Source organism: Sorangium sp. So ce296, from assembly GCF_051529605.1.
GTDB classification, from domain to species: domain Bacteria; phylum Myxococcota_A; class Polyangia; order Polyangiales; family Polyangiaceae; genus Sorangium; species Sorangium cellulosum_D.
Genome location: NZ_CP150325.1, coordinates 5014761 through 5072431 on the forward strand (window position 1 = coordinate 5014761; position 57671 = coordinate 5072431).

Sequence of the window (57671 nt, forward strand, 5' to 3'; positions counted from 1 at the left end):
GCGCAGCCGCGACGCTCTGCTGCCCGCCCTCGACGCCTTCGCGCGCGGCGCGACCGACGCGCCGGCCGCGGTCGCCTCGGTCGCGCGGAGAGCCCCCACCAAGGTGGCCTTGCTCTTCACCGGGCAGGGCAGCCAGCGACCGGCGATGGGACGCGGCCTGTACGACGCGTTCCCCGTCTTCCGCGAGGCGCTGGATGCCGTCGCGAGCCACTTCGATCGCGAGCTCGATCGCCCGCTCCTCGACGTCCTGTTCGCCCCCGGTGGCTCCGAGCTGGCCGCTCTGCTGGACGAGACGCTGTTCACCCAGCCGGCCCTGTTTGCCCTCGAGGTCGCCCTCTTCCGCCTCGTGGAAGCGTGCGGCCTGCGGCCAGACGCGCTGCTCGGGCACTCGATCGGCGAGCTCGTGGCCGCCCACGTTGCCGGCGTGCTCTCGCTCGAGGACGCCTGCACGCTGGTGGCCGCGCGCGCGCGGCTGATGCACGCGTTGCCGCCGCGCGACGCCGCGATGGTCGCCCTCACCGCCAGCGAACGCGAGGTGCTCGACGTCCTGTCCGCGCACCCCACGGGCGTATCCATCGCCGCGGTCAATGGCCCGGCCTCGGTGGTGGTCTCCGGCGACGAGGACGCCGTGCTCGCGGTGGCCGCGTCGTTCCAGGCGCGGGGGAGAAAGACCTCGCGGCTGCGCGTCAGCCACGCGTTCCACTCGCATCACATGGCCCCGCTGCTGGAGGCGTTCCGGCGCGTGGCCGAGGGGCTCACGTTCCATCCGCCGCGCATCCCCATCGTCTCCAACGTCACGGGCGCTCGTGCCGAAGAAGGCGAGCTGACCTCCCCCGACTACTGGGTCCGCCACGTCCGTGGGGCCGTTCGCTTCGCCGACGGCGTGCAAGCGCTGCGCGCCGACGGCGTGTCCACCTTCCTCGAGCTCGGCCCGCACGGCGTGCTCTGCGCGCTCGGGAGCGCCGCGCTCCAGGACGACCGACCGCCCCCCGAGGGCGCCGCCTTCGTGCCCGCCCTCCGCGCCGAGCGCGCCGACGACGACGCCTTCGCCGCCGCCCTCGGCGCTCTGTACACCCGCGGGCTCACCCTCGACTGGCGCGCCCTCTTCGCCCCCTTCGCCCCTCGCCGCGTCCCCCTTCCCACCTACGCCTTCCAGCGCGACCGCTTCTGGCTCGAGGCGGCGAGCGCGCAGCCCGCCGAGCCCCGCGCGGCCGAGGAGACGGCGCTCTGGCGCGCGATCGATCGCGGCGACGTCGACGCGATCTCCGCCGAGCTTCGCGTCGACGACGCGGATCATCGCGCAGCGTGGGCCACGCTGGTCCCGACGCTCGCGGCGTGGCGCCGCGAGCGGCGCGCGCAGGCCACGCTCGACGCGTGGCGCTACCGCGTCGTGTGGCGGCCGTGCACGATCGCGCCTGGCGCCAGCGTCGAAGGCACGTGGCTCGTCGTGATCCCCGGCGTCGCTGGCGACGTCGCGCGGCCGCTCGCGCGCGCCCTCTCAGCGCGAGGCGCCGCCGTCGTCGAGATCGAGATCGCCGCCGGCCTCGAGGGCGTCGATCGCGAAGCGCTCGCCGCGCGCGTGCGTGCCGCGTCCGCCGACTCGCGTGCGATCCGCGGCGTGCTCGCGCTGACGGCGCTCGACGAACGCCCGCTCGCCGCGCACCCGGCGGTCCCGGCGGGGCTCGGCGCGACGCTGGCGCTCGTGCAAGCGCTCGGCGATCTCGCGATCGACGCGCCGCTGTGGCTCGTCACGCGGGGGGCCGTGTCGATCGGTCGCTCCGACCCGATCGCGAGCCCCGTCCAGGCGATGTCGTGGGGCCTCGGGCGCGTCGTCGCGCTCGAGCACCCCGCGCGATGGGGCGGCGCGATCGACCTCGCGGCTGGCGATCCCGCTGCTGCGCTCGACGCGAGGGCGCTCGAGCGCCTCGTCGCAGCGCTCGCCACGCGCGACGGCGAGGACCAGCTCGCCCTTCGCCCGGCGGGTCTCTACGCACGGAGGCTCGTCCGCGCGAAGATCGGCGACGCCGCGCCGGCTCGCGCGTTCGCCCCCGCGGGGACCGTGCTCGTCACGGGCGGGACGGGCGCGCTCGGAGCGCACGTCGCGCGGTGGCTCGCGAAGAGCGGGGCCGAGCACCTCGTGCTCACGAGCCGGCGCGGAAGGAGCGCGCCCGGCGCCGAGGCGCTCCAGGCCGAGCTCACGGCGCTCGGCGCGCGTGTCACGATCGCGGCGTGCGACGTCGCCGATCGCGACGCGTTCGGCGCCCTGCTCCGCGATCTCGAGGCGCAAGGCTCGCCGCTGCGCGCCGTCGTGCACGCCGGCGGCGTCGCGCAGGGCACGCCTCTCGACGCGACGTCGCTCGACGATCTCACCCGCGCCATCGCAGGAAAGGCCGCGGGCGCGCGGAACCTCGACGAGCTCACCGGTGAACGCGCCCTCGACGCGTTCGTGCTCTTCGCGTCCGGCGCGGGCGTCTGGGGCGGCGGGCACCAAGGGGCATACGCCGCGGCGAACGCGTTCCTCGACGCGCTCGCAGAGAGCCGCCGCGCGCGCGGCCTCACGGCGACCTCGATCGCCTGGGGCGCGTGGGCGGGCGGCGGGATGCTCGCCGAAGACCCGGCCGCCGAGGAGCACCTCCGCCGCCGAGGCCTCCCGCCGATGGCCCCGGAGCTCGCGATCGCCGCGCTCGCGCGCGCGCTCGATCACGACGACACGAACGTCACGATCGCCGACGTCGACTGGGCGCGCTTCGCGCCGTCGCTCGCGTCCGCGCGCTCGCGGCCGCTGCTCCACGATCTGAGCGAGGCGAAGCGCGCGCTCGACGCCCGGCCGGAGGCGGCGCAGGGCCGCGACGGCGAGCCCGAGCTCCTCGCGACGCTGCGGCCTCTTCCGGCGGGAGACCGCCTCCGGCACCTCGTTGCGCTCGTCGTCAAGGAGACGGCGCTCGTCCTCGGGCACACCGATGTCTCCCGCGTCGAGCCTCGGCGCGGCTTCTTCGACTCGGGCCTCGACTCGCTGATGGCCGTCGACTTGCGTGTGCGCCTCCAGCGCGCCACCGGCGTCACGCTGCCGGCGACGGTCACGTTCGACCACCCGTGCCCGCACGATCTGGCGGCGCACCTCTGCGACGCGCTCGCGCTCCCGCTCGATGGCGCTGGCCGCGACGACGCTCGCGCGGTCGCGGCCCCGCGCGCGCCTTCTCCGAGCGACGAGCCGATCGCGATCGTCGGCCTCGGTCTTCGTCTACCCGGTGGCGTCGGCGACATGGACGCGCTCTTCCGCCTGCTCGAGGAGGGCCGCGACGCGGTCGGCCCGATCCCGAAGGAGCGCTGGGACGCCGACGCAATTTACGATCCCGACCCCGAGGCGAAGGGGAAGAGCTACGTCCGCGACGCGGCGCTGATCGACGGGGTCGATCTGTTCGACGCGGCGTTCTTCGGCATCAGCCCGCGCGAGGCGAAGCAGATCGACCCGCAGCACCGCCTCTTGCTCGAGACCGCGTGGCAAGCCCTCGAGGACGCCGGGATCGTCCCCGCGTCGCTCAAGGACACGAGCACCGGCGTCTTCGTCGGCGCGGGCGCGAGCGACTACGCCTTCTTGCAGGGCACGCCGAGCGACGCCGAGGCGTACGCCGCGATGGGCACCGCGTTCTCGTTCACCGCGGGGCGCCTGGCGTTCACGCTAGGGCTCCAGGGGCCGGCGCTCGCGATCGACACGGCGTGCTCGTCGTCGCTCGTCGCGCTCCACCTCGCGTGCCAGTCGCTGAGGCGCGGGGAGTGCGACCTCGCGCTCGCCGCCGGGTCGCAAGTGACGGCCTCGCCCGACGTGTTCATCCTCCTCTCGCGCACGCGGGCGCTCGCGGCCGACGGTCGGTCGAAGACGTTCTCGGCGCACGCCGACGGCTACGGGCGCGGCGAGGGCGTGGTGGTGCTGGCGCTCGAGCGGCTGCGGGACGCGGAGGCGAGAGGCCACCGGGTGCTTGCGGTCGTCCGCGGGACGGCGGTCAACCACGACGGGGCGTCGAGCGGCATCACGGCGCCGAACGGCACCTCGCAGCAGAAGGTGCTCCGTGCCGCGCTCGGGGACGCGGGCCTCGCGCCGGCCGACGTGGACGTCGTCGAGTGCCACGGCACCGGCACGGCGCTGGGCGATCCGATCGAGGTCCAGGCGCTCGCGGCCGTGTACGGCGAGGGGCGCGCGGCCGAGCGGCCGCTCCTGCTCGGCGCCGTGAAGACCAACATCGGCCACCTCGAAGCCGCTTCCGGCCTCGCCGGCGTCGCCAAGATCGTCGCGGCGATGCAGCATGCGACGCTCCCCGCGACGCGCGGCACGACCCCTCTCAACCCGCACATCCACTGGGCGTCGCTCCCCGTGTCCGTTGTGGGCGCGACGCGCCCGTGGCTGCGGCGCGACGAGGAGACCCCGAGGCGCGCCGGAGTCTCCGCGTTCGGCCTCTCGGGCACGAACGCCCACGTCATCGTCGAGGAGGCGCCGCTCGCGCGCGCGGCCAAGCCCTGCGCGACCGCGACGGGAGCGGGCGGGGCCGCGCCGCGCGACGGAGGGCCCGTACCGGTCCTCCTCTCGGCGAAGACCGAGGCAGCGCTTCGCGCGCAAGCCGAACGCCTCGGCGCGCACCTCGACGCGCACGCCGGCGCCGCGCTCGCCGACGTCGCCGCGTCGCTCGCCACGACGCGCTCGCACTTCGAGCACCGCGCGGCCATCGTGGCCGGTGATCGCGACGCGCTCCGCGACGCGCTCGCGGCCGTCGCAGAGGGGCGCTCCGCGCCACGCGTGCTCGTCGGGCGCGCCGTGGCTGGGGGCAAGCTGGCGCTCCTGTTCACGGGCCAGGGCGGGCAGCGCGCCGCGATGGGTCGGGGCCTGTACGGCGCGTTTTCCGTCTTCCGCGACGCCTTCGACGCGGCGTGCAGCTACCTCGATCGCGAGCTCGAGCACCCCCTGCGCGACGTGGTCTTCGCGCCGCGCGGCTCCGAGCTGGCCGCGCTGCTCGACGAGACGCTGTACACGCAGACCTCGCTGTTCGCCCTCGAGGTTGCGCTCTTCCGCCTGGTCGAGGCCTGGGGAGTCACCCCCCAGGTCCTGCTGGGCCACTCGATCGGCGAGCTGGTGGCGGCCCACGTCGCGGGCGTGCTCTCGCTGGAGGACGCCTGCACCCTCGTCGCGGCGCGCGCGCGCCTGATGCATGCCTTGCCGCGGCGCGACGCCGCCATGGTCGCCGTCCACGCCTGCGAGCGCGAGGTCCTCGACGCGATGGACGCGCTCGACGGGCGCGCGTCGATCGCGGCCGTCAACGCGCCGTCCTCCACCGTGGTGGCCGGGGACCGAGAGGCTGTGCTCGCGGTGGCCGCCCGCTTCGAGGCCCTCGGCCGGAAGACCTCGCGCCTGCGCGTCAGCCACGCGTTCCATTCGCACCACCTCGACCCGATGCTCGAAGCGTTCCGCCGCGTCGCCGAAGGGGTGAGTTTCCAGCCGCCGCGCATCCCGATCGTCTCGAACGTCACCGGCGCGCGGGCGTCGAACGACGACCTGTGCACGGCCGACTACTGGGTGCGCCACGCACGCTGCGCGGTCCGCTTCGCGGACGGACTGGAGGCGCTCCGCGCCGACGGGGTTTCCACCTTCCTGGAGCTCGGGCCCCACGCGGTGCTCTGCGCGCTCGGGCACGAGACGCTCGGGAGCGAGGCGGTCGCGTTCCTGCCCGCCCTGCGCGACGGCCGCGATGACGTCGACACCCTCACCGCGGCGCTCGGGGCGCTCCACGCGCGCGGCCACCACGTCGACTGGGACGCCTTCTTCGCCCCGTTCAACGCGGGCCGCGTCGCCCTGCCCACGTACGCCTTCCAGCGCGAGCGCTTCTGGCTCGACATGCCCAAGGCGAAGAGCTCGCGCGTGGCCGCCGCCGACAGCGCCGGCCGCTACCCCCTCGCCGGCACGCGGCTGGATCTGCCGGACGGCTCTGCTGTCCACACGCTCGACATCGGTCCCGGCGCGCAGCCGTACCTCGCGGATCACTCCGTTTACGGGCGCATCGTCGTCCCGGGCGCGTTCTACGTGGCCGTCTTCCTCGCGGTCGCCGAGTCGCACTGGCCCGATAGCCCCCTCGAGCTGCGCGATGTCGAGTTCGTCCGCGCGCTCAGCTTCCAGCATGCATCGGACATCGTCGCCGTCCACGTCCACCTCACGCCGTCGCGGAGCGAGGGCGCGGGCTTCACGGCGACGCTCTCGACGCGCGCGGCCGACGTGTGGACGACGCACGCGACCGCGTCGCTCGCCCCAATTGCCCCGAGCGCGCTCGCGCGGCGCGTGCCACCCGAGGCGCTGTCGCGGAGCGGCGACCCGGGGGTCGTCGGGCACCTGATCGAGTCGTTCGAGTCGTTCCAGATCGGCTGGGGCCCGCAGTGGCGCTGGCTGCGCCAGGCGACGCACGTGCGCGCGCGCACGGGGCTCGGCTACCTCGAGGCACCCGCCGGCGTTCCCACGGACGACGCGCCGCTCCCCGGCGGGCTCATGGACAACGCGTTCGCCGTCGTGAGCGCGACGAGCCCGCCGGAGGAGGCCGCACGCGCGCGCGAGGCCGAAGGCACCGCGAGCAAGGCCCCGCCGCTGCCTTTCTCGATCGAGCGCCTCGTCTGGTACGGACGCGCCGAGACGCCCTGCTGGGCCGAGTTCGTGCTCCGCGACGCCGGCACGCGCGACGCCGACGGCTACGGCGGCGACATCACGCTCTGGTCACGTGAAGGGGCGTCGAGTGAAGGAGCGTCGCGCGAGGGTACCCCCATCGCCACGATCGACGGCCTCGCGTTCCGTAGAGCCCCCGCCGACAAATTCCTCCCCGAGCTGCCCGCCCGCAACCTCTACGCCCTGACCTGGCCCGAGCAGCCCGCCGCCTCGCGTTCGCCCCGCGGCAGGTGGGCTCTGCTCGGAGAGGACTCCCTCGGCGTCGCGACCGGCGGCACCCCCGTCGATACCTACGCCGACGTCGACGCCTTGCGCGATGCCCTGGGCCGCGGCGCGCCGTGCCCAGCCACGGTCGCCGTCTGCCTCGCGGCCGCGCACGGCCCCTCCGACACCGACGAAACCGAGCTCGTTTCCTCGGTCCACACCGCCGCCGCCCGCGCCCTCGCGTTGCTCAACGCCTGGCTGTCCGACGAGCGCCTGGCCTCCTCGACGCTCGTGCTGCTCACCCAGCGCGCGGTCGCAACCTGCGCCGGCGAGGATGTGCTCGACCTCGCGTCCGCTGCGCTGTGGGGGCTCGTCCGCTCCGCGCAGGCTGAAAACCGCGACCGCGCCATCTTGCTCGTCGACCTCGACGGCTCCGGCGCCTCGCGACGCGCCTTGCCCTACGCGGTCGGAGGCGCGCTCGACGACGCGGAGCCGCAGCTCGCGCTGCGCGACGGACGCCGCCTCGCTCCGCGCCTCGCGCGCGTCGCCGCACCCACCGCCGCGACGGCCAACGCCGCCACCAGCACGAGCGCCACGCCGCGCGCGCTCGATCCCGAAGGCACCGTGCTCGTCACCGGAGGCACCGGCACCCTCGGCGCTCTCGTGGCGCGTCGCCTCGTCGAGCGGCACGGCGTCAAGCACCTGGTGCTGCTCTCGCGCCGGGGCGCGGAAGCTCCCGGCGCATCCGACCTCGCCGCGGAGCTCCAGGCACGCGGCGCCTCCGTCGTCGTCGCCGCCGCGGACGCTGCCGATCGCGCCGCCCTCGAGCGGGTGCTGCTCGCCATCCCGCACGACAGGCCGCTGACCGCCGTCGTGCACGCCGCAGGCACACTGGACGACGGCGTGCTCTCGTCCATGACGCCGGCGCGCCTGAGCGCGGTGCTCCGGGCCAAGGTCGACGCGGCCGTCAACCTCGACGAGCAGACGCGCCACAGCCCGCTGCGCGCCTTCGTCCTGTTCTCGTCGCTCTCCGGGGTGCTCGGGAGCCCCGCCCAGTCCAACTACGCCGCCGCCAACGCCTTCCTCGACGCGCTCGCCCACCGGCGCGCCGCGCGCGGTCTGCCCGCGGTCGCGCTCGACTGGGGGTACTGGGCCCAGACCTCCGGGCTCACGAAGCACCTGGAGCAGGCCGACCTCCGTCGCATCGCGCGCGGCGGGCTCAAGCCCCTCGCCTCGGACGAAGCGCTGGCGCTGTTCGACCTGGCGCTCGCCCAGGACGCGCCGTGCCTGGTGCCCGCAGCGTTCGACGCCGACGCGCTCCGGAAGAGCGGCGACGCGCTCTCCGCGCTGCTCCGAGGCCTGGTCAGCGGCCCCCGCGCCCGCGCGCAGCGCGCGAGCGGCGCCGGCGATGCCTCCGCGCTGAAGCTCCGGCTCGCCTCGCTCGCTCCCCAGGAGCGCCACCGGATGCTCCTCGACGTCGTGCGCGCCGACGTCGCGACCGTCCTCGGCGTCGCCTCTCCCCTCGACATCGAGCCCGGACGACCTCTCCAGGAGCTCGGCCTCGACTCCCTCATGGCCATCGAGCTCAGAAACAGGCTCGCGGCCGCCACGGGGCTCAGGCTGAGCGCGACGCTCCTCTTCAATCACCCCACGGTCGGCGCCCTCACCGATCACGTGCTCTCGAAGATGATCGATCTCCCGAGCGCCGGCTCCCCCGCGCCCGCGAGCGCCGGCTCCCCCGCGCCCGCGAGCGACGCCGAGCTCCGCGACGCGATCGCGTCGATCCCGCTCGACCGGCTCCGCGAGGCCGGGCTGGTGAGCGCGCTCATGCGCATCGCCCGTCCGCGCGACGCAGCCTCCGCGGACGCAGAAACGAAGCCCGAAGCCACGGCGGCGGCGGCGATCGACGCGATCGCGTCGATGGATGTGAACGACTTGGTCCGGATGGCCCTCGACAAGGCGAAGGCGCCTCGTATCTCGGGCGGCCACGACGAGGATCTCGATGAGTAGCTCGAACCAGGAGCTCGTCGAGGCGCTGCGCGCGTCGCTGACCGACGTTGAGCGCCTCAAACAGCGCAACAGGGAGCTCGTTCGCGCGTCGCGCGAGCCGATCGCGATCGTGGCGATGAGCTGCCGCTTCCCCGGCGGCGTGCGCTCGCCCGAGGATCTCTGGCAGCTCCTCGAAGCCGGGCGCGACGCCGTCTCCGGCTTCCCCGAGGACCGCGGCTGGAACGTCGAGCCGCGCGTGGATCGCGACGCCAGCGACGGGCGGGTCCGCGCGCGCGAAGGCGGCTTCCTCGCGGACGCGGGCGCCTTCGATTCCGCGTTCTTCGGGATCAGCCCGCGGGATTCGCTCGAGATGGATCCGCAGCAGCGGCTCTTGCTCGAGACGACGTGGGAGGCGATCGAGCGGGCGGAGATCGACCCCGCGTCGCTCCAGGGCTCGCAGACCGGCGTCTTCGTCGGCGTCATGTACAACAACTACGCGACGCGCCTCTTCGAGCCCGACGCGGACGTCGAGGGGTACGTGAGCTTCGCGAGCTCGGCGAGCGTCGCGTCGGGCAGGATCGCGTACACCTTCGGCTTCCACGGGCCCACGGTCACCGTGGACACGGCGTGCAGCTCGTCGCTCGTCGCGCTCCACCTCGCGTGCCAGGCGTTGCGGAGCGGCGAGTGCGCCCTCGCCCTCGCCGGCGGCGTCACGGTGATGGCCACGCGCGAGGCGTTCGACGCGCTGTCGTTCGCCGGCTCTCCCGACGGCCGCTGCAAGTCGTTCTCCGCCGACGCCAACGGGGCCGGCTGGTCGGAGGGCGCGGGCATGGTCCTGCTCGAGCGCCTGTCCGACGCGCAGCGCAACGGCCACCCGATCCTCGCCGTCATCCGCGGCTCCGCGGTCAACCAGGACGGCAAGAGCCAGGGGCTCACCGCGCCCAACGGGCCCGCGCAGGAGCGGGTCATTCGCCAGGCGCTCGCCGCCGCGCGCCTGGAGACGCACGACATCGACGCGGTGGAAGCCCACGGCACGGGCACGCCGCTCGGCGATCCGATCGAGGCGAACGCGCTGCTGGCCACCTACGGGCTCGGCCGCCCTGCCGAGCGACCGCTGTGGCTCGGCAGCCTCAAGTCCAACCTCGGGCACACGCAGGCCGCCGCGGGTGTCGGCGGGATCATCAAGACCGTCCTCGCCCTGCGAAACGGGCTGCTGCCCAGGACACTGCACGCCCACGCTCCGTCGCCACACGTCGATTGGGCCGCGGGCGGCCTGCGGCTGCTCGCGGACGCGGTTCCGTGGACGAAGAACGGACGGGTGCGCCGCGCGGCGGTCTCGTCGTTCGGCCTGTCCGGCACCAACGCGCACGTGATCGTCGAAGAGGCGCCGCGCCCCGACCGGGACGAGGCGAGCCCGGCGCCGAGCGGGCGCGACCCCGCGCTGCCGGTGCTCCTGTCCGCGAAGACCGAGGACGCGCTGCGCGCGCAAGCCGCTCGCCTGCACGCCCACCTCGCCGGCGACCCGGGCGCCTCGCTGGTCGACGTGGCCGCCTCGCTCGCCACCACGCGCGCCCACTTCGACCACCGCGCCGCCTTCGTGGCGCGCGACCGCGACGCTCTGCTGCCCGCCCTCGACGCCTTCGCGCGCGGCGCGACCGACGCGCCGGCCGCGGTCGCCTCGGTCGCGCGGAGAGCCCCCACCAAGGTGGCCTTGCTCTTCACCGGGCAGGGCAGCCAGCGACCGGCGATGGGGCGCGGCCTGTACGACGCGTTCCCCGTCTTCCGCGAGGCGCTGGATGCCGTCGCGAGCCACTTCGATCGCGAGCTCGATCGCCCGCTCCTCGACGTCCTGTTCGCCCCCGGTGGCTCCGAGCTGGCCGCTCTGCTGGACGAGACGCTGTTCACCCAGCCGGCCCTGTTTGCCCTCGAGGTCGCCCTCTTCCGCCTCGTGGAAGCGTGCGGCCTGCGGCCAGACGCGCTGCTCGGGCACTCGATCGGCGAGCTCGTGGCCGCCCACGTTGCCGGCGTGCTCTCGCTCGAGGACGCCTGCACGCTGGTGGCCGCGCGCGCGCGGCTGATGCACGCGTTGCCGCCGCGCGACGCCGCGATGGTCGCCCTCAACGCCAGCGAACGCGAGGTGCTCGACGTCCTGTCCGCGCACCCCACGGGCGTATCCATCGCCGCGGTCAACGGCCCGGCCTCGGTGGTGGTCTCCGGCGACGAGGACGCCGTGCTCGCGGTGGCCGCGTCGTTCCAGGCGCGGGGGAGAAAGACCTCGCGGCTGCGCGTCAGCCACGCGTTCCACTCGCATCACATGGACCCGCTGCTGGAGGCGTTCCGGCGTGTGGCCGAGGGGCTCACGTTCCATCCGCCGCGCATCCCCATCGTCTCCAACGTCACGGGCGCTCGTGCCGAAGAAGGCGAGCTGACCTCCCCCGACTACTGGGTCCGCCACGTCCGTGGGGCCGTTCGCTTCGCCGACGGCGTGCAAGCGCTGCGCGCCGACGGCGTGTCCACCTTCCTCGAGCTCGGTCCGCACGGCGTGCTCTGCGCGCTCGGGAGCGCCGCGCTCCAGGACGACCGACCGCCCCCCGAGGGCGCCGCCTTCGTGCCCGCCCTCCGCGCCGAGCGCGCCGACGACGACGCCTTCGCCGCCGCCCTCGGCGCTCTGTACACCCGCGGGCTCACCCTCGACTGGCGCGCCCTCTTCGCCCCCTTCGCCCCTCGCCGCGTCCCCCTTCCCACCTACGCCTTCCAGCGCGACCGCTTCTGGCTCGACGCCCCCGCGTCCCTCACCGCCGACGTCGCCTCTGCGGGGCTCGCCCCCGCAGGCCACCCGCTTCTCGCCGCCGTCACTCCGGTCGCGGGCGAAGACGCCGTCCTCTTCACGGGGCGCATCTCCCTCACCGAACACCCATGGCTCGAAGGCCACTCCGTCTTCGGCGCCCCCATCCTGCCGGCGACCGCGTTCCTCGATCTCGCCCTCGCCGCTGCGCGCCACCTCGGACTCGCGCGCGTCGACGAGCTCACCCTCGAAGCCCCGCTCGCCCTCGCCGGCGGCGGGCTGCTCCTCCAGCTCCACGTCGCGCCTCCCGACGCGCGCGGCGTCCGCGCGATCGCCGTCCATGCACGTCCCGAGGCCGACGAGGGCGCCCCGTGGACGCGGCACGCCACCGGGCTGCTCGCGCCGCTCCGCGACCTCGACGCCTCCGCGAGCGACCTCCGCGCGTGGCCCCCGCCCGGCGCCGCGCCGCAATCCATCGACGGGCTCTACGCGCGCCTCGCCGACGCGGGCCTCGCTTACGGGGACGCCTTCCGAGGCCTGCGCGCCGTCTATACGCGCGGCGATGACGTCTTCGCCGAGGTCAGGCTCCCGGCCGAGATCGCCCTCGACGCGGCGCGCTTCGAGCTCCACCCGGCGCTCCTCGACGCCGCGTTCCACGCGCTCCTCCGAAAGCGCGCCGACGACACGGGCGACGTCACGCTGCCGTTCTCGTGGACCGGCGTGTCCCTCGTGCGGCGCGGGGTCGCGACGCTGCGCGTGCATTTCGGCGCGACGCGCGACAGGCGCGGGCTCGCGCTCACGCTCGCCGACGCGGCCGGCGAGCCGGTCGCGACGATCGAGGGCCTGCACGGGCGGCCCGCCTCCGAGAAGCAGATCCACGGCGACGAGGACGTCGATCGCCTGCGCTACCGCGTCGCGTGGAAATCTATCGCTCCGTCCGAGCTCGCGGCGGCGCGCGATCTCCGCGGTGCGTGGCTGGTCGTCGCGCCCGAGCACGGCGAAGGCCCGCGGCTCGCGCGCGCCGTCGGTCGCGCGATCTCGGCGCGCGGCGCGGAGATCGTCGAGCTCGCCGTCGGCGACGGCGACGCGACGCGCGATCGCCTAGACGCGCGCATGCGCGGCGCGCTCGCCGGCCGCGAGGCGCTTCGCGGCGTGCTCTCGTTCGCGTCCCTCGACGAGACGCCGCTCGCCGCGGACGCCGCGATCCCGCGAGGGCTCGCGGTCACGCTCGCCCTCGTGCAAGCGCTCGGCGACGTCGCGGGCGATGCGCCGCTGTGGCTCTTCACCGAGGGCGCCGTCTCGACAAGCGCGACCGATCCAATCGCGAGCCCCGCGCAGGCGATGACGTGGGGCCTCGGGCGCGTCGTCGCGCTCGAGCACCCGGAGCGCTGGGGCGGGCTCATCGATCTAGGGAAAGACGCGCTGGATCCGGCGGACGCGCTCGATGGCGTCCTCGCGGCGCTCGCGACGCGCGACGACGAGGATCAGCTCGCCGTACGTCCGTCGGGGCTCTACGCGCGGAGGCTCGTCCGTGCCCCGCGGAGCGAGGCCGCCGAGGCGCGCGCGTTCGCGCCGCGCGGCACGGCGCTCGTCACCGGCGGCACGGGCGCCCTCGGCGCGCATGTCGCGCGGTGGCTCGCGAAGAGCGGCGCCGATTCCATCGTGCTCACGAGCCGCCGCGGGCCCGACGCCCCGGGCGCCGACACGCTCGCCGCCGAGCTCACGGCGCTCGGCGCGCGCGTCACGATCACCGCGTGTGATGTCGCCGATCGCGCGGCCCTCGCGTCGCTCGTGGCGCGGCTCGACGAAGGCGAGGCGCCGATCCGCGCCGTCTTCCACGCCGGCGGTGCGATGCCCGAGGCGCCCCTCGCCGCGACCGGCGTCAGCGACCTGTCCGCCGCGATCCGCGGGAAGGTCCAGGGCGCGCGGCACCTCGACGAGCTGCTCAGGGACCGCGCGCTCGATGCGTTCGTCCTCTTCGCGTCCGGCGCGGGGGTGTGGGGCGGCGCGCGCCAGGGCGCGTACGCCGCGGCGAACGCGTTCCTCGACGCGCTCGCGGAGAGCCGCCGCGCGCGCGGACTCACGGCGACGTCGATCGCCTGGGGCGCCTGGGCCGGAGGCGGCATGGTCGCGAGCGACGCGGCCACCGCGCGGCACTTGCGCCGCCGAGGGATCGCGCCGATGGCGCCAGCGCGCGCCCTCGCCGCGCTCGCGCGCGCGCTTCGTCACGACGACGCGAACGTCACCGTCGCGGACGTCGACTGGGCGCGTTTCGCGCCGTCGTTCGCGTCCGCGCGTCCGCGCCCGCTCCTCCGCGACTTGCCCGAGGCGAAGCGCGCCCTCGCCCGCTCCGAGAGGCCCGACGCGCGCGCATCGACGCTGACCGACAGGCTCGCGGGGCTCGCCGCGCCCGAACGCGAGCGCGCCCTCTCTGACGTCGTTCGGGCCGAGGTCGCGTCCGCGCTCGGCCTCGCCGCGAGCGCGCTCGACACGAGCCGCCCGCTCCAGGAGCTCGGGCTCGACTCGCTCGTCGCCGTGGAGCTGCGAAACCGGCTCGCGGCCCTCGCCGGCGTGCGCCTCCCCGCGACGCTGATCTTCGATCACCCGACGGCCTCCGCGCTCGCGCGCTTCCTCGCCGGCACGCTCTTCGGCCAAGACGCCGCCCTCCCCGCGGCGCCCGCTCCGGCGGCCGCGCGGGGTAACGACGACGCCATCGCGATCGTCGCGATGAGCTGCCGCTACCCCGGCGGCGTCCGCACCCCCGAAGAGCTCTGGCAGCTCCTCGAAGCCGGACGCGACGCGATCTCGGGCTTTCCGACGAACCGGGGCTGGGACCTCGACGCGCGCGCCCCGATCGCTCCCTCCGCGGCGAGCCCCGCGCGCGAAGGCGGCTTCCTCCTCGACGCCGACAGGTTCGATCCGGGCTTCTTCTCGATCAGCCCGCGCGAGGCGCTCGACATGGACCCGCAGCAGCGGATCTTGCTCGAGGTCGCGTGGGAGGCGATCGAGCGCGCGGCGATCGATCCGGCGTCGCTCCAGGGCTCGCCGACCGGCGTCTTCGTCGGCGTCATGTACAACAACTACTCCGCGCGCGTCCTCGCGGGGGACGACCGCGAAGGCTACGTCGGCCTCTGCAGCTCGGCGAGCATCGCGTCCGGGCGGATCGCCTACACGCTCGGCTTGCAAGGCCCCACGCTCACGGTCGACACGGCGTGCAGCTCGTCGCTCGTCGCGCTCCACCTCGCGTGCCAGGCGTTACGAAGCGGCGAGTGCGCCCTCGCCCTCGCCGGCGGCGTCACGGTGATGGCGTCGCGCGGCGCGTTCGACGGGCTCGCCTTCCTGGGAGCGGGAGCGCCGGACGGTCGCTGCAAGTCGTTCTCCGCCGACGCCAACGGGGCCGGCTGGTCGGAAGGGGCCGGCATGGTCCTGCTCGAGCGCCTGTCCGACGCGCAGCGCAACGGCCACCCGATCCTCGCCGTCATCCGCGGCTCGGCGGTCAACCAGGACGGCAAGAGCCAGGGGCTCACCGCGCCCAACGGGCCCGCGCAGGAGCGGGTCATTCGCCAGGCGCTCGCCGCCGCGCGCCTGGAGACGCACGACATCGACGCGGTGGAAGCCCACGGCACGGGCACGCCGCTCGGCGATCCGATCGAGGCGAACGCGCTGCTGGCCACCTACGGGCTCGGCCGCCCTGCCGAGCGACCGCTGTGGCTCGGCAGCCTCAAGTCCAACCTCGGACACACGCAGGCCGCCGCGGGTGTCGGCGGGATCATCAAGACCGTCCTCGCCCTGCGAAACGGGCTGCTGCCCAGGACGCTGCACGCCCACGCTCCGTCGCCGCACGTCGATTGGGCCGCGGGCGGCCTGCGGCTGCTCGCGGACGCGGTTCCGTGGACGAAGAACGGACGGGTGCGCCGCGCGGCGGTCTCGTCGTTCGGCCTCTCGGGCACCAACGCGCACGTGATCGTCGAGGAGGCGCCGCGCGCCGAGCGGGAGGAGGCGAGCCCGGCGCCGAGCGGGCGTGACCCCGCGCTGCCCGTGCTCCTGTCCGCGAAGACCGAGGACGCGCTGCGCGCGCAGGCCGCCCGCCTGCACGCCCACCTCGCCGGCGACCCGGGCGCCTCGCTGGTCGACGTGGCCGCCTCGCTCGCCACCACCCGTGCCCACTTCGACCATCGCGCCGCCTTCGTGGCGCGCGACCGCGACGCCCTGCTGCCCGCCCTCGACGCCTTCGCGCGCGGCGCGACCGACGCGCCGGTCGCGCGGAGAGCCCCCACCAAGGTGGCCTTGCTCTTCACCGGGCAGGGCAGCCAGCGACCGGCGATGGGGCACGGCCTGTACGACGCGTTCCCCGTCTTCCGCGAGGCGCTGGATGCAGCTTGCAGCCATCTGGATCGCCACCTTGGGCGCCCGGTGCGCGACGTGCTGTTCGCCCCCCGTGGCTCCGAGCTGGCCGCTCTGCTCGACGAGACGCTGTTCACCCAGCCGGCCCTGTTTGCCCTCGAGGTCGCCCTCTTTCGCCTCGTGGAAGCGTGCGGCCTGCGGCCAGACGCGCTGCTCGGGCACTCGATCGGCGAGCTCGTGGCCGCCCACGTTGCCGGCGTGCTCTCGCTCGAGGACGCCTGCACGCTGGTGGCCGCGCGCGCGCGGCTGATGCACGCGTTGCCGCCGCGCGACGCCGCGATGGTCGCCCTCACCGCCAGCGAACGCGAGGTGCTCGACGTCCTGTCCGCGCACCCGACGGGCGTATCCATCGCCGCGGTCAACGGCCCGGCCTCCGTGGTGGTCTCCGGCGACGAGGACGCCGTGCTCGCGGTGGCCGCGTCGTTCCAGGCGCGGGGGAGAAAGACCTCGCGGCTGCGCGTCAGCCACGCGTTCCACTCGCATCACATGGACCCGCTGCTGGAGGCGTTCCGGCGTGTGGCCGAGGGGCTCACGTTCCATCCGCCGCGCATCCCCATCGTCTCCAACGTCACGGGCGCTCGTGCCGAAGAAGGCGAGCTGACCTCCCCCGACTACTGGGTCCGCCACGTCCGTGGGGCCGTTCGCTTCGCCGACGGCGTGCAAGCGCTGCGCGCCGACGGCGTGTCCACCTTCCTCGAGCTCGGCCCGCACGGCGTGCTCTGCGCGCTCGGGAGCGCCGCGCTCCAGGACGACCGACCGCCCCCCGAGGGCGCCGCCTTCGTGCCCGCCCTCCGCGCCGAGCGCGCCGACGACGACGCCTTCGCCGCCGCCCTCGGCGCTCTGTACACCCGCGGGCTCACCCTCGACTGGCGCGCCCTCTTCGCCCCCTTCGCCCCTCGCCGCGTCCCCCTTCCCACCTACGCCTTCCAGCGCGACCGCTTCTGGCTCGACGGTACCGCGTCCCTCGGCCCGCGCGCCTCGGCGCGCGACGGCGACGGCGCGAAGCCTGCGCACGACGCGCTCTTCCGCGTCGAATGGGCGGAGCTCCCCGTCCCGCCGCGGGCCGAGGCGCTCGGCCGCGTCGCGTTCGTCGGCGGCGATCCAGCGACGCCCTTCGATGCAGGCGCCGCCGAGGCCGTGGTCGCCTATGGCGACCTCGCGGCGATGACCGACGCGGTCGCGGGCGGCGCGACGCCGCCCGACGTCGCCGTCGTTTCGTTCGTCTCCCCCGATGAAACCAGGGAAACGATGCACGTTTCCTCCGTGGCCGCGGCGTCTGCCGTGCATGACGCCACGGAGCGCGCGCTCGCGCTCTTCAAGGCATGGCTCGCCGACGAGCGCTTCGCGTCGTGCGCCCTCGTCGCGCTCACGCGGCGCGCGGTCGCGACGTACCCCGGCGAAGACATCGAGGACCTCGCGCACGCGGCGCTCTCGGGGCTCGTACGCTCGGCGCAGGCCGAGCACTCCGACCGCGCGATCCTCCTCCTCGACGTCGACGGCACGGGCGCGTCGCGCCGCGCGCTCGCGGGCGCCATCGCGACCGCGCGCACCTCGCTCGAGCCCGCGCTCGCGCTCCGTGACGGGCGCTGCCTCGCGCCGCGCCTCGCGCGGGTGGCGCAAGACACGGCGCGCGCGGCGCGCCCGCTGCCCGAAGGCGGCACGGTCCTCGTCACGGGCGGCACCGGGACGCTCGGCGGCGCGATCGCGCGCCACCTCGTCGAACGCCACGGCGTGCGGCACCTCGTCCTCACATCGCGACGCGGCTCGGCGGCCGACGGCTCCGCGGCGCTGCAGCGCGACCTCGAGGCCGCCGGCGCCTCGGTGACGATCGCCGCGTGCGACGCCGCCGACCGCGACGCGCTCGCGCGCCTCGTCGCCTCCATCGACCGCGAGCACCCGCTCACGGCGGTCGTCCACGCCGCGGGCGTCCTCGACGACGGCCTCCTCAGGTCGATGACCGCCGAGCGCCTCCACGCCGTCTTGCGCGCGAAGGTCGACGCCGCGCTCCACTTGCACGACGTCACGCGCGCGCTCGACCTCACGGCGTTCGTCATGTTCTCGTCGGTCGCGGGCGTCGTCGGCGCCCCGGGGCAAGGAAACTACGCGGCAGCCAACAGCTTCCTCGACGCGCTCGCGCACCACCGCGGCGCGCACGGCCTCGCAGCGGTCGCCCTCGACTGGGGGTACTGGGCGCAGGCCTCCGGCCTGACGGGGCACCTCACCGGGGCCGACCTCCGCCGCATGGCGCGCGGTGGCCTCCGCGCGCTCGCGACCGACGAAGGCCTCGCGCTCTTCGACCTCGCCCTCGGACGCACCGACGCCGCGCTCGTGCCGGCGTCGTTCGACCTCGCCGCGCTCCACGCTGACGCGCCGCGCGATCTCCCCGCGCTCTTTCGCAAGCTCGTTCTCCCGCACGCCGAGCGCGCGACCCCCAGAGGCCCGCGCCTCCGCGCGCTGCCGCGGGCCGAGCGCGAGCGCGCGCTCGCCGACGTCGTACGCGCCGAAATCGCGAGCGTCCTCGGCCACACGGCCGCGAGCGCCATCGAGGCGCACCGCCCCTTCCTCGAGCTCGGCCTCGACTCGCTCATGGCCGTCGAGCTCCGCGCCAAGCTCGCCTCAGCCACGGGCCTGCGCCTGGCTTCCGCGTTCCTCGTCGATCACACGACGCTCGACGCCGTGACGCGCGCGCTCCTCGCGCGGCTCGAGCAGGACGACACGCACGACGCGCCCGCGGCGGAGCCCTCGGGCGACGCGGACGAGCGCCGCGACACCGCGCTCTTCAGCCTCTTCAAGCAGGCGATCCACGCGGACGAGCCCGATCTCGCGCACAGCCTGCTGCTCGCCGCCGGAGAGATCCGCTACCGCCACGAGCGCGCGGCGCGCACCGCCCCGAAGGTCCTCGAGCCAGCGCGCCTCGCGCGCGGCCCGCTCGGGCCAGGCCTCGTGTGCCTCCCGTCGTTCTATCCGCCGGTCTCGGTCTACACGCGCTTCGCGGCGGCGCTCCGCGGCGAGCGCGACGTATGGCTCCTCCCGCCGCCCGGCTACGCGCGCGGCGAGCACCTCGCGCCCGACATGCCGGCGCTGATCGAGCACCAGGCCGCGGCGATCGTGCGATCCACGGCGGGCTCGCCGTTCGCGATCGTCGCGTACTCGTCGAGCGGGTGGCTCGCGTACGCGACGGCGAGCTGCCTCGAGAGCAAGGGCTGCTCTCCGCGCGCGCTGGTGCTCCTCGATCACGTGGATCAGAGCATCCCGCGAGAGCTCGGGCACAAGATCTGGCGCGAGTGGGTCGACTTCCCGGTCCCTGCCCGCGCCGACGTCGAGATGAGCGCCCTCGGCCACTATGTGAAGCTCCCGCAGGCCGAGACACCCGCGCAGATCGCCGCGCCGATCCTCCTCGTGCGCCCCGCGACGCTGTCGGCGACGGACGTGTGGCCGCCGCACTGGCGCGCCCCCGAGGCCGTCGTCGAAGTCCCCGGGAGCCACTCGACGATGCTCGTGACGCACGCCGAGAGCACGGCGCGCGCCGTCCACGAGTGGCTCCTCTCGCGCCCCGCGTAGCGAACCACGACGCGATTCACATGCGCCCCCATCGCCGTCCCATCCGCCCCATCACGGTCCCACGATCTGGAGAGTCCAAATGAGCCAAATCGCAAAAGCCTACGGCCACGTCATGAGAGATCCCGCGTACGAACAATTCGCGGGCGGCTACGTGAACTACGGCCTCTGGACGAGCGCCACGAAGAGCCCCGCCGAGGCGTGCCACCACCTCGTCGACACGCTGTTCGCGAAGCTCCCGGAGCGAGGGAGAGTCCTCGACGTCGCGTTCGGAAAGGGCGTCTCGACGAAGCGGCTCGAAGAGCGCTACGGTGCGGAGAACGTCGCCGGAATCAACATCGACGCCGACCAGGTTCAAATCGCGCGCGAGCGGGGCGTCACATGCGATCTCCGCGTGATGGACGCGGCGAAGCCTGATTTCCCGAGCGAATCGTTCGACGGGATCCTCTGCATCGAGTCGGCGTTCCACTTCCAGAGCCGCGCGCAGTTCCTCGCCGAAGCGCACAGGCTGCTGAGGCCGAGCGGCGTCCTCGTGATGTCCGACATCCTGTTCCGCACGGGCCACGGCCTCGATCCCGAGGTCTTTCCGCCGGAGAATCACGTGAGCTCCGTCGACGAGTACCGCCGCGCGTACGTCGCCGCGGGCTTCTCGCCCGAGTCGGTCGCGATCGACGTCTCGAGCCGCCAGCAGATTTACCCGCTGTGCGCGGCGGTCGCGGGGGCGTTCGACTTCTTCCGCGGGCGCGCCCCCGGGGCCGAGCCGCAGGCGAACGGAGGCCAGGCGTTCACGGCCGTGGAGCGCTTCTGGGCGTCCTTCATCGTGAGCCGGCTCGTCAACATCCAGGAGTGCGTCCTGGTCGCCGCGCGCAAGTGAGCGCGCGGCGCGGATCGATCGACCGACACCAACGAGCACCGTGCTCGATATAGGACCTTAGCGTCGAGCGAGCTCCCTCGCCTCGCGGATGCGCGGAGCGTAGAAAGCACACATGATCTCCATTTCGAAATCCAAGCATGAGCTCCTGCCCCCGGGCCCCCGGTCGCCGACGGCGCTCCAGACGTTGCAGTGGCTCAAGAATCCGGTGCCGTTCCTCGAGGCCTGCGGCGCGCGCTACGGCGACATGTTCACGCTGAAGCTGCCGACGCAATGGCCCGTCGTCGTCGTCCAGCACCCCGAGGCCGTCAAGGAGGTGTTCGCCCTCGACTCGAACGCTGGCCACGCGGGCGAGGCGAACAACATCCTGAAGCCGTTCCTCGGCAAGTACTCGCTGCTCGTGCTCGACGGGGAGGAGCACATGCGGCAGAGGAAGATGATGATGCCCGCCTTCCATGGCGAGCGCATGCAGGCCTACGGGCACGCGATGATCGACGCCGCGCACGCGTCGATCGACACGTGGCCCGTCGGCAGCCCGTTCGCGGTCCACGCGCCGATGCAGGCGATCACGCTCCAAGTGATCCTCCGCACGGTCGTCGGCATGACCGATGGGCCGCTCCTCGCCGAGCTTGAGGCGCTCTACCCGCAAGTCATCGACGCCGCGGCGGCGCCGGCGATGCACTTCGAGCTCTTTCGAAAGGACCTCGGGCCGTGGAGCCCGTGGGGCAAGTTCAAGCGCCGCTCGGCCCGTGGAAAAGAGATCATGATCCACGAGATCCGCCGCGCACGCGAGAAAGGCACGGCGGGCCGCACCGACGTGCTCGCGATGATCATCGACGCGAAGGACGAGAACGGCGAGCTCTTGACCGAGGACGAGATCCACGGTGAGCTCATGACGCTCCTCGTCGCCGGCCACGAGACCACGGCGACGGCGCTCTGCTGGGCGCTGCGGTGGCTCCTCCGCGACGCCGCGCTCACGCGGCGCGTCGCCGAAGAAGCCGCCGAAGTGGCGGACGATCCCGTGAAGATCGCGAAGAGCGACCTCCTCGATCGCGTCGTGAAGGAAGCGCTGCGCCTCCAGCCGATCGGGCCGGTCGTCGCGCGCGTCCTCAAGCAACCGCTCACGATCCAGGGCCGCGAGCTCCCGGCGGACATCATGGTCGCGCCGTGCGTCCAGCTCGTGCACCACCGCCCGTCGCTCTATCCGAATCCGACGCGCTTCGACCCGGACCGTTACGTCACCTTCAACCCGAAGCCGTGGGAGTTTCTTCCGTTCGGCGGAGGCCTGAGGAAGTGCATCGGCGCCGCGTTCTCGATTTACGAGATGAAGATGGTCCTCGCGACGGCGTTCTCGCGCCTCTCGATGGAGCTCGCGACAGACAACATCAAGATCATCCGCCGCGGCGTGACGCTCGCGCCGAGCGGCGGGCTCCCTCTCGTCATCCGCAAGAAGAACCCGCGCGCGACGAAGCCCATCGCCGCTTGACCATGACGCCGCGAATCGACTCCCGCAGCGCCGCACCCGTGTCGTGGCGGGGCGGCCGCCGTCGAGCTGAAGCCGCCCAGGACTATGCGTCGAGGAGGCTCTCGTCGAGCGGGGCCACCTCGACGCCGTGCTCGGCCGAGATCGCGGCGCGGAGCGCCAGGCACGCGCGGTGGCGGCGGAGCTTCGCGGCGTTCACGCTGATGCCGAGCACCTCGGCGACGCCGCGAATGGACGAGTCGTCGTCTTTGATCAACGTGACGATGACGCGCTGGGTCTCGGGGAGCGTCGCGAGGGCATACTCGAGCGCCCGCGAGCGCCGTGAAGCATCGAGGGACTCGTCGGTCGACTGCGCCGTCGACGCGACATCGTCGAATGAGCTCGGGTCCACGAGGGACTCGGCCTTCTTGCGGGAGTGATTGATGACGACGCGGCGCGCGAGCGAGTATGCCCACGGCGAGACGTTGCTCCCGGCGACGAACCGGTGCCGCGTCGCGTGAATCTGCAACATCGTCTGCTGGAGAAGATCCTCGGCGAGCGCCGCGTCGCGCGTCCGCCGCAAGAGATAGCGAAAAAGGCGGGGGGCGAGCTCTTCATAGAGCTCGCGAAAAGCGGCGACCTGGCCGCTGACGTACCGATCCATCGCGGATCTCTCGCGCCCTCGCTCGTCGCCGGCCGGCAGACCCGCTTCGCCGGCTGGCGTTGCTCGGGCTTCAGCGGACATCAGCCCGCTTTCGTCCTCGCGCCTTGGCCAGCTCGCGCCTCGTCGGTCGGCTCGGCCCGATTTTGTCCGGCGTTCCAAGGCTGACAACTTCGCCTCGCTCGAGTCATGATGTGCATTCATTAATGGACCTCCCCTCCCGATCGGGTGGGCAGTCGGCTCGTCGCGTAAACGCAGTTCGTTGCAGCTTCAGCTCGTGCTCAACAGGAATCACGGAGTCGATGGGCGAGGGGCGCCATCACCAATGCTCCGCCGCTGCGTGGCACAATTTGCTGATTGCCTTCAAACGTCACGAAACACAGCAAGCCGATTTCGGGTTTAAATTACCACGAGCAACGTACTTCACAAGCAGGATCGTCCTGACGCTAACAAAAAAAATGATTCTGTCTCGGGCGGGATCAGATCGGTGTACGCCAGGCGCGCACCGGAGACGCCTACGCCTCGGCACTCAGCTCGTTTCTATGTTGTTTCGCTTTTATGAATCGACAGATCCCTTGAGGCAGTGTCGCGGCAGAGGTCTGGCGATCGCGTCGGAGCGCCTGGTCGCCGGCAACGCCGTGGGTTTCTGGCAGCTCTGGCGGATGGAAGCGCGGCGCCGGCGAGGTCGGCCCGCGGGTGCGCCGGGCGCGATGTGCCGTGCTCGCGAGCGCCGGCCTTTCACTCACCGCCACGCGCCGCGCACGGGGTCCGTCGCTCCGGGTCGGCGGGCGACGGCGCGGGACGCGGTGGGGCCGACGAGGAGCAGGCGGCCAACTCCGTTGCATCAACGGTCTGCAGAGCATGCACTGGATCTCTCGGCGTGGACGCGCCCTTGCTGGAGCCGCCGGTCCAGCGAGTGAGGGGCGGTTCTCCCCCTGTATGCTGCAAGCTCCGCCGTCCTTCACGCGTTCGTGCGCGGGCGCGTTCGTGCGCGGCGTCGGTTCGCCATACAGTCCTGGTGTAATCTTGTACGGCACGCGTGCTCCGCGAGCAACAAGCCGACGCAGCTCGAGCCGAAGAAGGACGCCATCTGGCTCGGGGAGCTGGTGCGCGGCGCGGCCTCGGCGGAGCGCTATCACCGGACACGTTCGGCGTGTGTGAACGACCTCGTGGCCAGGCTTCGCGTGCTCACCTCGACGAGGTAACGTCGCTCGTAGGCGCCCATGCGGCTGCTCAGGCACATGCGCGCGCCGGCGTCGAGGAGGGTGCCGCGCCGCTTCTGTTGCTGCGTGCCGCCCTCGAGCGCCCAGCTGACGACGCCTTCGTCGATCACCCTGTCGAGCTGGTTCGCGAGCTGCTGTCCCCGGTCGGTGAGGCGCAGACCGAGCCCCTCTTCGAGGTCGTCCTCCTCGACGAGGCACAAGCTCGCGAGCGAGGTGCGGTAGAGGCGCAGCGCGCCGTTCGATACCTGGTTCTTGAGGATGCGCGTCGGCAGCTCCCACAGCCCCGCGCCCCTGCGCTCGGAGACGAAGCTGCGGCCGCGCCGACGTCCGATGTAACCGCACGCGAGAGGCTCGTCCTCGTGCTGCAGCGCCTCGCAGAGGACGAGGAGGCGCTCCAGGCGGAACACGCGCTCGAGGTGCGCGCGCGGTGGCGCCTCGGCCTGCGCGCGCGAGAGAGCCCAGCAGAGGAAGGTGTAGTAGCGGGCGCGCGACGTGAAGACGTTGAGACCCGGCAAGAGCCGATCGGCTTGCGCCATCGCGTGCCCTTGCAGGCCCAGAGGGTCACGGCTCGAAGGGGGCGCGTCGAGGCGCACGAGCCAGGATGGGAGAAGCGTGGCGATGGATTCGTCCAGCATCCGGGGTGGACGAAGCTAACATGAGCTCTTCGTCCCCAGAAGGTGCGCTCGGGGCACGACCGCGCGAGCTGCCATCGCCCCGTGCAGCGGCTTCAGGACCTCGGCCCCGCGGCCGAACGAGGACCCAGCCAGCAGCGAGCTCGGTCAAGCGCCGGACAATCACAGCAGTGCACGTGCTGCCTCATACCCCCTCCAGGAGCCCCTCCACCACCGCCTCCGGCACCCACTTACTCCACCCCACCGCGATGACATCGTCCCCCAGCCGCACCGCCCCCAGTACATCGGCCGACGTCACGAGGATCGCCTTGGGCCACCCCCGCAGATACCCGGCGTACTCCCATCGATATACGATGGCCTCATGAAAGCCCTGGAGGATGTACCCCGGGTCCTCAGTGAGCTTGATCTCGATGACCGCGGCGCGCCGCTGTCCACCCTTCTCGACCACCACGGTGATATCGGGCCGCAGGCGCCCGGCATGCCCGCCCATGTAGTGCTTCGCCCCGGCATCACGCGGGCCCGGATCGAGGTGACATTGATTGTAGTAGACCTGCACGCGCGCGCCGTCGCCTCGCTCGAACGACGCCACTTCGTCGCGCTTCGCATGAACGAGGGACCGGTGGAACTCGAAGCGCTCTCCCTTCGCCCCCTGCGCCGCCTCCAGCTTGTCCCAGAGCGCTTGCAGGAGCCGGATCACCACCGCAATCTCGAATCGTGTGTGCTGCTCGATGGGTGTGAGCGCGCCCTCGGCGAGCATGGCGGCGATGGCGCCCGCGTCGGTCGCGTCAAGGCCCTGCCGCAGCGCTTTGTGCCACGCGAGCGCCGCGCCATAGCCGCGGTGCACCGCTCCCTGCGCGCTGAGCTCGTGGTGCGGCGTGATCGGCTCCGGAGGCACCTCGCGCAGCGCGGTCGTGCTCAAGGCTCGCGTCAGCTCGCCCTCGGCCCCCTGTGCGTCGGCGCCCCACCCATGCTTCGCGAGCACCTCCGCCTTGCGCAGGTCGATCAACAGCCGGAGTAACCGCTCGGTCACCACGCGCACGAGGATGTTCTCCGGCAGGGCGAAGCTCGGATCCCGCGCCTGCGTCACGTAATGCGAGCGATCTCCGCTGGCCTGCCGATAAGATGTCTGTCGGACGTCGAGCCGGCCACGAAAACCGCCTCGCCAGTCGCGCGTCGTGACTTCGGTCCGGGAAGGCAGGTTCCGGGCGAGGTCGGGCAGGAGCTCCATGGCGAAGGCGCGCAGCTCGGTGACTCGCGGCGCCAGCGTGCTCGCCGCGCGGAGCAAGGCAAGCTCATGGCTCCTCCCCGTGATCCGCGAGAGGAACCGCGCCGCCTCCTCGACCGTGATGGCCTCGAGCCGCGAGCTCGGTAAGAGGTAGCCCGGGAAATGGGCGCGGACGAACGTTTCCCAGGATCCATGGCTCATGCGTCGCCGAAGGTCTGGTGTGGGAAGAGCTCCTCATAACGACGCCGCAGCCGGGACACCGCCTCCGACGACGTCCAGCCCGTGAGGCTTGAAAGAAGGACCCGAAGCACCTTCGCCGCTGGCTCCTGCGGCAGCCCCTCGAGCTGCGGCAAGAGATACATGGCCATGGCCTCTGCGAGCCCATCTCCCGAGGCCTGTCGGCGGCGCATGTAGTGCACCATGTCGAGCGCCACGGCGGGGCCGATCGTGCGGTGGGCGAGCAGGCCCGATGCGCTGAACAGCCGCGTGAGCTGCCCGATGGCGCCCTCAGGTAGCGGCGGTGCGACGCCCTCGCGGCGCGCGTGCGCCTCGAGCAGGCGCGTGTAGGTCGCCTCGTCGGGGGCGTCGACGTGGATCATCGCGAAGCGCCGCTGCACCGCGTACGACAGGCGGAAGAGCGAGGTCTTGTCCCAGGTGTTCATGGTGGCGATCACCCGGAACGTCGGCGAGACGCGGTAGGTATGAGACTCGTTTGAACCTATCGATATGGTCCTGCCGTCCTCGCGGAGGAGGGCGGTGTCGATGGGGTGTCCCGACAGGACGGTCATCAGCTCGCCGAACGCGCGGTCGACGTCGGCCCGGTTCAGCTCGTCAATCACGAGCCACTGATACCGCTCGACGGCGCGGAGGAATACCCCGGGCCGGAAGGCCAACGTGCTGTTCTGCTGCAGCGCATAGCCGCCGATCGTGTCGAACGTGGTCCAGTCGGCCGACGCCGTGGCCACGAAGGCGCCCGTGCAATAGCCGTCGCTCGCGGCGGCCTTGGCGAGCGCCTGGGCGAGCTGCGTCTTGCCCGTGCCGGGTGGGCCGACGAAGAGCAGGTGCTTGCCGGCCGAGAGGGCAGCGCAGGCCTGGGCAAGCAGGCCGGCCGGAAGCTCGAGCTCGGAGACGAAGGGACCCGCGAGCTCGGCCGTCAGGTCGAGGGTCTCATCGAACCAGGCCGACGGCGCCGTGCTCGCATCCGGCTCGGGCGGGGCGGGCGTGGTCGCCCCTGGCGCGGTGACCAGGTCTTCGTCCACGTCGCCTCCGGTCACGACGCTGTCGCCGAGGAGGCTGCGATCGGCGAGGAGCTCGTCCAGCCGACTCCGGATGCGGGCTTCCTCTGCCGCGTGATCGGCGAGGATCTGGCGGCCGAGATCCGTCAGCGCGTCGCCGTCCCCCTGGCGCTCCGTGGCCGCGAGCGAGAGGAGCCAGTTCCGGCGGAAGGATACCTGGTTGCTTGTTCGCCAGTGCTTGTCCAGGAGCGCCGTCAAAAGGTTCCTCGCGCTGGACGTGTCCATCCGGCCCAGGGCCTTCGCGATGACGAGCACCTCCAGGAATCCGGTGTACGTGGCGTGAAGGTGCTCGAAGAGAGCCCGTGGCTGTGGGTCCTCCAGATACGACTCGCCTTCGGGCGTGAGCTCGAGGCGGCCCCCGGAGAGCTTCACGAGGCCGAGGTGGAGGAGCAGATTGGTGTAGCCTTGCCGCGCCGTCTCGCCTGTGACTTCGTATCGATCGTGCAGCAGCGCGAAGAAATCCGCCTCCGGTAGCCGGCGGTCGCGCAGCTCCGAGAGGAGCGTGTCGAGCGTCTGTTTGTAGTGTCGAACCCCTCCCGGCATCGACCAGACTCCGTCGCGCCGGGCGTCGTCGGAGGGCCTGAGCGCGGGCTCGACCATCTCCACGACGGCCGTGCCTGCGGCGGGCCCGCCCTGGCGCTCGCCGTTCGCGGCGGCGAGCTCGGCCAGGTCGAACGGAGGTTTGCCTTCGATGCCGTCCTCGCCGTCGCGAAGGAAGAAGGGCAGCTTGAGCAGGGCGAGGTGCGCGAGCCGTCGAAAGCCCTCCTCGGGCGAGGGGAGGACCTCGCCGTCGGGCAAGCGGATGGAGAAGGCTTCCATGTTCCAGGGCGTTACGAGGGGCAATCCGGCGCGCTCGACGGCGAGCTTCAAGGGCATGCTCCTCTGGCGGAACTTCTCCTCGGCATCCTCGTCCTTTCGGCGCCACGCCGAGAATGAGGCCGGAACTGGCACGTCCTCGCCATTCAGACGATCGCGCAGCCGGAGCGCCACCGTGGTCCACAGGATCTCGCGGTTCGTCGACACGACGTTGATCTTGATGCCCACGAGGTGCCGGTAAGCGCCTTTCGTCTGCCACCAGGCCACGCTGAAGAGCAGCTCGGTGCTGCCGCCAGGCCAGGTGCACCGCAGGCGCACGGCGCGCGGCAAGGGCCCGTCCGCGGACTGGTCGAGCCCCTCCAGCCCTCGCGCCGGCCACGGCGCAGAGGGGAGGCGTTCGACCTCAACGTGGACGGGCGCCCCCTCGACGGTGAGATCCATCGGTGCTGCGGCGTCGAGGAGCGACCGCAACGCGCGCAGGGCGATGCGGTTCGCGTCAGGGCGATCGGTGGTCGCCTCGGCCGGCGCGGGCGTCGTCTCGGAGGTTATCGAGTGCGCTGCGGAGCTCATCGCTCGAGTTCTCCTGACCGGACAAGGTGCACGCGGGAGTCGGCGCTTGTCGAGAGCGGGGGCACGATGGACGAAGCTACACAGGTCCAGGGTTTCTGTCAGCGCCGTCGCGAAGCCGAGACGCGCAGGCGGCCGGCGAGCTGCTGCACCGTCGGAGCCGAGGAGTTGCCTTGAAGCGCTTGGTGATGAAGCAGGTGGTGCACGGGAAACTCGAGCGGGCGTACGCAGCGGGGCTGGGATCACCAACCCAAGGCCACATCGCGCCCGCTCCGGCGTACCATCCGCCTGCCGGTGACGTCCCCGTTCCTCGAGGCCCCCGAGTCCGCCTGGGTGGCGAGCAACGCGCTCGCGTTCGCGCTGCGCGACCGCTTCCCGGTCAGCCCCGGCCACACGCTCGTCGTCCCGCGCCGCCTCGTCCCCACCTGGTTCGACGCCACCGCCGACGAGCGCGCCGCCATCTTCGAGCTGGTCGATACGGTCAAGCGACAGCTCGACGCCGAGCTCCACCCGGACGGCTACAACATCGGGATCAACGCCGGCGAGGCCGCAGGGCAGACCGTCATGCACCTGCACGTCCACGTGATCCCGCGCTTCCGCGGCGACGTGGACGACCCGCGCGGCGGCGTGCGCCACGTCATCCCGGGCCGAGGGAACTACCTCGCCGGCAGACCCCCGCCGCTCGCGACCGGCGGCGCCGAGGACCCCTTCCTGCGCCACCTCGCGCCGGTCTTCGCGCGCGCGACCGACGTGGCCATCTTCTCGGCCTTCGTCCAGGAGAGCGGCCTCGACGTCCTGGAGAGCCACGTGTTCGCGGCGCTCGCGCGCGGCGCGCGCATCCGGCTCGTCACCGGCGATTACCTCCACATCACCCAGGCCGCGGCGCTCGCCGAGCTGCTCGACTGGGCCGGCGGCAACGCCGCGCTTTCGGGCGCCGGAGGCGCCCGGGGCAGCTTCGAGGCGCGCGTGGTCGAGGTCGACGCGCTCCCCGGCACGATCCGCTCGTTCCACCCCAAGTCGTGGCGCTCGCTGCACCGCTGGACGGCGGATAGCGCCGGGCGGGAGACGGACGACATCGACGTTCCGCGCTGGGTCTATCAGGTCGCGAACCATCTCGGCTCCGCCCGGCTCGATCTCGACGCGCAGGGCGGCGTCATCGCCTACGAGGAGTATTTCCCCTTCGGCGGCACCGCGTTCGTGGCGGGCGACGATCTGCGCGCGGCCTCGTGGCGGGACTACCGGTTCAGCGGCAAGGAGCGCGACGACCTGACCGGCTTCTATTACTTCGGATTCCGCTATTACGCTCCATGGCTTTGCCGGTGGTTGACGCCGGATCCGATCGGGGCCGGGGGTGGGCTCAATCTCTATCAATACGTGCTCAACAACCCGGTCAACCTCATCGATCCGGAGGGGCTCGATCCGCAGCGGCCCGGGCAGCGGCTGCGCACGCGTTACGTCACCTACGAGCAGTTCGCCGCGGCGGTGCCGGAGGGCTACCGCGCGCAGATCGATCCTGGCAGGCGCTGGACGGGGCTGTTCTCGCCTGACCAGCAGGGTGGCGTCACCGTGCACCAGTCGGAGTCCACGTTCCGCGCGGCCGCGCGCAGGGCGGCGGGGGGGCGGGCGGAGATCTGGATCTACGATCCGCGCTATCAGGAAGGGCTGGATCGAGGGCTCGATGAGCGATCCGCCCGGGAAAGGGCGGAGATCTTCCACAGCATCGACGAGGCCCTCCGGCCGTTCCAGGCACCGCCGACGCCGGACGGGGCGGGCGGCGCGGGGGGGGCCGGGGCAGCCTGGCCAGGGCAACGACGGCGGGCAGACCGGCACGGCGACCGGGGCGGGCGGCTCAGGCCAGCCCGGGGGCGGCGAGCACGGCGAGGACGGCGCCGGCGGAGCGGGCACGGGCGCGGGCAACGCGCCTGGGGATTCCAACGGCCGGGGCGACGCCACGGACACCGGCGGCGCCGGCGTGCATGCGGGTGACGGCAGCGGTCAGGGGAGTACGGCGGCGCAGGGATCGACCGGGCGCGGTGGAATCGGCCACGGCGCGGGCGTCTCGGGCCGCGGCGCGGGCGGCGGGGGGACCGGACAAGCGGGGGCGGGCACGCAGGGCCGCGGGGCGGGTGCAGGCGCGGGCGCGGGGGTGGGCCTGGGCGCCGGGGCGGGTGGCGCGGGAGAAGGCCAAGGCGCCGGGGCAGGCGGCTCGCGTGATGGCGGCGCGGGAGGAGCCGGCCGGCGCGGCTCTCCCGGAGGGGCGCCGGGCGGCACGGGCCAGCAGCCTGGAGGGGCGCCGGGCGGCGTGCCCGGCGGGGTCGACGGAGGGGTGCAGGGCGGGACGGTCGGCGGAGTGCCCGGGGGCGAGATCGGCGCCAGCGCGCCCCCTGGCGCGCCGGGGGGCGTTTGACCCCCATGGTGCGACCAGGGGTGCGCCGGGCCAGAGTAGCGGCAGCGTCTTGGGGGATGGAGCCGGCGGGGCGCAGAGCGGCGGCGAGGGCGGGCGGACGCTGCAGGCCAGCGGCGCGCAGGGAGGGCAAGCGGCCGGCGTGCAGGGCGGGAGCGGCCAGGGCGGGCAGGGGCGCGGCCAGCCGGAGAGCGTGATGGATCGGCTGACCCGCTACGCGGGGTACTGGCACCTCGAGTTCGGCGACGACGGGCGCGATGGCGCGGCGTCCGGCGGGATCCCGGGGGCGTTCGGCAGCATCAACGGCGGGGCGTGGGCGCAGGGATTGTTCATGGCGCTCACGGTGTTCGATGTCGTCCTGACGGTCCTGACCCTGGGTGAGCTGGCGGCGCTGAAGGCGTCGCTCAAGGGCGCGATGCGGGCGACCGGGCAGGCGATACGCAGACTCGCCAGCGCTGCGGCACGTGGGCTGCAGGCTGTCCGTGCAGGGCTCGTGGATCTAGCCAGCGGGCTCGTCGGCCGCATCGCGACGCGGCGAGGCTCTGGATCGGCGAGGGCGGTAGCAGACGCCATCAGTGAAACGGGTCTATTTGGTGGTAAGCTGTATGGTGAGCGGCGTCTGGAAGCTCTGCGGAGGTATCTCAATAAGCGAGGTGTAAATTTGCTCGTTGGCGATGAACTTCTGCCCAGTAGAATGCCGGGAGCGTTCCGTGTTGCCCCGACGGGACGGCCTCAGCTGCTGCTTCGCAGCAATCCAACTGAATACACCGTGTGGCACGAACTGAGCCACTACCTCCATTTTCGACGAATTGGGCGTGATGCGTACCTCGTCCTGCCTCGCATGAAGGGATGGAACGCCGTAGAGCAGTTTGTGTTCGATATGCTCGAAAACCCATCGAGATGGCGTAGATTGAACCCGGCGGAGCAGGCTCACGCAATCGAGTACATTGAGGCAGTGGGGTTCCGATGACGAAGGAAGATGCAATTGCGGCAGCGAACGAATTCGTTGCCAATCAGATGGGACCCGAGCCGAAGTTGGCAGGGGAACGCTGTGAACTGAAACTGATATCGGCCGAATTGGACAAGAAAAAGCGCTGGAGTATAGTTTATCAATTGAGTCTACCCGAGTCGCCAGGTTCGGTTGTGGATGGGCCTGTTGTCGTTGTGGTGGATCCAGCCTCAGCCAAGGCGTGTTTTCTCGATGATCTTTACAATGCTCGCTGAATCATGGAGCTAGAGATTCACAGTTTACCGATCGAGAGCTGGCTCGCTTTGCCCGATCTCCTGGCGGCGGACGGGTTCACCGTTCGCCTGCCCGAAGCAAAAGGGCGCGCCGAGCTCCGCTGTGGTGCGAAGTCGGAAACATTCGAAGTTCGAAACGTGATCTCCAGCCGCGTGTCACTTTGCCTCGCGCCGGTGCGGCGGCTCGACATCGCCGCCCGGCTCGAACGCATCTTGATCTGCTCGGACGCGGAGGTCCACGTACCGGCGACATCACGGAGCGGCCCCGGCGTGCTCGGGCGCGGCGAAGCGGCCGACATCGAGGCGTTCCTCCAGGATTTTCTCGCGAAGGAAGGCACCCGGAACGAGGAACGTCGTGGCTTCTGCCAGTCTCCGAACGAACGCGCGATCTGCCGTTTCGGCTCGGTGGACTGCCCCTATGGTCGGATTGGCTATGAGACAGGGCTCTGCTTCAACGTAAGGCAACGCAAGACCATGCAGTTCCTGTATGTAGACCCAGACTTTCCGCGCAAGTTTTCGGCCCAGAGGGGGCAATATCGCGAAAGAATCCTTTCCCATTTCGAGCGGTTCAATATGGAGCATATGCAAATCGAGCGCAGGACAACCGGATCGTAAATTGCTCAGTCGCGGAGTCGTGCTCCTTGCGCGGAGAGCTCGCAACCCGAGGCGCGAACGCGGTGACCGGATGAAGAAAGGCCATGAGCAGCGGCTTCAGAATTCTCGTGCGGCGGCTCCGAAGCCTCACATACGGAACGATGAGCCGGCTGAAGGCTTTGCAGGAAGCGGGACGCACGGTCGAGCTCGATGCCATCACGATGCACGAAGGAGCGGAGATCGTCGAGCTCGATCTCGGCTATGGGACGGAGCTCTGGCTGGTCCCGGAGCCGCCCCCAGTGCTCGACCGCGAGCAGACGTTCGTTGAAAACGGTTGATTGATCCTTGAAATGGATCGCAAACTTACCAGCGTACGTCGCTTGCGAGAGAAGGGGCTCAAGCTTCGAGCTCCTCGCGCTCGACCTGACGGCGGACAGCGATGATCTCAAGGCGCTGAATTTCACGGACATCAACGAGCAGGACCGGCCGTTCGTCGTCGCGGAGCTCAAGGCCTATCAGCGCGTCTACGCGCTCGCCGGCGACATCGGGAAGATCGATGCGCTGCTCCGCGCCGGCTACAGCTCGGCGACCGCCGTCGCCCGCGTCGATCTCGACACCTTCGCCCAGAAGACCGGCCTCGACAGGGACAGCGCATCCAGCATCCACAGGAGGGCGCGGGAGGTGGCGGGGACGGCCGTCGCCCAGATGGGCGCCGTCATCGACATCCTGAAGGGCGGGTTCGATTCCATGGCCGTCGGCAACATCGGCCCGTCGTCCCTCGACTACCTGCGCAAGCTCGACGGCTTCACCGAGCTGTTCGGCTCGCAGGACTACTGCGACTGCGCGCACTGCCAGTCGATCCTGAGCCCGGCGGCGTACTTCGTCGATTTGATGGAGTTCATCGAGGAGCACGTCACGAAGCATTATTTCACGGGCGCGCGCGCCTCCCATGTCCTCGCTCTGAAGAGCCGCCGGCCGGATCTCTGGACGCTGCCGCTGACCTGCGAGAACACGCACACGCAGGTCCCCACGCTCGACATCATCAACGAGATCCTCGAGAACTACATCGCCCAGCGGCGGGGCTTCGCCAGCGCGCTGAGCGATCGCGTCGCGGTGAGGACCGCCGTGTACCGCGACACCCTGCCCAGCGCGGTCGACTCGTTCCGGCAGCCGTTCCTCCTGCCCTTCGCCCGCATCGAGCAGTACCTCGGCCATTTCTCCGTGTCACGGGCCGGCGTCGCCGCCGCGATGGGCTCGCCCGCGGGGGTCCGCGCCGCCGCCGCGCTCGGCCTGTCGATGCCGCAGCGGGACACCATCCTCATCGCGAGGCCGCAGATCTCTTTCCTCGAGCACGTCTACGGCGCAGATTTCACGCTGTTGCAGTCCGGCAAGATCGATCCGATCGAGACGAAGGTGCTCTTGAAGCACAGCGGCATCCGCCGGGACGAGCTCGAGATCCTGAGCGCGTGCCGCTTCGTCACGGCGCGCGGGGCGGAGCGGCCGCGCTTCGTCCAGGCGAAGCGCAGCGCCGACAGCGTGCAGAACGATGTCGAGCGCGTGCACGACCTCACCCCCGGGGCCCTGGACCGGATGCACCGGTTCGTGCGCCTCGCCCGCCATCTCCCGTGGACGCTCGCCGAGGTGGACCTCGCGCTCGACAGCGTCATGACCGCCGGGCTGGCCGCGACGCTCGACGAGGCGGCGCTCGAGGCGCTCGCGGCGGTCAAGGAGATCACCGCGCGGTTGCACCTCAAGGTGGAGCAGGCCGTCACGCTCTTCAGCCTCATTCCGAACATCGCGCCCGGCGAGGGCAAGCCCGGGCTGTTCGATCGGCTGTTCAACGCCAGGCCGTTCACGCTCGCCGACGGGCCGCTGCCGAAGCCGGCCGTGGCGTTCATCCACTCCGCTTTCCGTGACGCCGCGCCGCCCCCCGGCAACGACGCCACGCTGCCGCGCCTGATGGCGGGGCTGCAGGTCGACGCCGAGCAGCTCGCCGCGCTGATCCGCGAGCTCGCCGCGCCGCTCGGCGCGGACCTCGGCCCCGACGCGCCGGAGGCGGCGCGCGGCTTCTTCCTCACCCAGGAGAACCTCGCGTTGCTCTACCGGCACGCCCGGCTCCTGCAAGCGCTGAAGGTGAGCGTCGCGCAGCTCTTCCAGCTGATCGCGTTCGCCGGGATCGGCGGGCCGGTTCAGACGCTCGCGCACGTGAGGGCGCTGATCGAGGCGCACGATCTCTGGAAGTCGAGCGGCCTCTCCCTCGACGATCTCGGCTTCGTCACGCGCGGCCGGGTCGGGGACGAGAGCCGCTATCCGAGCGCGGAGGGGGTCGCCGCCGCAATCGCCGGCGAGGCGATGCGCGAGCGGCTCACCCAGTTCGCCGATACGGTGTTCGCGTTCCTGCCCTCCGTGACGAGCGCCTCCACTCGTTCCGCTGCCCCGAGGGCCTCGCGGCGCGCAACCCGGTGTTCTACGGCGAGACGATCCTCGCCGCCGCGATCGTGGACGATCTGATGATCGCGCTGCTCGAACCGACTGCCGACTGGCTGCCGCGGCTGCCGCAGCGCCATCGCCTTCGCGACGTGCGGCTTACGACGCTCGAGGATGCCCTGGCCCTCCGCGATGGCGCGTTCATCAAGCCGACCGACGAGAAGATCTTCGCCGCACGCGTGTATGCGGACGGCGCCGCGGTGGACCCGGATCCGCGGCTGCCGCTGGATCTGCCTGTCCTCGTGAGCGAGCCGGTCGTGTTCGAGGTGGAGTTCCGATTCTTCGTGGTGGAGCGCGAGGTGGCGGCGCTCTCGCCCTATATCCGGGGCGGGGAGATCGCGCGTAGCGCGGCGGGCGACTGGGAAGCGGATCCAGCGGAGGTCGAGGCAGCATCCGCGTCGATCCACGCGCTGCTCGCCGACGCCGACGTGGAGCTACCCCCCGTGTCAGAGAAGTTGTCGCCCCATCTGATCCGCTTACGCAGGATCAGGTCACCGGTCTCGGGGAGCGCAGACAGGCTTTGAGGTGAGAGAGTACTCAGAATCCTTCAAAAGAAAGATCGTCCAACGGCTCCTCGCCCCAGGAGGACCCACGGCGGTGGCGCTGTCCGCGGAGACGGGGGTGCATCAGACGACGCTCTCGCGCTGGCTTCGCGATGCTCGTAGCCTCGCGCCCATGTCCGACGATGCTCGCCCCTCCGCCTCCCGCCGCCGCTCGCCGCCGCTCGCCGCCGCTCGCCGCCCCGAGGACTGGACCCCGGAGCAGAAGCTGCGCGCGGTGACGGAGGCGGCCGCGCTCTCGGGGCGGGAGCTGGGCGAGTTCCTCCGCCGCGAGGGGCTGCACGAGGCGCAGCTCGCCGAATGACGCAAGGCCGCGCTGGAGGCGCTGGGCGGGCCGGCAAAGCCCGGGCATGGCTCGGCCCCGTCGCGGCGCGTTCGGGAGCTGGAGAGGCAGCTGCGGCGCAAGGACAAGGCCCTGGCCGAGGCGGCGGCCATCCTGGTGCTCCAAAAGAAAGCCCAGGCCATCTGGGGGGACGGGGACGACGACACGGACCCGGAGACCGACAGGTGACGCTCGAGCTCATCGGCGAGGCCGTCCGTGGCGGGGCTACGCTCGCGGCGGCTTGCCGCGCGCTCGGGCTCAGCGCGCGCACCGTGGCCCGCTGGCGAGCTGAGGCCGGCGGCGAGGACGGCCGTGCCGGACCGCGCCACGCCCCGGTGCACAAGCTGACCGAGGCCGAGCGCCGGCGCACCGTCGAGGCGGCCAACAGCCCCGAGTTCCGCAACCTCTCTCGCCCAAGCAGATCGTGCCGCGCCTGGCCGACCGCGGCGTGTATCTGGCTTCGGAGTCGAGCTTCTACCGCGTCCTGCGCGAGCAGGGGCTGCTGACGCACCGCAATCCGGCTCGACCGGCAAGCGCCCATCGTCCTCGCGAGCTGGTCGCCAGAAGGCCCAATCAGGTCTGGTGCTGGGACATCACGTACCTGAAGAGCGCGGTGCGCGGCGCGTTCTACTTCCTGTACCTGATCGTGGATGTCTACAGCCGCAAGATCGTCGGCTGGTCGGTCGAGGCCGAGGAGTCGATGGTCGCTGCTTCTCGCCTCGTCGAACAGACCATCAGCAGCGAGAACGTAGGCTCTGGCTGCCTGGTGCTGCACGCGGATAACGGCGGCCCGATGAAGGGCTCGACCATGCTCGCCACCCTCCAGCGCCTGGGTGTCGTGCCGTCCTTCAGCCGCCCTCGCGTCAGCGACGACAACCCCTACGCCGAGGCCCTCTTCCGCACCCTCAAGTACCGGCCCGAGTACCCACGCCGACCGTTCGCCACCGTGGAGCAGGCGCGCCACTGGGTCGAGCGCTTCGTCGCCTGGTACAACGGCGAGCACCTGCACAGCAGCATCCGCTTCGTCACGCCCGACGAGCGCCACCGGGGCCGCGATGGCGCGCTGCTCGCCGCCCGCCACGCCCTCTACCAGCGGGCTCGCCGCAGGACGCCCCGGCGCTGGACCGGCCAGACACGCAACTGGACGCCAATCGGCCCCGTGACCCTCAACCCCCACACGCACGAGGCTCAAGCACTCACGAGGATGTGACCGAATCAACGGACAACCATCTTGACACCCACCGGCTCGTGCGGCCGCCCGGCGAGCCCACCTGGCGAACCCTGGGCGTGGCCCGTTACCTCGATGACGAGGGGCTCTGGGCCTGTCCAGGGATCGACCATACCGCGTACCGCGCCCTGGGCTCAGGCCGCGGGGCGTCCCGGTCGCTCCCGGCGGGAGCCCGCGAGCGCGCGCGGTCGCTCGTGGAGGAGCTGCTCCGGCGCCCCGGCGCGGGCGCCTTCGTGGAGCGCGACGGCAGGCGCTGCAGGATCGTCGGCCGGGCCGACGGCGGCGGGCTGCGCATCGACGGCGGCCCGGGCGGCTTCGCGGAGCGGACGGTGTCGCTGACCGATCTCTCGTGGGCGATCGTGGCGCGCGACGACGTCGGGAAGAACGGCGGGCGGCTGGACGAGCAGCGGGTCAACCGGCTGCGCTATCTCGAGGGGACGCCGCGGGCCGCGACGCGGTGGATCGACACGGGATGGGCGCTCGCGCTCGCGGCGGCGGTTCACCCGGCGGGCGAGGGGTGACGGCGTGGAGGGCGGCGCGCGAGGCGGCTCTCGCGGCCCGCGGGTGGCTTGCGCGCCGCGGCAGCCGTGAATGCCAATCGCCAGGCTCATGGGGCCACGGCCGGGTGTTAACGTTAACCATCCTGGATCCCCTCCTCGCGAGGATCATCGCGGAGGTGGCGAGGCGGGTCCAGGACCGGAAGCCGCCGCAGCCGTCGGCGCGGTAGACGTAGCTGACGGCCAACCCCGGCCGTATGGAGGCGTCGCTCAGTATTATCCCCCTCAGGTCGTGCAGCGCGTCATGCGCGACCGTGCAACGCGTCGTCCACGATCGTGCGACGCGTCGTCCACGAACGAATCGAAGCTTAGCAGTGGACAGTCGCTGCTCTGACCGCATGCCCAGCCGCGCGGGTAGATCGCAGGATGTCTCGGAGAGCAGCCGTCCGTGCTGGCGAGCGGACGGGGCGAGGCATCCTAACCCTCGAGTCTACCTTGTGATCGTGGTGGAGCGCCGAACGCCTCGTGCGCGTCTCCGCCTCGCTCGGCGGAGGCACGGCCCTCTGATCGAAGCGGGCAGCAGCTAGAGCGAAGCGGCGTCTGCGCGACCTTCGTATGCCAGCGCTTCACTATCCCGCCTCCAAAGGAAAACGCTCAGCGAGAGGCCGGTGAGCTCGTCACCGGAGAGCTTCGGGCTCATCCACGGTTTCCGATCCGCTCCGGTGATCACTTCGGCGCGACAGGGGAATATTGGGCTATGCGAACGTTGCGTCAACTATCGTACATCGGTACGACAATTTTTTTGACCTCAACAGCCTTCCTCGCTTCCTGCACAGGGAACATTGCGGATAATGGTGGCGACGACGACAACCCCACCGGCGGTAGCGGTTCGACCGGCACGGGGGGCGGCATCGACAATGGGCCCCCGGATGTCTGCATCCCCGGCCTCCCGGCGACGAGCCAGCTCCCCCGCCTGCTGAACCGGCAGTACGACAACACGGTGCGGGACCTCCTCGGCGTCACCCGCGTGGGCGCCGAAGGGAAGCCGCCGTCCGAGCTGCTCGTCGGCGATTTCGACGGCCCGATGACCCCTGACGCGTGGCGCATCTATCAGGATGTTGCCGCGGCGATCGCCAAAGACGTGATGGCTGGGCCGAACAAGTCCAAGTTCATCAGCTGCGATCCTGCGGCGAGCGGCTGCTTGACGCAGACCATCCAGACCTTCGGCCGCAAGGCGTTCCGTCGCCCGCTGACCCCCGAGGAGGTGGCGCGGTTCGAGAAGCTGGGCCAGACGACGCCGGCAGGAACGCCCGACGAGGTCGCCGAGACAACGTTGCTCGCTTTCCTCGTGTCGCCCTCGTTCCTCATGCTCCCCGAGCTGACGACCACTCCGGCTTCGTCGGGTGAGGGCATCCAGCTCTCCAGCTACGAAGTGGCGACGAGGCTCTCGTACTTGCTCTGGGGCTCCGCTCCGGACGACGCGCTGAGCGCGGCGGCCGACAACGACGAGCTCCAGACCAAAGAGCAGATCCTGGCCCAGGCGCAGCGGATGATCGCCGTGCGCGAGAAGACCGGGCCGCTCGTCTCAGCGTTCCACCGGAACTGGGCGCAGATGGACAACGATCTCGCCCACTGGTGGAAGGGGGATCACAACACCGAGACGTACCCGTTGTACGATCCGGCCGCCAAGCCCAGCTGGCAGGCCGAGCTCGACGCCTTCTTCGAAGAGGTGGCGTTCTCGGGCGGCTCGTTCAAGGACGTCCTCCTCAGCAATGTCGCCTTCGTCAACAAGGACAATGCGGAGATCTACGGGCTCGATCCTGCGGCGTACGGCACCGAGCTGACCAAGGTGGAGCTGGACGCCAACGAGCGGCCGGGCTTCCTGACGCGCGTCGGGTTCTTGAGCTCCTACTCGAGCTACGACGCCACGAGCCCGATCCTGCGAGGCGCGTTCATCGCGACGTACCTCCTCGGCGTGAACCCGGGCCCGCCCCTCCCCGGCGCCACCATGTTGACCGTCGACGGCAAATTCGACACGCAACGCGCGTACGTCGAGGCTCTGACGAAGCCCGAGAGCTGCAAGGGCTGCCACGCGGTCGTCAACCCGCCAGGCTTCGTGATGGAGGGCTTCGACGGCATCGGGAAGATGCAGACGATGGATCCTCGCGGCGGCGTCATCGACGCGAGCGTGACGACGAACACCATCGACTTCGGCGACGGCAACGTGAAGGAGATCACCTCTCCGTTCGAGCTCATGCAGGAGATCGCTCAGGTTCAGAAGGCCAAGCAGCTCTACGCTCAGGCGTGGGTCTCCTATGCCTTTGGGCGGCTCCCGAACGGGAAGGACAAGTGCGTCGTCGATAATATCGAGCTCAAGTTGTCGGAGAGCGGCTACAGCGTTCTCGATCTGATGGCCGATCTCACTCAAGCGGATTCGTTCCGCGTGCGAATCCGTGAAACGCAGTGAAAGCTGAGGAATGTTGACCATGAGCACGAAACTGAACCGCAGAATCTTCCTCCGTGGCATGGGCGGAGCAGCCTTGGCTGCGCCCTTCCTCAGCTCTGTGTGGGAACGCACCGCGAGGGGCGACACCCCTGCGCCTGGGAAGGCGCTCATCGTGATGTTCACGCACTACGGGGTCATCACGAACAAGTGGTTCCCCACGAAGACGCAGGGCGAGCTCACGGCTGCTGACCTCGAGCCGACGAGCCTCGCGGCCCTCGCTCCCTACGCGAAGAAGCTCCTCATGCCGCGCGGCATCCGCTCGATGAACGAGTGGACCGCCAACATGACGCGTGGACAGGGGAACGACTCCCACACGCAGATCGTGGGGTCGTTCTTCACCTGTCAGCCGGTCACGCCCAACAGCAACGACCCGTTCAGCTTCAACCAGGCGACGAAGTTCAACGCGAAGGCCGTCGGTCCGTCGCTGGATCACGTCATCGCCCAGCAGCTCAGCCCGCAAGGCACGCCGTTGCTCTTGAACACGGCCGGTCAGAATGACGGCGCTCAGTCGGCGATCTCCTACAAAGCCTCCGAGACCCTCTTCAGCGGCCTCAACGCGTCGCAGGCCTTCAGCAGCCTCACGGGCCTCTTCCAGTCGGGGGAGCCGATGTCTCCGGACAGCTACGCGGCGGTCCGCGGCAAGAGCGTCCTCGATCTCGTGAAGGACGATCTACAGACGCTCGAGCGGTTCGACATGAGCAGCGCCGACAAGCAGAAGCTCGCTGCCTGGAAGGAGCTCGTCAACTCGACCGGAAACGTGATGGTCTCCGCGCAGTGCAACGCGGAGCTCGGCGAGATGCTCGGCGCGACATCGGCGAACGCCTCCAAGGCGGCGTCGGGCGGCTTCGGGACCGACGTCCTCACGACCAAGGTCGCCGGCGATCTGGACGGCGCGGACATCTATTCGGCCATCGCGGCGCTCGCGGCCGCCTGCAACGCCAACCCCGTAATTTTCATGAAGTATCCGGGAAATTACAATTTCAAGGGGCTCGGCATCACGATGGAGTCGCACTCCCTCTCGCACCGCCTCGACAACGCGGGCATGACAGGCAGCTGCCTGCCCAACGCCATCGAGATGCTCCTGAAGGTCGACGCCTACTACGCGCAGAAGTTCGCGAACCTCGTCAAGATGCTCGACAGCATCCCCTCGGGGAGCGGGACGGTCCTCGACAGCGTCGCCGCCATCTGGTTCAACGAGATGTCGGACGGCAACGCGCACAACCTCAACAACGCCCCCATCATTCAGGCGGGCAGCGCCGGCGGCTACTTCAAGACCGGTCAGATCATCAACGTCGACCCCGCGTCGACCCCGTCGGCCGGCAACAGCATGTCGCAGTGCGCCAACGGCACCGGCCAGGTCAACGGCGTCAATCAAGGCACCGGGACCGATCCGAAGATCGGCAACGCGCCGATCAACAAATACTTCTGCAACATCATGAACGCCCTCGGCGTGAAGGCGGGCGCGGACGGCTTCCCTGCGAAGGGTGGCTCCGCGGAGGTGACCCACTTCGGCTATTCCGACAAGACGGAGGACTTCATCGGCGGCAAGGGCGCGCGCGAAGCCTCGATCCACAATCCGGGCGGGTTCGCGGAGCTCAAGGCCTGATCGTGCTCGGGGCGACGCCCTGAACACCCGGACGAGCTCGAGTGCAAAGACCTCTTCTTACCGAAGAGGTCTTTGCGTTTGTGCGTCGCCGGTCACCGCGGGCGCGGCGAAACTGCCGCTCTTCATGATGTTCCTCACTTCGCGGCCCCGCGCTGGACGACGATGGCGGACAGCGATAGGCCGAGGACCTCTTCTCATGGTCATGTTGGCGAAGCGTCTCCTCATCCCTGCTGCTGTGGTCCTCCCCCTGGCCTGCTCGAGCGGAGCGAGCGACGGCGCCGGGGCGGGCGGGGAGATCGGAGACGACGCGCTCATCGTTCCGGAAGACCTCACGGTCATGGCGCTCCCCGGCGGAAACGGTGTGCTCAACGTGATCGCGCTGACGCTTCGCAAAGGACCGACCAACACCGAGCTCTACGCCGCCTTGAGGAACGACGGGGATACCCCGGCCTGCAGCGCCGCCGTTTCGGTTGAGCTCTACGACAGGACCCAGCGGTCCCTGGCGGTCGGGATCAACGGGTTGCTCACCCAGCATTTCTATCGGCTCACGGATGGCTCGGGCGCGATCGCCGCGTGCGTGGGTCCAGGCGACGTGACCATGGCCGCGGTGACGGACTTGCCCTCGGACATCGCGATCGAAAATGTAGGATACGTCGTCTACCGGTGCCCTTACTTCGCCCTCGACGTCGTTCCGATCGAGGGTCTCACCATCAGCCAAGTGAAGGCCGTAACTCGTGGCGCCGGGACGGCGTACACGGGCACGTTCTTCAACGGGCTCGACGTGGCGGTGAGCGAGCCGTCCGCCACGGTCTTTTCCGTCAATCGCGTCGGGCGTCCGCTCGGCGTGGCGATCGGCAGCGGCACAGTCCAGATTCCGCCGGGTGGCAGCTGGAATTTCGAGACGAACACCGTGGACACGCCCGGACCCGAGCACGCCGCATACCCGGCAGCCGCGCTTGTAAAGGAGTAGGTCATCCCAAGCCGCACGGCGAACCTGCGCCCGTGGGGCGCCGCGACCCGTCGGCGGCTACGCGCCAAGCCCTGCTACTCCAGCGCGCCGTCGGCGATCCACTGCGAGAGCGCTTCGATGTAGCTGGGCGGTACGCAGTTGGCGTCCCCATCGTTGACGCACCCGAGGGGCATCCGCATCGTTTCGCCGCACGGCCCCTCGAGGATCTTGATGAGAGCGCTCTCTTCCGGCTTGCCGGGATTGACGACCGGGATATTACCGCAGTTCTTGGACACGTGCGTGGTCAGCCTCGTGCGCAGCTCTGCGTCGACCTTCAAGTTCAGGGGGTTCATCTCGTCGTTGTGGCAACCCGCCCCAAAACAAGAAGCGTTTTCAATCACGAACTTCACCGTCTCGAACGTCGGCGCGACCCCTGGGTCGCCACCACCGGTGCCTCCAGTGCTCGCGCTGCTGGTAACGCTCCCCGAGCCCTGCCCGCTCGAGTCCGAGCCGCCGGTCCCGGACCCGCTCGAGGCTGCCGTCGTGCTTCCGGCTGCCGAGCTGCTGGTGCTGGTGTCGTCAGGATCCTCCGGCGCATCGGAGCAGCCTGAAAGAGGTGACAGGATGGCGACGATCGCTGCCGCGGCGAAGCTTGAGAATTGAATTTTCATGGGGTCACGATGAAGGTTGTGTGAGAGGAAGTATAGCTATCTTCCCCGCTGGATCAAAGAGAAAGCCTTCGATCTCAGGGCCTTGAGGGCGAGGCGCGGTCGGCGAGGGGATTCGGTGAGCTCGAACTTTTGTGGCCACCTCGCCCGTAGGGTTTGGCCGCTCGCTCGCGAGAGAGCGGCGCCATGCGAGGGACGTCATCTGTGGTGGGTAATCAGCGCAAAGACCGGCGTCGCGCATTCGACGGCTGGAGCGCCGCGTCGGCCCAGCGCTGGTCTGCGGCGGCCCAGAGGCGCTCCTCGAAGTCGGCCGGGAGAAACGTCGGAATGTGCGTTTATCCGGGGACGGGGCCGCCTGCCTCGCCTCGAACCACGGCCGAGCCGCGCCCGCCGCCCGCGCCCGGGTGCGCGCTCCCCGGGGTCGTCCGCGCCGCGCTCACACCCGCCCCCAGGGCCGCGAGGGCCGACGCGGCGAGCATCGTCCCCTGGAACGCCGCGCCGAGCGCGCCGCCCCCCGCCGCCTCGATCGGCTGCCCGCCGCCGAGCGCCGCGAACATCGCCCCGGAGGCCGCCACGCCGCAGAGCATCCCCACGTTGCGCGCCTCGGCGAGCAGGCCCGCGGCGGTGCCCTGTTGATCGCGCGGCGCCGCGCCCATGATGCGGCTATTGTTCGGCGAGGTGAACAATCCGGAGCCGACCCCCACCAGCGCGAGCGCGGCGAGCAGGCCCGCGCGCTCGGGCCGGGGGCCGAGCATGGCCACGCTCGCGAGGCCGAGCGCCAGCGCCGCCATGCCCGCGACGGCCGGCGCGCGCGTGCCGATGCGGTCCGAGAGCCAGCCGCTCGTCGCGGTGAGCACCGCCATCACCGCCGGCTGCACCGTCATCACCAGGCCCGCGTCCGCCGCGCTCATCGCGAGCCGGCCCTGCAAGTAGAACGGCAGCAAGAACAGCATCATGTACACCGCCGCGTACTGGAGAAACGCGGCGACGAGCCCGCGCCCGAGCGCCGGCTGCATGAGCAGCGCGCCCGAGATCAGCGGCGCAGGGCTGCGCCGCTCCGCCCGTACGAACGCCGCGGCGAGGACCGCGCCGAGGGCGAGGAGGCCGATGACCCTGGGGCTCTGAAAGCCCCAGCGCTGGCCGCGCGTGACGGCGACGAGGAGCGCGGTGATCGCCGGACCGAAGAGGAGCGCGCTCGCCCACGGAAACGGCCGCGCGCGCGCGCCGAGCGGCGCGCCCCGCGCAGGCGGAGCCGACGCTGCATCGGTGGCCGCCGCCGACGCGCCCGGGTCCGCGCCGCGGGCGATCCCCGGCGTCGCGCTGGCCGATCCACCCCAGACGAGCGACCGGGCGAGGAGCCCTCCCAGAGCGGCGATGGGCAGGTTGATCCAGAAGGCGGCGTGCCAGCCGGCGCGCTGCGCGAGCCAGCCGCCGATCGACGGCCCCAGCGACAGGCCGAGGTACGTCGCCGTCGCTTGCAAGCCGAGCGCGCGGCCGCGCTGCGCGGGGGGGAACGCGGCGGTGGTGAGCGCCGGGCCGTTCGCCATCAGCATGGCCGCGCCCGCGCCCTGGAGGGCGCGCGCCGCGACGAGCGACGCGAGCGTGGGCGCGAGCGCGGAGAGCGCCGAGCCCACGCCGAAGACGCCGAACCCCGCGGCGTACACGCGCCCCTTGCCGTGACGATCGCCGAGGCGGCCGAACGGCAGGAGCAGCGCGCTCACCGAGAGCGAGTAGGCGGCGAGCACCCAGCTCGCGGCGCCGATGTCGACCCCGAGATCGCGGCGGACGAGCGGCACCGCGACGTTGATGAGGCTGCTGCCGAGCGCGGACATCCAGGTGCCGACGGCGACCACGCCGAGCACGGCGTAGGGCCTGGTCGCGGGGGAGCTCAACGGGGCGCGCCGCGGTGGAGATAGCGAGGCTGAGCCGCCCGCGACGAGGCGGCGCGGAGCCGGGCCTCCTCGACGATCCCGTGCGCCGGCGAGAGCGAGCAGGCCGGGTCCGTCGCGGCGGCGTCGCCGGTGAGGTGGTAGGCCTGGCAGCGGCAGCCCCCGAAATCGGCCTCGCGGCGGTCGCAGCCGCGGCAGGGCTCCGCCATCCACGCGTCGCCGCGGAAGCGGTTCATGCTCGGCGCCTCGCGCCAGATCCAGGCGAGCGGCCGATCGCGCACGCTCTCGAAGCGCAGCCCCGGGATCGTGTGCGCCGCATGGCACGGCAGCACCAGGCCGTCCGGCGCGATGTGCAGGTAACGGCGCGCCCAACCATCCATGCAGGCCCGCGGCAAGGCGGCGTAGTAGTCCGGCGTGACGAAGACCATCTCCATCCGGCCGAGCAGCCGCTCGCGCGCCTCCGAGGCGATGGCGAACGCGCGCTCGAGCTGATCCCTCGTGGGCAGGAGCGCGTCGCGGTTCGCGAGCGCCCAGCCGAGGTACTGCGTGTTGGCGAGCTCGAGCCGGTCGGCCCCGAGCCGCTCGGCGAGCGCGACGATCGCCGGGACATGGTCGATGTTCTCCCGGTGCAGCACGACGTTGACCGTGAGCGGCAGGCCCTCGGCCTTGACCCACGCGGCCACCGCGAGCTTGTGGTCGAACGCCGCGTAGCCGGCGATCCGGTCGGCGCGCTCGGGGTCGGCGTCCTGGACGCTGAGCTGCACGTTGTCGAGCCCCGCCGCCCGCAGCGCCGCGAGGCGCTCGCGCGCGAGCGGGACCCCGGAGGTGATGAGGTTCGTGTACAGCCCGGCGCCGCGCGCCGCGCGGACGAGCGCCTCGAGATCGCGCCGGGCGAGCGGCTCGCCGCCCGTGAGGTGGAGCTGCATCACCCCGAGCGCGGCGGCCTCGTCGAAGACGCGGCACCACGTCTCCGTCGAGAGCTCCCCGGCGGCGCCCTCGAGCTCCATCGGGTTCGAGCAGTACGGGCAGCGCAGCGGGCAGCGGTAGGTGAGCTCCGCGATCAGCGTGTAGGGGCGGTGCGACGCGGCGTCCGCCGCGGCGCCGCCCTCGAGGGCGGACGCGGGGCCTTGCGTGGCCGGCGCGCCGCGCGCGGCGGCGTCCCCGACGGCGACGGCCGCGCGTCGCTCCTCGAGCAGGCCGCGCGCGGCGAGCTCCTCCAGGAAGGCGATCACGTCGCGCTCCACCGCGTCCGGCGGCGTGGAGGCGAAGGAGGCCGCGATCTCGGCGGCGATCTCGGCCACCGTGCGGGCGCCGTCGAGGCGCGCGGCGACCGCCGCGGCCACCGGGTTCAGCGCGAGGCCGCGCTCCGGATAGAGCAGGATCTCGCGGCCCGAGGCGCGATCGCGCACGAGCCGCGCCTTGCTCGCGAGGAGGAGCCGATCGCCGGGCGCGAGGGGCATCTCCGCGTCACGCCTCGGGCCCGTAGGCCGCCGCGATGGCGTCGAGCATCGACCAGAGGATGTCGCACTTCGTGATGAGCGCGGCGATGCACGCCTCCTGGGCGGCGCGCGTCGTCGCGCGCGCCGTCACGTAATCGATCGCCTCGGTGGAGTCGGCCCTGGCGCGCGTCACCCGCCCGCGGAAGTAATCGAGCGTGGCCTGGTCGACCCAGGGATAGTGCTGCTCCCAGGCGACGATGCGCCGGGACATGAGATCCGGCGCGAAGAACTCGGTGAGCGACGAGGCCACCGCCTCGAGCAGGCTGCGCTCGCGCACCAGCGTCACGTACGCGTCGCAGGCGAAGCGCACCGCGGGCAGCACCCTGGTCAGGCCCGCGACCTCGGCGCGGTCGAGCCCCACGCCGTCCGCGAGCCGCAGCCACAGCGCGAGGCCGCCCTCGCCCTCGCGCGCGCCGTCGTGATCGACGATGCGGTGGATCCAGAGCCGCCGGAACGCCGGATCCTCGCTCTTCGCGAGGATGAGCGCGTCCTTGATGGGGATCCGCGTCTGGTAATAGTAACGGTTGAGCACCCAGCCCTGGATCTCGCGGCGCGAGAGCTCGCCGCGGTGCATTCGCTGGTGGAACCTGTGGTTGTCGTGATAGCGCCGGGCGCCCTCGTCGCGCAGCCGCGCGACGAACGCCTCCCGGGAGAGCGGCTCGTCGTTCATAGGTCGATCACAAGGCCGTCCGCGGCCACCTCCCAGCCCGCCTCCTCCACGGCGCGCCGCTCGGGCGAGCCCTCGACGAGGATCGGGTTGGTGTTGTTGATGTGCGTGTAGATCTTCCGCCGCGCGGCGACGCCCGCGAGCAGCCTCAGGCTCCCGCCGTCGCCGCCGATGGGCAGGTGCGCCATATCCTCCGCGCGGGCCTTGCCGAGCCCGAGGCGCACGAGCTCGTCGCTCGACCAGAAGGTGCCGTCGAAGAAGCAGACGTCCGCGCCGTCGAGGCGCGGCACGTAGTCGCCGACAGCCCCGACGGCCGTCGCAATGGCGGCGAGGCGGCCGCTCGTCGCGTCGCGGACCCAGAGGCCGATGTTGTCCTCGGGAGACGGCGGGGCGAGGCCCTCGAGGTGCTTCGGCACCTTGCCCGGCAGCGCGACCGGGACCACCGTCACCCCGGTCTTCGCGCCGTCCAGCCCGGTGAGCTCCGCGGGCTTGTCGAGCTCGAGGCGCCGCCACGTGGTCTGCCCGGGGAAGCGCTGGAGCGTGCGGAAGATGGTGTTGCCCTCGGTGAGGCCGCGGTAGACGGCCTCGGTGGCGTAAATCACGAGCGGCGTGTTCTCGCGCAGGGAGAAGAGCCCCAGCGTATGGTCGAGATCGCCGTTCGTGAGGATGACCCCCGCGATGGGCGAGGCCCTGCCGGCCCGCGGCTGCAGCGGTGGAAAGGCCTCGATCTGCCGGTGGACGTCGGGGGAGGCGTTGACGAGGAACCAGCTGCCCTCGCTCACCTCGAGCGCGAGCGCGTCCTGGGTGCGAGGGCGGATGCGCGCCGAGCCGCGGCGCGCCTCGACGCAGTTCGGGCAGGCGCAGTTCCATTGCGGGAGGCCGCCGCCGGCGGACGAACCCAGGACGCAGAGGCGCATTCCGGTGCTCGCTCGGAGGCCCTTATTCCGCCTCGACCGAGGCGCCCTCCCGCTCCGCCGGCGCCGGGCGCGCGAAATTGATCGGAACAGGGTCGAAGTCGCTCTGGTACGAGCCGATCTCCGCGTCCATCTTGATCTCGACGAACTCAGGCTTTTCGTAGCGCATCGGGGACCTCCTGTTTCCTTTCGGTGAACGGCGTTGTTCGCCGGCGCAAACGCAGGCTTCTTGCTCGCCGCTCCACGAGTGGCCGGATGAGATTTCGCGCCGGACAGCCCCAAGTCAAGGCCTGAAGCGCAGAGCAAATATCGTTTGGTGCGCAGGCGCCTCCGGGGTGCGACTCCTTTCCCCCTCGACCGAAGAATGCCCGCCGAGCTTCAACGTGATCGCCGGCGCGCCGCGTGGAGGCCGAGCGATTTGCTTGGCAGGGAAGAGTCCGTGGTTTCTGCACGAGGCCAGGACAATCCCTTACTCGATTCCGTGGACGACCCGATTGTGCCATTTCGGGATCGAGGTCTATCCGCAGCGAGCCCACGGTCGCCTCGGGCGCCGCGAGCTCGACAGGGATGGATCGCCTCAGGACAGCAGGAGCGGCGCCGGTCCTGCCTCGCTCTCGCTCTCCGGAGCGCTCTCTCCCTGCCACGCGGGGAATGGATCCTCGATGCGGCTCCAGCCGGAGGGCCCCGCGGCCATCTCCTCCGCCGTCAGCAAGCAGGCGTCGAGGCCGCGGGTGAGCTCGGCTCGATCCATGTCGACGCCGATAAAGACGATCTCCTGCCGCCGGTCGCCCCAGACCGGGTGCCACGCGGCGCTCCCCTCGTCGTCCTCCGGCCGCTGCTCCTCGGGCAACGACGCGATCCAGCGGCCCGCCGCTTCGAACGAGGCGGCGCCCCCCGCCTGCGACCAGGCCCCCGTGACGTCCATGCGGGTCGCGAGCCAGAAGAACCCCTTCGAGCGGAGCACTCCATCCCAGGCGGCCGCGCCGTGGATGAAGGCCCAGAGCCGCTCCGGGTGCATCGGGCGCGCTGCGCGGTAGACGAAGCTCTCGATCCCGTACTCCTCGGTCTCGGGCACGTGCTCTCCGCGCAGCTCCCGCATCCAGCCGGGCGAGCGCGCCGCCTCCTCGAAATCGAAGCGCCCCGTGCCGAGGATCTCGCGAGGATCGACCCGACCGCGGCGGGTCTTGAGGATGCGGGCGCCGGGGTTCAGGTGCAGGAGCATCGCCGTGAGCCGCTCGACCTCGTCCTCGCTCACGAGATCCGTCTTGTTGAGCACGAGCACGTTCGCGAACTCGACCTGCTCGACGAGCAGATCCGCGACCGTGCGCTCGTCGTCGCCGTCGAGCGCGGCCTCGCGCGCGCGCAGGTCGTCGGCGCTCGTCCAGTCCGCGAGGAACCGCTGCGCGTCGACGACGGTGACGAGCGTGTCGAGCCGGGCGACCTCGGAGAGGCTCTCGCCCGTCGCAGGGTCGGCGAAGGTGAACGTCTCGGCGACCGGCAGCGGCTCGGAGATGCCCGTCGACTCGATCAGCAGGTAGTCGAAGCGCCCCTCCGCCGCCAGGCGGGCCACCTCGACCAGGAGGTCCTCCCGGAGCGTGCAGCAGATGCAGCCGTTCGACATCTCGACGAGCTTCTCCTCGACGCGGGAGAGCGCCGCGCCCCCGCCCCGCACGAGCGCGGCGTCGACGTTGACCTCGCTCATGTCGTTGACGATCACCGCGACGCGCAGCGCGTCGCGGTTCGCGAGGACGTGGTTGAGCAGCGTGGTCTTGCCGGCGCCAAGGAAGCCGGACAGCACGGTCACAGGGAGCTTTCGCGTCACGTCTAGGTCCTCTCTCGATCTGGCGCCGTCTCGAATAATGAAACAGAATTGCATTTGCAACAAAATGGTTTCTGGCGCGCGCGCCGTCCGCCTCGCGCGCGGCGCGGGGCGCCGCGGAGCGGCGCGCCGAGGCCGCCCCGATCGCCGTGCGCAGCTCAGGTCGCCGGTCACGGCGCTCCGGTCGCCGCGCGCAGCTCAGGCCGCCCGGCGCGGCGCGACGGCCGTCGTCGACCTCGCTCCCTCTCCTGGCGGAGCGTACGTCGGCAGGTGGTATCACCCGGGGCGGCGGGGCGCCGCTGAGCCCGGAGGATCCGACTACTCGTGAAGAGCGAACATGGAGGCGCGGCGCTGGCGCGGCAGGTGTGGCGGCTCGCCTGGCCCGCGATCGCGCACATGCTGCTGCTGACGCTGGTCTTCCTCGTCGGCCGCGGCATGGTCGGGCGCTACTCCACGACCGCGCTCGCCTCGATGCAGATCTGCGGGACGCTGACGTGGACCATCGTCTCGGTCTTCAGCGCGACCTCCGCCGGCACGCTCGCCGTGGTCGCGCGCAGCGTGGGCGCCGGCGACCGCGCCGCCGCCGCGGAAGCGACGCGCGCGTCGCTGGTCTTCGCGCTCGCGCTCGGGGCGGCGGTCGCGCTGCCGCTGCTCGCCGCCTGCGGCCCGCTGCTCCGCGCGCTGTTCCCGAACGCCGGCGCGGCGGTCGTCGAGCAGGCGGCCGCGTACCTCGGGATCGTGCTGCCGGCGCTGCCGCTCGCGTTCGTCGAGGCCGTCGCGGCGGCCGCGCTGCAGGGCGTCGGCGACACGAGGACGCCGCTCGCCGTGGCCACGATCGGCAACCTCGTCAACGTGGCGGTGAGCGCGGTCCTGATCTTCGGCCACCTCGGGCTGCCCGCGCTCGGCGTGCGCGGCGCGGCCGTGGGCGTGGCGTGCACGATGGCCACCGAGGCGCTGCTGCTGACCGCGGCGCTGCTGTCGCGCTCGAGCCCGCTGCCCCTCCGGTCCGCTCCGGGCGCCGCGGCGCCCGCGCCGACCGACGCCGCCGCCCCCGGCACCGGCGCCGCGCCGCAGGCGAGCGCCCCGGCGCTCGCGCGGGTCCTGCGCGTCGCGCTGCCGGCGTTCGCCGAGCGATCCGTCTACCACGCCGGCTACATGGGGTTCGTCGCCATCATCGGGCTGCTCGGCGCCACCGCGATGGCCGCCAACCAGGCGCTCATCGCCATCGAGTCGGTGTGCTTCCTCTCTGCCGAAGGGTTCGGCATCGCCGCGGGCGCGCTCATGGCGCAGCGCCTCGGCGCGCGCAGCCCCCGCGACGCCGCGCGGGTCGGGCTCGTCGCGGCCCTCATGGCCATCCTCGCCCTCTCCGCGTTCGGCGTCCTGTTCGCGCTCGCCCCGCGCCCGCTCCTGCTCGCGTTCTCCGGCGACCCCGAGCTCCTCGCCGTGGGCGAGCGGGCGCTCCGCATGGCCGCCGTGGCGCAGCCGTTCATGGCGTTCGCCACCGTCATGGGGATGGGGCTCCGCGGCGCCGGCGACACCCGGACCGTGCTCGCCGTGACGCTCGTCTGCTCGCTGCTCGTCCGGCTCGGCGGCACGTGGCTGTTCGCGGTGACCCTCGGCCACGGGCTCGTAGGTGTCTGGATGGGCAGCACCGCCGACTGGATCTGCCGCAGCGCCCTGCTCGCCGTCGCCTTCGCGCGCGGCCGCTGGAAGGCCCTCGCCGTCTGACCCGGCCCCGCGGCTCAGGCCTGCTCCCGCAGGCCCGGGCGAGCAGTGGTCAAATTTGAACATGAAGGCGGGAAGCCGGGAAGAAAACCTTAATGTTCTTCCCGCCTTCCCGCCTTCATGTGGACTCTCTCTGGGCAGAGTTGACCACTACCCCTGGGCGCAGCACCCCGAGGAGGATCACGTCGACGACGCGCGCGAGCTGCGCCTCGTCGATGCTCGCGCGATGCTCGATCATCTTGTTCTTGAGGTAGGCCGCGAGCAGCTCGAACGGGAGCATCGGATCGTCGCTCGGCGCGAGCTCGCCTCGCGCGACGGCGCCCTCGACGATCGCCCGCAGCCCGCTCTCCTGGACCGCGCGCAGCGAGCGGGCGATGGCCATGAGCTCCGAGTCGAGCCCCTCGGCGAGGAACACGTGCACGATGCTCTGCCCCACCGGTGACATCTGGATCTCGACGATCGCCCGCCCGAGCGCGATGAGATCCCCGCGGAGCGAGCCCGTGTTCGGCGGGACGATCTTCTCGTCCGTGACCGACAGGAGCGCGGCGCGCACGAGGTCCTCCTTCGTGGGCCAGCGCCGGTAGACGGTGGTCTTGTTCACCCCCGCGCGCGTCGCCACGTCCTCGATCCGGAGCGCGCGGTAGCCCGCGCTCGCGAGCTCCTCCAGCGTCGCCGCGAGGATGCCGCGCACCACCGGCTCGCCGCGCACGAGCGCGCGCTTCTTCGCGGAGCCCCGCCTCGCCGTCCGCTTCGCCGTCGTCGCCTGCTGCATCGACCCGTCATTCAAGTTCCGCCGCGCGGCACACGCCAGCGCAATCCCGCGGCGCGTCGCGCCATCGCGTCAGTTTGTTGCGATGACCGCAACTAGTTGTTGCGGTCGACCGCGGCCGTGTTATACCCATCGCAACCATCGGTTGCGATGATCGTAGCGCCGCGCTCGAGGGGCGCGGCGGAGGGCTGGGCGACGGCGGAACGGGCGGGGGCGCGGCGCGCCGCCGGCCGCGAGGTCGCGCTCCGCCCGGACGCGAGGCCGCTCGTGACCGACCCCGCCGCGAGGAATCCTTGAACCACGCCACGACGAAACGCCGCGCCGAAAGCTTCCTCCTCCTCGCCGCGCTCGCCGCCTCGGCGGCGGGCTGTGCGTCCAAGGCCAGCGCCGAGAGCGCGACCCAGGCGACCGCGCCGCCGGTCCGCGTCGAGACCGCCGAGGTGCGCGAGGCGCCGATGCCGCGCAGCCTCGCGCTCACCGGCACGCTGCGCGGGGACCGGCAGACCGACCTCGCCGCCAACGCGGTGGGCCGCGTGCTCGAGACCTTCGTCGAGCGCGGCGACGCGGTGAAGAAGGGCGATCTGCTCGCGCGCCTCGACGTCCGCGCCGCCGCGCTCACCGCCGCCGAGGCGCAGGCCAACGCCGCGCTGACCCGCGCGCAGGAGGAGACGGCGAGGCGCGAGTGCGACCGCTACCGGGCGCTGCTCGACGGCGGCGCGATCTCCCGGGCCGAGCACGACAGGATCGCCGACCAGTGCCGGAGCGCCCCGCTCTCGGTCGCGGCCGCCACCGCCCGCGCGCGCGCCGCCGCGCAGAGCGTCGGCGACGGCCAGATCCGGGCGCCGTTCGACGCGATGGTCACCGAGCGCTTCGTCGACGTCGGCGAGTACGTCCGCCACGACTCCCGGGTCGTCGCGCTCGTCTCGAAGGGCGCGCTGCGCCTCGAGTTCGCGGTGCCCGAGGCGAGCCTCGCCGCCGTGAAGACCGGCGGCGCGCTCACCTTCACGGTGCCGGCGTACCCGGGGCGCTCGTTCTCGGGCGCCGTGCGCTGGATCGGCGCCGCGGTCCGCGAGGCCACGCGCGACCTCGTGGCCGAGGCCGAGGTCGAGGACCCGGACGGCGCGCTGCGGCCGGGGATGTTCGCGTCGATCGCGCTCGCCACCGGGGAGGCGCCGAGCCCGGTGGTGCCGCGGTCCGCCATCGTCGAGAAGGAGGGCCGCGCGCACCTCTTCGCCGTGGTCGATCGCCGGATCGAGGAGCGCGTCGTGCAGACCGGCGCGGAGAAGGGCGACCTCATCGCCGTCCTCCGCGGCGTCCGCGCGGGCGACGCGATCGTGATGAAGCCGTCTCAGGGGCTCGAGAACGGCCAAGCCGTGGAGTGAGGTCGTCATGCAGTGGCTCGCCCGCGTTTGCGTCAAGAGGCCCGTCTTCGCGTCGGTCCTCATGCTGGTCATCGTGGTCCTCGGCGCCGCCGGCTACACCCGGCTCGGCCTCGACCAGTTCCCGGACATCGACGTCCCGTACGTCGTCGTCACGACGCGCCTCGACGGCGCGGCGCCCGAGGAGGTCGAGACCGAGATCTCCGACCGGATCGAGGGCGCGGTGAACACCATCAGCGGCATCGAGGAGATCCGGTCGACGTCGACCCAGGGCGTGAGCCAGGTGGTCGTCGGCTTCACGCTGGAGAAGGACGCCGACGTCGCCGCCCAGGAGGTGCGCGACAAGATCAGCGCCGTCCTGCCCAGCCTGCCCAAGGGCATCGATCCGCCGATCGTGAGCAGGATCGACCTCGGCGCGGCCCCGGTGCTGCTCGTCTCCGTGGAGTCGGACCGGCCGATCCGCGAGCTCAGCGAGATCGCCGACAAGCAGGTGCGCCGGCAGATCGAGGGCATCTCCGGCGTCGGTCAGGTCAACGTGATCGGCGCGCAGAGCCGGCAGATCAACGTCTGGCTCGACCCGATCGCCCTCAGGGCGCAGGGGATCACCGCGGCCGAGGTGCAGCGCGCGATCGCCGCGCAGAACCTGATGACCCCGGGCGGCAGCGTCGAGACCGGCCCCGAGGACCTGACGCTGCGCGTGATGGGGCGCGTCGACTCGCCCGAGGCCCTCGGCCGCATCGTCCTCCGGCAGCAGGACGGCCGCGCGGTGCGCCTCGCGGACGTCGCCCGCGTCGAGGACGGCCGCGCCGAGGAGAAGACGTGGGCCCAGCTCGACCGGAGGCGCACCGTCCTCCTGTCGATCGTCAAGCAGTCGGGCCAGAACACCGTCGCCGTCGTCGACACGGTGAAGGCGCGCCTCGCCGAGGTGCAGCGCTCGCTGCCCGAGGGGACGAAGATCGAGGTCGTGCGCGACGGCTCGCGGGTGATCCGCACGGGCATCGCCGCCGTGAAGGAGCACCTCGTGCTCGGCGCCCTCCTCGCCGCGGCGGTGGTGCTCCTCTTCCTCGGCAACGCCCGCAGCACCCTGATCGCGGCGCTCGCGATCCCGATCTCGGTCATCGGGACGTTCGCGGTCATGTGGGTCGCCGGCTTCACGCTCAACTTCCTCACGCTCCTCGCGCTCGCGCTCGCCGTCGGCATCGTGATCGACGACGCGATCGTCGTGCTCGAGAACATCGTCCGCTACATCGACGAGAAGGGGATGAAGCCGTTCCCGGCCGCCGTCCTGGCGACGAAGGAGATCGGCCTCGCGGTGCTCGCGACCACGCTCTCGCTCATGGCGGTCTTCATCCCGGTCGCGTTCATGCCCGGCATGGTGGGGCGCTTCCTCAAGAGCTTCGGCCTGACGATGGCCTTCGCCATCGGGGTCTCGCTCATCGTGAGCTTCTCGCTCACGCCCTCGCTCGCCGCGCGGTGGCTCTCGGGGCACAGGCAGGCGGGCGCGCACGCGAAGCCCTCGATCCTCGAGCGCGCCGTCGACGTCTTCTACCGGCCGATCGAGCGCGCCTACATGGCCGCGCTCGCGTGGGTGATGAAGCGCCGCTGGGTGATCGTCGTCGCGTCGGTGGCCGCGCTCGGCTCGTGCGGCCCCATCGCCAAGACGCTGCCCGCCGGGTTCCTCCCGGAGGACGATCAGGCGCAGTTCGAGATCAGCCTGCGCGCGCCGGAGGGGACGAGCCTCACCTCGACCCGCCTCATCGCCGAGCGCATCGCCGACGACGTGCGCCGGCTCCCGGGCGTCACGAGCACGCTCATGACGGTCGGCGAGGGGGAGCAGCAGGCCTCGAACATCGCCAAGATCTACGTGATGCTCGTCGATCCGGAGCAGCGCGCGCTCGGGCAGCTCGAGATCATGCAGAGGGCGCGCGACGAGATCCTCGCGAAGCTGCCGCGCGAGCTGCGCGTCACGGCCGGCGAGGTGCAGGCGATCTCGTCCGGCGGCCAGTCGTCGGGGCGGATCCAGGTGGCGCTCCAGGGGCCGGATCTCGACCAGCTGGCCGAGTACGCGACGCGCATCACCGAGGAGCTGCGGAAGGTCCCCGGCGCGGTGGACGTCGACAACAGCCTCGTCGTGGGCAAGCCCGAGCTCCGCGCGACCATCGACCGCGATCGCGCCGCGGATCTCGGCGTCCAGGTGGCCGACGTGGCCGGCGCGCTCCAGCTCTTCGTCGGGGGGCTCAAGGTCTCGACGTACTCGGAGGCCGGCGAGCAGTACGACGTCCGCGTGCGCGCCGACGCGAGGCACCGGGCGGACGCGCAGGGCCTCTCGTTCCTCTCGGTCCCCTCGTCCAAGCACGGCGCCGTCCCGCTCGACAGCGTGGTCGCGCTGGAGCCCGACAGCGGGCCCTCGTCGATCGGACGCCTCGGCCGGCGCCGGCAGATCACGATCAGCGCGAACGCCGCGCCCGGCGTCGGCGACAGCGCGGTGCAGGCGGCGCTCGACCGGATCATCGCCGAGCAGAAGATGCCGGCGGGCTACTCCACGCAGGCGGTGGGGAGCTCGAAGAACACGGCGAGCACGGCGACGAGCTTCGCCGTGGTCATCGGCCTCGCGTTCGTGTTCATGTACCTGATCCTCGCGGCGCAGTTCGAGTCGTGGCTCCACCCGATCACGATCCTGCTCTCGCTGCCGCTCACGGTGCCGTTCGCGCTGCTGTCGCTGAAGCTCTTCGACCAGTCGCTGAACCTCTTCTCGGGGCTCGGCCTCCTCGTCCTCTTCGGCGTGGTGAAGAAGAACGCGATCCTGCAGATCGACCACACGAACCACCTGCGGGCCGAGGGGATGCCGCGGCTCCAGGCGATCCTCCAGGCGAACAAGGACCGGCTCCGGCCGATCCTGATGACGACGATCGCCTTCGTCGCCGGCATGATCCCGCTCGTGCTCTCGCACGGCGTCGGCTCGGGCCAGAACCGGACGACCGGGGCCATCGTGCTCGGCGGCCAGTCGCTCTCCCTGGTCCTCACGCTGCTCGCGGTGCCGGTGGCCTACTCGCTCTTCGACGACGCGGCCGAGTGGCTCCGCCGCCGTCGGGGCAGGCGGGCGGAGGACAGGGGCGAGGCCGAGCTCGACGCGCTGCTCGCCGCGCCCGAAGCGAGCGCGGCGGCGGGCGGTGAGTGAGCCCGGCCAGCGCGGTCGCTCAGGCGGCGCGCGAGCGCACGTCGTAGCCGGCCCCGCGCACGGCCTCGACCAGCGCGTCCACGGGCGCGCGGGCCGGGTCGTGCTGCACGACGACGGTGCCCTCGCGCAGGCGGACGTCGACCTTGGCGACGCCGTCGAGATCGCGCAGCGCGCCGTCGATGTGGCGAATGCAGGACGGGCAGCTCATCCCGCCGACCTGGAGGGTAGTCTCTTTCATGGTGTCATCCTTTCGGCGACCCCGCGGTCGCTCACCTCCGAAGACGCAGCCGCCCGGCTTCATTACACCGCGCCCGCGCCGCTGGGCGCCGCCGGTTCGGCCCGGGCACCCCGCTGCGCGGCCAGGCAACGCCGCGGGCCGGGCG

At 71.8% G+C, this 57671-nt stretch carries 29 protein-coding genes and 4 pseudogenes (1 of these 33 only partly in view); 19 read left to right on the forward strand and 14 right to left on the reverse strand.

Annotated features, from left to right (window positions below; all coding sequences use genetic code 11):
- From WME98_RS18665 to WME98_RS18680, 4 genes and pseudogenes are all read left to right on the forward strand, one after another.
- Window positions 1-8908 (forward strand): annotated as a pseudogene (locus tag WME98_RS18665) (type I polyketide synthase) (its annotated part extends 1490 nt beyond the left edge of the window); the annotation flags it as partial.
- A 25-nt stretch (window positions 8909-8933) separates the two neighbouring features.
- Window positions 8934-19637 (forward strand): annotated as a pseudogene (locus tag WME98_RS18670) (SDR family NAD(P)-dependent oxidoreductase); the annotation flags it as partial.
- A gap of 79 nt (window positions 19638-19716) precedes the next feature.
- Window positions 19717-20508, forward strand: a complete 792-nt coding sequence (locus tag WME98_RS18675) for a class I SAM-dependent methyltransferase (RefSeq protein WP_437952506.1) — start codon at window positions 19717-19719, stop codon at window positions 20506-20508.
- Between the two features lie 112 nt (window positions 20509-20620).
- A complete protein-coding gene (locus WME98_RS18680) occupies window positions 20621-21991 on the forward strand; it encodes a cytochrome P450 (protein ID WP_061622546.1) in 1371 nt (456 codons plus the stop codon).
- A gap of 82 nt (window positions 21992-22073) precedes the next feature.
- Here WME98_RS18680 and WME98_RS18685 read toward each other — a convergent pair whose 3' ends face one another.
- The 4 genes from WME98_RS18685 to WME98_RS18700 all read right to left on the reverse strand — a co-directional run bounded on the left by WME98_RS18685 (window position 22074) and on the right by WME98_RS18700 (window position 28389).
- Window positions 22074-22631: an RNA polymerase sigma factor gene (locus WME98_RS18685; protein WP_061622545.1), complete on the reverse strand. Its 558-nt coding sequence runs from the start codon at window positions 22629-22631 to the stop codon at window positions 22074-22076.
- Window positions 22632-23763: 1132 nt separating this feature from the next.
- Entirely contained in the window at window positions 23764-24387 is a 624-nt protein-coding gene (locus WME98_RS18690) for a hypothetical protein (protein ID WP_437952507.1), read from the reverse strand.
- 280 nt (window positions 24388-24667) lie between these two features.
- Entirely contained in the window at window positions 24668-25909 is a 1242-nt protein-coding gene (locus WME98_RS18695) for a hypothetical protein (RefSeq protein ID WP_437952508.1), read from the reverse strand.
- Window positions 25906-28389, reverse strand: a complete 2484-nt coding sequence (locus WME98_RS18700) for an AAA family ATPase (RefSeq protein ID WP_437952509.1) — start codon at window positions 28387-28389, stop codon at window positions 25906-25908. The genes WME98_RS18695 and WME98_RS18700 overlap by 4 nt, the downstream gene beginning before the upstream one ends.
- A 291-nt stretch (window positions 28390-28680) precedes the next feature.
- Between WME98_RS18700 and WME98_RS18705 the strand changes: the two genes are divergently transcribed.
- The 12 genes and pseudogenes from WME98_RS18705 to WME98_RS18760 all read left to right on the forward strand — a co-directional run bounded on the left by WME98_RS18705 (window position 28681) and on the right by WME98_RS18760 (window position 42802).
- The gene (locus WME98_RS18705) at window positions 28681-30372 is read left to right on the forward strand and encodes an RHS repeat-associated core domain-containing protein (RefSeq protein ID WP_437952510.1); all 1692 of its coding nucleotides are present in this window, start codon (window positions 28681-28683) and stop codon (window positions 30370-30372) included.
- A 470-nt stretch (window positions 30373-30842) separates the two neighbouring features.
- Window positions 30843-31760: a zincin-like metallopeptidase toxin domain-containing protein gene (locus WME98_RS18710; RefSeq protein ID WP_437952511.1), complete on the forward strand. Its 918-nt coding sequence runs from the start codon at window positions 30843-30845 to the stop codon at window positions 31758-31760.
- Window positions 31757-32014 carry a hypothetical protein gene (locus tag WME98_RS18715; RefSeq protein WP_437952512.1) on the forward strand — a complete coding sequence of 86 codons (258 nt, stop codon included), beginning with the start codon at window positions 31757-31759 and terminating at the stop codon, window positions 32012-32014. The genes WME98_RS18710 and WME98_RS18715 overlap by 4 nt, the downstream gene beginning before the upstream one ends.
- 3 nt (window positions 32015-32017) lie before the next feature.
- On the forward strand, window positions 32018-32647 hold the full coding sequence (locus WME98_RS18720) for a hypothetical protein (protein WP_437952513.1): 630 nt from the start codon (window positions 32018-32020) through the stop codon (window positions 32645-32647).
- Between the two features lie 83 nt (window positions 32648-32730).
- Window positions 32731-32964, forward strand: a complete 234-nt coding sequence (locus WME98_RS18725; protein WP_437952514.1) for a hypothetical protein — start codon at window positions 32731-32733, stop codon at window positions 32962-32964.
- 7 nt (window positions 32965-32971) lie between these two features.
- The gene (locus WME98_RS18730) at window positions 32972-35137 is read left to right on the forward strand and encodes a hypothetical protein (RefSeq protein ID WP_437952515.1); all 2166 of its coding nucleotides are present in this window, start codon (window positions 32972-32974) and stop codon (window positions 35135-35137) included.
- Entirely contained in the window at window positions 35089-35637 is a 549-nt protein-coding gene (locus WME98_RS18735) for an ATP-grasp domain-containing protein (RefSeq protein ID WP_437952516.1), read from the forward strand. Before WME98_RS18730 ends, WME98_RS18735 begins: the two co-directional genes overlap by 49 nt.
- Window position 35638: 1 nt before the next feature.
- Window positions 35639-37205 (forward strand): annotated as a pseudogene (locus WME98_RS18740) (IS3 family transposase).
- Window positions 37202-37744, forward strand: coding sequence for a hypothetical protein (locus tag WME98_RS18745; RefSeq protein WP_437952517.1), 543 nt, complete (start codon window positions 37202-37204; stop codon window positions 37742-37744). Before WME98_RS18740 ends, WME98_RS18745 begins: the two are co-directional and overlap by 4 nt.
- A 778-nt stretch (window positions 37745-38522) precedes the next feature.
- On the forward strand, window positions 38523-40187 hold the full coding sequence (locus tag WME98_RS18750; protein WP_437952518.1) for a DUF1592 domain-containing protein: 1665 nt from the start codon (window positions 38523-38525) through the stop codon (window positions 40185-40187).
- A gap of 154 nt (window positions 40188-40341) precedes the next feature.
- Window positions 40342-41832, forward strand: coding sequence for a DUF1552 domain-containing protein (locus WME98_RS18755; RefSeq protein ID WP_437339579.1), 1491 nt, complete (start codon window positions 40342-40344; stop codon window positions 41830-41832).
- A 202-nt stretch (window positions 41833-42034) separates the two neighbouring features.
- Window positions 42035-42802 (forward strand): hypothetical protein, encoded by a 768-nt coding sequence (locus tag WME98_RS18760; RefSeq protein ID WP_437952519.1) that lies wholly within the window; start codon window positions 42035-42037, stop codon window positions 42800-42802.
- 74 nt (window positions 42803-42876) lie between these two features.
- Here WME98_RS18760 and WME98_RS18765 read toward each other — a convergent pair whose 3' ends face one another.
- The 8 genes and pseudogenes from WME98_RS18765 to zigA all read right to left on the reverse strand — a co-directional run bounded on the left by WME98_RS18765 (window position 42877) and on the right by zigA (window position 50240).
- Complete coding sequence (locus WME98_RS18765) at window positions 42877-43452, reverse strand: hypothetical protein (RefSeq protein WP_437952520.1); 576 nt, start codon at window positions 43450-43452, stop codon at window positions 42877-42879.
- A gap of 332 nt (window positions 43453-43784) precedes the next feature.
- Window positions 43785-45341 (reverse strand): MFS transporter, encoded by a 1557-nt coding sequence (locus WME98_RS18770; protein ID WP_437952521.1) that lies wholly within the window; start codon window positions 45339-45341, stop codon window positions 43785-43787.
- Complete coding sequence (gene pqqE / locus WME98_RS18775; protein ID WP_437954004.1) at window positions 45338-46402, reverse strand: pyrroloquinoline quinone biosynthesis protein PqqE; 1065 nt, start codon at window positions 46400-46402, stop codon at window positions 45338-45340. Before pqqE ends, WME98_RS18770 begins: the two co-directional genes overlap by 4 nt.
- 183 nt (window positions 46403-46585) lie before the next feature.
- Window positions 46586-46798, reverse strand: a pseudogene (gene pqqD / locus WME98_RS18780) (pyrroloquinoline quinone biosynthesis peptide chaperone PqqD); the annotation flags it as partial.
- 7 nt (window positions 46799-46805) lie between these two features.
- A complete protein-coding gene (pqqC, locus tag WME98_RS18785) occupies window positions 46806-47507 on the reverse strand; it encodes a pyrroloquinoline-quinone synthase PqqC (RefSeq protein WP_437952522.1) in 702 nt (233 codons plus the stop codon).
- Window positions 47504-48421, reverse strand: a complete 918-nt coding sequence (pqqB, locus tag WME98_RS18790) for a pyrroloquinoline quinone biosynthesis protein PqqB (RefSeq protein WP_437952523.1) — start codon at window positions 48419-48421, stop codon at window positions 47504-47506. The genes pqqC and pqqB overlap by 4 nt, the downstream gene beginning before the upstream one ends.
- 22 nt (window positions 48422-48443) lie before the next feature.
- Entirely contained in the window at window positions 48444-48587 is a 144-nt protein-coding gene (locus WME98_RS18795) for a hypothetical protein (RefSeq protein WP_437334459.1), read from the reverse strand.
- Window positions 48588-48995: 408 nt separating this feature from the next.
- Complete coding sequence (gene zigA, locus WME98_RS18800) at window positions 48996-50240, reverse strand: zinc metallochaperone GTPase ZigA (RefSeq protein ID WP_437952524.1); 1245 nt, start codon at window positions 50238-50240, stop codon at window positions 48996-48998.
- 321 nt (window positions 50241-50561) lie between these two features.
- Between zigA and WME98_RS18805 the strand changes: the two genes are divergently transcribed.
- Window positions 50562-51965, forward strand: a complete 1404-nt coding sequence (locus tag WME98_RS18805; protein ID WP_437952525.1) for an MATE family efflux transporter — start codon at window positions 50562-50564, stop codon at window positions 51963-51965.
- Between the two features lie 115 nt (window positions 51966-52080).
- Here WME98_RS18805 and WME98_RS18810 read toward each other — a convergent pair whose 3' ends face one another.
- Window positions 52081-52734, reverse strand: a complete 654-nt coding sequence (locus tag WME98_RS18810; RefSeq protein WP_437952526.1) for a TetR/AcrR family transcriptional regulator — start codon at window positions 52732-52734, stop codon at window positions 52081-52083.
- A gap of 290 nt (window positions 52735-53024) precedes the next feature.
- Here WME98_RS18810 and WME98_RS18815 point away from each other — a divergent pair, with 290 nt between their 5' ends.
- A complete protein-coding gene (locus WME98_RS18815) occupies window positions 53025-54113 on the forward strand; it encodes an efflux RND transporter periplasmic adaptor subunit (protein ID WP_437952527.1) in 1089 nt (362 codons plus the stop codon).
- A gap of 7 nt (window positions 54114-54120) precedes the next feature.
- Window positions 54121-57288, forward strand: a complete 3168-nt coding sequence (locus tag WME98_RS18820) for an efflux RND transporter permease subunit (RefSeq protein ID WP_437952528.1) — start codon at window positions 54121-54123, stop codon at window positions 57286-57288.
- Between the two features lie 19 nt (window positions 57289-57307).
- Here WME98_RS18820 and WME98_RS18825 read toward each other — a convergent pair whose 3' ends face one another.
- Complete coding sequence (locus tag WME98_RS18825) at window positions 57308-57526, reverse strand: heavy-metal-associated domain-containing protein (RefSeq protein ID WP_437952529.1); 219 nt, start codon at window positions 57524-57526, stop codon at window positions 57308-57310.
- Window positions 57527-57671 lie beyond the last annotated feature (145 nt).

Excerpts from the sequence above, each read along its gene's own strand:
- WME98_RS18765 (WP_437952520.1), bottom strand. The coding sequence starts at position 43,452 with ATGAAAATTCAATTCTCAAGCTTCGCCGCGGCAGCGATCGTCGCCATC.
- WME98_RS18720 (WP_437952513.1), top strand. The coding sequence starts at position 32,018 with ATGGAGCTAGAGATTCACAGTTTACCGATCGAGAGCTGGCTCGCTTTG.
- WME98_RS18755 (WP_437339579.1), top strand. The coding sequence starts at position 40,342 with ATGTTCACGCACTACGGGGTCATCACGAACAAGTGGTTCCCCACGAAG.
- WME98_RS18810 (WP_437952526.1), bottom strand. The coding sequence starts at position 52,734 with ATGCAGCAGGCGACGACGGCGAAGCGGACGGCGAGGCGGGGCTCCGCG.
- WME98_RS18825 (WP_437952529.1), bottom strand. The coding sequence starts at position 57,526 with ATGAAAGAGACTACCCTCCAGGTCGGCGGGATGAGCTGCCCGTCCTGC.
- WME98_RS18760 (WP_437952519.1), top strand. The coding sequence starts at position 42,035 with ATGTTGGCGAAGCGTCTCCTCATCCCTGCTGCTGTGGTCCTCCCCCTG.
- WME98_RS18685 (WP_061622545.1), bottom strand. The coding sequence starts at position 22,631 with ATGGATCGGTACGTCAGCGGCCAGGTCGCCGCTTTTCGCGAGCTCTAT.
- WME98_RS18695 (WP_437952508.1), bottom strand. The coding sequence starts at position 25,909 with ATGAGCCATGGATCCTGGGAAACGTTCGTCCGCGCCCATTTCCCGGGC.
- WME98_RS18725 (WP_437952514.1), top strand. The coding sequence starts at position 32,731 with ATGAGCAGCGGCTTCAGAATTCTCGTGCGGCGGCTCCGAAGCCTCACA.
- pqqB (WP_437952523.1), bottom strand. The coding sequence starts at position 48,421 with ATGCGCCTCTGCGTCCTGGGTTCGTCCGCCGGCGGCGGCCTCCCGCAA.
- WME98_RS18690 (WP_437952507.1), bottom strand. The coding sequence starts at position 24,387 with ATGGCGCAAGCCGATCGGCTCTTGCCGGGTCTCAACGTCTTCACGTCG.
- WME98_RS18820 (WP_437952528.1), top strand. The coding sequence starts at position 54,121 with ATGCAGTGGCTCGCCCGCGTTTGCGTCAAGAGGCCCGTCTTCGCGTCG.
- WME98_RS18680 (WP_061622546.1), top strand. The coding sequence starts at position 20,621 with ATGATCTCCATTTCGAAATCCAAGCATGAGCTCCTGCCCCCGGGCCCC.
- pqqC (WP_437952522.1), bottom strand. The coding sequence starts at position 47,507 with ATGAACGACGAGCCGCTCTCCCGGGAGGCGTTCGTCGCGCGGCTGCGC.
- WME98_RS18795 (WP_437334459.1), bottom strand. The coding sequence starts at position 48,587 with ATGCGCTACGAAAAGCCTGAGTTCGTCGAGATCAAGATGGACGCGGAG.
- WME98_RS18675 (WP_437952506.1), top strand. The coding sequence starts at position 19,717 with ATGAGCCAAATCGCAAAAGCCTACGGCCACGTCATGAGAGATCCCGCG.
- WME98_RS18715 (WP_437952512.1), top strand. The coding sequence starts at position 31,757 with ATGACGAAGGAAGATGCAATTGCGGCAGCGAACGAATTCGTTGCCAAT.
- WME98_RS18700 (WP_437952509.1), bottom strand. The coding sequence starts at position 28,389 with ATGAGCTCCGCAGCGCACTCGATAACCTCCGAGACGACGCCCGCGCCG.